Annotated in this window: 48 protein-coding genes (2 of these 48 running past the window's edge); 24 read left to right on the top strand and 24 right to left on the bottom strand. The window is 67.5% G+C overall.

Annotation, left to right across the window (positions count from 1 at the left end; genetic code table 11):
* The 5 genes from HAV18_RS04500 to gtdA form a co-directional block, all read right to left on the bottom strand.
* Positions 1-458 carry the 5' end (the start) of an aromatic acid/H+ symport family MFS transporter gene (locus tag HAV18_RS04500; protein WP_166953223.1) on the bottom strand. 904 nt of this gene lie to the left of the window's left edge, so only the first 458 of its 1,362 coding nucleotides appear in the window; its start codon is at positions 456-458; its stop codon lies beyond the left edge, outside the window.
* An 83-nt stretch (positions 459-541) separates the two neighbouring features.
* Positions 542-1,750 carry a 3-hydroxybenzoate 6-monooxygenase gene (locus HAV18_RS04505; protein WP_166953225.1) on the bottom strand — a complete coding sequence of 403 codons (1,209 nt, stop codon included), beginning with the start codon at positions 1,748-1,750 and terminating at the stop codon, positions 542-544.
* Between the two features lie 23 nt (positions 1,751-1,773).
* Positions 1,774-2,415: a maleylacetoacetate isomerase gene (maiA, locus tag HAV18_RS04510; protein WP_166953227.1), complete on the bottom strand. Its 642-nt coding sequence runs from the start codon at positions 2,413-2,415 to the stop codon at positions 1,774-1,776.
* 25 nt (positions 2,416-2,440) lie between these two features.
* Complete coding sequence (locus HAV18_RS04515; RefSeq protein WP_166953229.1) at positions 2,441-3,139, bottom strand: fumarylacetoacetate hydrolase family protein; 699 nt, start codon at positions 3,137-3,139, stop codon at positions 2,441-2,443.
* A 95-nt stretch (positions 3,140-3,234) separates the two neighbouring features.
* Positions 3,235-4,278: a gentisate 1,2-dioxygenase gene (gtdA, locus tag HAV18_RS04520; protein ID WP_166953231.1), complete on the bottom strand. Its 1,044-nt coding sequence runs from the start codon at positions 4,276-4,278 to the stop codon at positions 3,235-3,237.
* Positions 4,279-4,446: 168 nt separating this feature from the next.
* Here gtdA and HAV18_RS04525 point away from each other — a divergent pair, with 168 nt between their 5' ends.
* Positions 4,447-5,391, top strand: a complete 945-nt coding sequence (locus HAV18_RS04525) for a LysR family transcriptional regulator (protein ID WP_166953233.1) — start codon at positions 4,447-4,449, stop codon at positions 5,389-5,391.
* A gap of 251 nt (positions 5,392-5,642) precedes the next feature.
* Here the strand turns inward: HAV18_RS04525 and HAV18_RS04530 are convergent, their stop codons facing one another.
* From HAV18_RS04530 to HAV18_RS04545, 4 genes are read right to left on the bottom strand one after another with little or no spacing between them, the layout of a single operon-like run.
* Positions 5,643-6,911, bottom strand: a complete 1,269-nt coding sequence (locus HAV18_RS04530; RefSeq protein ID WP_166953235.1) for an FAD/NAD(P)-binding oxidoreductase — start codon at positions 6,909-6,911, stop codon at positions 5,643-5,645.
* Entirely contained in the window at positions 6,908-7,141 is a 234-nt protein-coding gene (locus tag HAV18_RS04535; protein WP_166953236.1) for a 2Fe-2S iron-sulfur cluster-binding protein, read from the bottom strand. Before HAV18_RS04535 ends, HAV18_RS04530 begins: the two co-directional genes overlap by 4 nt.
* On the bottom strand, positions 7,138-8,265 hold the full coding sequence (locus HAV18_RS04540) for an FAD-binding oxidoreductase (RefSeq protein WP_166953238.1): 1,128 nt from the start codon (positions 8,263-8,265) through the stop codon (positions 7,138-7,140). Before HAV18_RS04540 ends, HAV18_RS04535 begins: the two co-directional genes overlap by 4 nt.
* Positions 8,262-9,194 (bottom strand): 4-hydroxyproline epimerase, encoded by a 933-nt coding sequence (locus HAV18_RS04545; RefSeq protein WP_208101789.1) that lies wholly within the window; start codon positions 9,192-9,194, stop codon positions 8,262-8,264. The genes HAV18_RS04540 and HAV18_RS04545 overlap by 4 nt, the downstream gene beginning before the upstream one ends.
* Before the next feature lie 251 nt (positions 9,195-9,445).
* Here HAV18_RS04545 and HAV18_RS04550 point away from each other — a divergent pair, with 251 nt between their 5' ends.
* The 5 genes from HAV18_RS04550 to ilvD all read left to right on the top strand — a co-directional run bounded on the left by HAV18_RS04550 (position 9,446) and on the right by ilvD (position 17,064).
* Positions 9,446-10,366 carry a dihydrodipicolinate synthase family protein gene (locus HAV18_RS04550; RefSeq protein ID WP_011547925.1) on the top strand — a complete coding sequence of 307 codons (921 nt, stop codon included), beginning with the start codon at positions 9,446-9,448 and terminating at the stop codon, positions 10,364-10,366.
* Between the two features lie 234 nt (positions 10,367-10,600).
* Entirely contained in the window at positions 10,601-12,226 is a 1,626-nt protein-coding gene (locus HAV18_RS04555) for an APC family permease (RefSeq protein ID WP_166953241.1), read from the top strand.
* 76 nt (positions 12,227-12,302) lie between these two features.
* Positions 12,303-13,886, top strand: a complete 1,584-nt coding sequence (locus HAV18_RS04560) for an aldehyde dehydrogenase (NADP(+)) (protein WP_166953243.1) — start codon at positions 12,303-12,305, stop codon at positions 13,884-13,886.
* Between the two features lies 1 nt (position 13,887).
* A complete protein-coding gene (locus tag HAV18_RS04565) occupies positions 13,888-14,910 on the top strand; it encodes an Ldh family oxidoreductase (protein WP_166953245.1) in 1,023 nt (340 codons plus the stop codon).
* A gap of 294 nt (positions 14,911-15,204) precedes the next feature.
* Positions 15,205-17,064: a dihydroxy-acid dehydratase gene (gene ilvD / locus HAV18_RS04570; RefSeq protein WP_166953247.1), complete on the top strand. Its 1,860-nt coding sequence runs from the start codon at positions 15,205-15,207 to the stop codon at positions 17,062-17,064.
* A 142-nt stretch (positions 17,065-17,206) separates the two neighbouring features.
* Here the strand turns inward: ilvD and HAV18_RS04575 are convergent, their stop codons facing one another.
* The gene (locus tag HAV18_RS04575) at positions 17,207-18,016 is read right to left on the bottom strand and encodes an SH3 domain-containing protein (RefSeq protein ID WP_166953249.1); all 810 of its coding nucleotides are present in this window, start codon (positions 18,014-18,016) and stop codon (positions 17,207-17,209) included.
* 33 nt (positions 18,017-18,049) lie between these two features.
* On the bottom strand, positions 18,050-18,493 hold the full coding sequence (locus HAV18_RS04580) for a hypothetical protein (RefSeq protein ID WP_166953251.1): 444 nt from the start codon (positions 18,491-18,493) through the stop codon (positions 18,050-18,052).
* Positions 18,494-18,791: 298 nt separating this feature from the next.
* On the opposite strand from HAV18_RS04580, the gene HAV18_RS04585 reads away from it, so the two are divergent.
* On the top strand, positions 18,792-20,327 hold the full coding sequence (locus HAV18_RS04585; protein ID WP_166953253.1) for a sigma-70 family RNA polymerase sigma factor: 1,536 nt from the start codon (positions 18,792-18,794) through the stop codon (positions 20,325-20,327).
* A 181-nt stretch (positions 20,328-20,508) separates the two neighbouring features.
* Positions 20,509-21,390, top strand: a complete 882-nt coding sequence (locus HAV18_RS04590) for a helix-hairpin-helix domain-containing protein (protein WP_166953255.1) — start codon at positions 20,509-20,511, stop codon at positions 21,388-21,390.
* A gap of 1 nt (position 21,391) precedes the next feature.
* Here HAV18_RS04590 and HAV18_RS04595 read toward each other — a convergent pair whose 3' ends face one another.
* Positions 21,392-22,192 (bottom strand): hypothetical protein, encoded by an 801-nt coding sequence (locus HAV18_RS04595; protein ID WP_166953257.1) that lies wholly within the window; start codon positions 22,190-22,192, stop codon positions 21,392-21,394.
* Between the two features lie 92 nt (positions 22,193-22,284).
* Positions 22,285-22,710: a helix-turn-helix domain-containing protein gene (locus tag HAV18_RS04600; protein WP_166953259.1), complete on the bottom strand. Its 426-nt coding sequence runs from the start codon at positions 22,708-22,710 to the stop codon at positions 22,285-22,287.
* 137 nt (positions 22,711-22,847) lie between these two features.
* Between HAV18_RS04600 and HAV18_RS04605 the strand changes: the two genes are divergently transcribed.
* Positions 22,848-23,345, top strand: coding sequence for a DUF2938 domain-containing protein (locus HAV18_RS04605; RefSeq protein ID WP_166953260.1), 498 nt, complete (start codon positions 22,848-22,850; stop codon positions 23,343-23,345).
* Positions 23,346-23,605: 260 nt separating this feature from the next.
* Here the strand turns inward: HAV18_RS04605 and HAV18_RS04610 are convergent, their stop codons facing one another.
* Positions 23,606-24,046, bottom strand: a complete 441-nt coding sequence (locus HAV18_RS04610) for a MarR family winged helix-turn-helix transcriptional regulator (RefSeq protein WP_069259684.1) — start codon at positions 24,044-24,046, stop codon at positions 23,606-23,608.
* A gap of 135 nt (positions 24,047-24,181) precedes the next feature.
* Here HAV18_RS04610 and HAV18_RS04615 point away from each other — a divergent pair, with 135 nt between their 5' ends.
* A complete protein-coding gene (locus tag HAV18_RS04615; protein WP_166953262.1) occupies positions 24,182-25,711 on the top strand; it encodes a DHA2 family efflux MFS transporter permease subunit in 1,530 nt (509 codons plus the stop codon).
* Positions 25,712-25,748: 37 nt separating this feature from the next.
* On the opposite strand, the gene HAV18_RS04620 is transcribed toward HAV18_RS04615, so the two are convergent.
* Complete coding sequence (locus HAV18_RS04620; protein WP_089432532.1) at positions 25,749-27,263, bottom strand: acetyl-CoA hydrolase/transferase family protein; 1,515 nt, start codon at positions 27,261-27,263, stop codon at positions 25,749-25,751.
* Positions 27,264-27,916: 653 nt separating this feature from the next.
* Between HAV18_RS04620 and HAV18_RS04625 the strand changes: the two genes are divergently transcribed.
* Genes HAV18_RS04625 through HAV18_RS04655 form a run of 7 tightly spaced genes read left to right on the top strand, consistent with a single transcriptional unit; the run spans position 27,917 to position 35,128 of the window.
* The gene (locus HAV18_RS04625; protein ID WP_166953264.1) at positions 27,917-28,597 is read left to right on the top strand and encodes a CDP-alcohol phosphatidyltransferase family protein; all 681 of its coding nucleotides are present in this window, start codon (positions 27,917-27,919) and stop codon (positions 28,595-28,597) included.
* Positions 28,594-29,403, top strand: coding sequence for a 2OG-Fe(II) oxygenase (locus HAV18_RS04630; RefSeq protein WP_166953265.1), 810 nt, complete (start codon positions 28,594-28,596; stop codon positions 29,401-29,403). The genes HAV18_RS04625 and HAV18_RS04630 overlap by 4 nt, the downstream gene beginning before the upstream one ends.
* Complete coding sequence (locus HAV18_RS04635) at positions 29,400-30,401, top strand: HpnL family protein (RefSeq protein WP_166953267.1); 1,002 nt, start codon at positions 29,400-29,402, stop codon at positions 30,399-30,401. The genes HAV18_RS04630 and HAV18_RS04635 overlap by 4 nt, the downstream gene beginning before the upstream one ends.
* A 35-nt stretch (positions 30,402-30,436) precedes the next feature.
* A complete protein-coding gene (locus HAV18_RS04640; RefSeq protein ID WP_166953268.1) occupies positions 30,437-31,204 on the top strand; it encodes an NTP transferase domain-containing protein in 768 nt (255 codons plus the stop codon).
* Positions 31,201-32,886, top strand: a complete 1,686-nt coding sequence (aepX, locus tag HAV18_RS04645) for a phosphoenolpyruvate mutase (protein ID WP_166953270.1) — start codon at positions 31,201-31,203, stop codon at positions 32,884-32,886. The genes HAV18_RS04640 and aepX overlap by 4 nt, the downstream gene beginning before the upstream one ends.
* A complete protein-coding gene (aepY, locus tag HAV18_RS04650) occupies positions 32,883-34,064 on the top strand; it encodes a phosphonopyruvate decarboxylase (RefSeq protein ID WP_166953271.1) in 1,182 nt (393 codons plus the stop codon). The genes aepX and aepY overlap by 4 nt, the downstream gene beginning before the upstream one ends.
* Complete coding sequence (locus HAV18_RS04655) at positions 34,064-35,128, top strand: 2-aminoethylphosphonate aminotransferase (RefSeq protein WP_166953272.1); 1,065 nt, start codon at positions 34,064-34,066, stop codon at positions 35,126-35,128. The genes aepY and HAV18_RS04655 overlap by 1 nt, the downstream gene beginning before the upstream one ends.
* A gap of 191 nt (positions 35,129-35,319) precedes the next feature.
* Here the strand turns inward: HAV18_RS04655 and HAV18_RS04660 are convergent, their stop codons facing one another.
* Complete coding sequence (locus tag HAV18_RS04660; protein WP_166953274.1) at positions 35,320-36,138, bottom strand: alpha/beta fold hydrolase; 819 nt, start codon at positions 36,136-36,138, stop codon at positions 35,320-35,322.
* A gap of 484 nt (positions 36,139-36,622) precedes the next feature.
* Between HAV18_RS04660 and HAV18_RS04665 the strand changes: the two genes are divergently transcribed.
* A complete protein-coding gene (locus HAV18_RS04665; RefSeq protein ID WP_166953275.1) occupies positions 36,623-37,363 on the top strand; it encodes a hypothetical protein in 741 nt (246 codons plus the stop codon).
* 153 nt (positions 37,364-37,516) lie between these two features.
* Positions 37,517-38,335, top strand: coding sequence for a multidrug ABC transporter ATPase (locus HAV18_RS04670; RefSeq protein ID WP_166953277.1), 819 nt, complete (start codon positions 37,517-37,519; stop codon positions 38,333-38,335).
* A 36-nt stretch (positions 38,336-38,371) separates the two neighbouring features.
* Here the strand turns inward: HAV18_RS04670 and HAV18_RS04675 are convergent, their stop codons facing one another.
* Complete coding sequence (locus HAV18_RS04675) at positions 38,372-39,523, bottom strand: acyltransferase (RefSeq protein ID WP_166953278.1); 1,152 nt, start codon at positions 39,521-39,523, stop codon at positions 38,372-38,374.
* A gap of 324 nt (positions 39,524-39,847) precedes the next feature.
* Here HAV18_RS04675 and pip point away from each other — a divergent pair, with 324 nt between their 5' ends.
* Positions 39,848-40,780 (top strand): prolyl aminopeptidase, encoded by a 933-nt coding sequence (pip, locus tag HAV18_RS04680; RefSeq protein ID WP_166953280.1) that lies wholly within the window; start codon positions 39,848-39,850, stop codon positions 40,778-40,780.
* Between the two features lie 75 nt (positions 40,781-40,855).
* Here the strand turns inward: pip and HAV18_RS04685 are convergent, their stop codons facing one another.
* The 7 genes from HAV18_RS04685 to HAV18_RS04715 form a co-directional block, all read right to left on the bottom strand.
* On the bottom strand, positions 40,856-41,128 hold the full coding sequence (locus HAV18_RS04685; protein WP_166953281.1) for a hypothetical protein: 273 nt from the start codon (positions 41,126-41,128) through the stop codon (positions 40,856-40,858).
* 172 nt (positions 41,129-41,300) lie between these two features.
* The gene (locus HAV18_RS04690) at positions 41,301-42,365 is read right to left on the bottom strand and encodes a transglutaminase family protein (RefSeq protein ID WP_166953282.1); all 1,065 of its coding nucleotides are present in this window, start codon (positions 42,363-42,365) and stop codon (positions 41,301-41,303) included.
* Positions 42,359-44,965, bottom strand: coding sequence for a circularly permuted type 2 ATP-grasp protein (locus tag HAV18_RS04695; protein WP_166954137.1), 2,607 nt, complete (start codon positions 44,963-44,965; stop codon positions 42,359-42,361). The genes HAV18_RS04690 and HAV18_RS04695 overlap by 7 nt, the downstream gene beginning before the upstream one ends.
* A gap of 214 nt (positions 44,966-45,179) precedes the next feature.
* Positions 45,180-48,611 (bottom strand): DUF2126 domain-containing protein, encoded by a 3,432-nt coding sequence (locus HAV18_RS04700; protein ID WP_166953283.1) that lies wholly within the window; start codon positions 48,609-48,611, stop codon positions 45,180-45,182.
* A 96-nt stretch (positions 48,612-48,707) separates the two neighbouring features.
* Entirely contained in the window at positions 48,708-49,685 is a 978-nt protein-coding gene (locus tag HAV18_RS04705; RefSeq protein ID WP_166953284.1) for a transglutaminase family protein, read from the bottom strand.
* An 8-nt stretch (positions 49,686-49,693) separates the two neighbouring features.
* A complete protein-coding gene (locus HAV18_RS04710) occupies positions 49,694-50,635 on the bottom strand; it encodes an alpha-E domain-containing protein (RefSeq protein ID WP_166953285.1) in 942 nt (313 codons plus the stop codon).
* 64 nt (positions 50,636-50,699) lie between these two features.
* Complete coding sequence (locus HAV18_RS04715) at positions 50,700-52,115, bottom strand: circularly permuted type 2 ATP-grasp protein (RefSeq protein ID WP_166953286.1); 1,416 nt, start codon at positions 52,113-52,115, stop codon at positions 50,700-50,702.
* 587 nt (positions 52,116-52,702) lie between these two features.
* On the opposite strand from HAV18_RS04715, the gene HAV18_RS04720 reads away from it, so the two are divergent.
* From HAV18_RS04720 to pgaA, 4 genes are all read left to right on the top strand, one after another.
* Entirely contained in the window at positions 52,703-53,701 is a 999-nt protein-coding gene (locus tag HAV18_RS04720) for a LysR substrate-binding domain-containing protein (RefSeq protein ID WP_166953287.1), read from the top strand.
* Between the two features lie 715 nt (positions 53,702-54,416).
* On the top strand, positions 54,417-54,827 hold the full coding sequence (locus tag HAV18_RS04725) for a hypothetical protein (protein WP_166953288.1): 411 nt from the start codon (positions 54,417-54,419) through the stop codon (positions 54,825-54,827).
* A gap of 78 nt (positions 54,828-54,905) precedes the next feature.
* Complete coding sequence (locus HAV18_RS04730) at positions 54,906-55,703, top strand: hypothetical protein (RefSeq protein WP_166953289.1); 798 nt, start codon at positions 54,906-54,908, stop codon at positions 55,701-55,703.
* Positions 55,704-55,808: 105 nt separating this feature from the next.
* A protein-coding gene (gene pgaA, locus HAV18_RS04735; protein ID WP_166953290.1) for a poly-beta-1,6 N-acetyl-D-glucosamine export porin PgaA crosses the window boundary here: on the top strand, positions 55,809-57,671 show its 5' portion. The gene runs 510 nt beyond the window's last position; 1,863 of the gene's 2,373 nt are visible here — the first part of the coding sequence; its start codon is at positions 55,809-55,811; its stop codon lies off the right edge, out of view.

Below are 57,671 nucleotides of genomic sequence, written 5' to 3' on the forward strand. Positions count from 1 at the left end.
ATCGTCGTCACCAGCAGCGAACGGCGTCGTGCCGGGCAGTATTCGGAGGTCAGCGTGATCGCATTGGGCATCGCGCCGCCGAGCCCGAGCCCGGTCACGAAGCGCCACGCGATCAGCTCGGTCAGGCCGCCCGCACTCGCCGACGCGGCGCTCGCGATGCCGAAGCACGCCACGCACGCGAGCAGCAGGCGCTTGCGGCCGAACCGGTCGCCGAATGGCCCGAACACGAGCGCGCCGGCCATCAGCCCCCCGAGCCCCGCGCCGAACACCGGTGCAAGCTGCGCGGGCGACAGGCCCCATTCCACGCGGATGACGGGGGCGATGAAACCGATCGATGCGGTATCGAAACCGTCGATCGCGACGATCAGGAAGCACAGGACGACGATCGCGGCCTGAAACGGCGCAACGCGATGCCGGTCGATCCATTCGCTGACGTCGATGGACAGCGTATCGGCCATGATGGTGTCTCCTCCAGGAAGGCGGTCGCGCGTCGTACGTCGTTGAAAAATGCGCGCCGCCGGATTCGGGCTGAACGGATGCGTTATGCGACCGTCTTCAGGCAATCCTCTGCGCGCCAGCCGTGCAGCCAGTCGAGCGCGTCGTAGAACTGCGCCTGCGTGCGGCCGACCCAGAGCCCGTTGCGCACCAGCCGCTCGACGCCCTTCGCGTGATAGATCCGCCCCATCTCGCGCGCCGAATACAGCACGCGCGCGGTGCGCGGAATCCGCGCGCGTTCGTACAGTGCGAACGCCGCCTCGAAATCGCCGTCGGCCTGCGCGACGGCCGCGCCGAGCGTCACCGCGTCCTCGAGCGCCTGGCACGCGCCCTGCGCAATGTATTGCGTCATCGGATGCGCGGCGTCGCCGAGCACCGTCGCACGGCCCGCGCTCCAGCGTTCGACCGGGTCGCGGTCAGCGGTGGCCCAGCGCTTCCACGACGTCGGCCGGTCGAGCATCTGCTTCGGCAGCGGATGAATGCCGTCGAAGTACGACAGCACTTCTTCCTTGCTCCCCTCGCGCACGCCCCAAGTTTCCTGCTCGCGGCTGTGGAACGTGACGACGAGGTTGTACTGCCGCCCGCCGCGCAGCGGATAGTGGACGAGATGGCAATGCGGGCCGGCCCACACGACCGGCGCATTGATCTGCAGATCCTTCGGCATGTTGTCGACGTCGACCACCGCGCGATACACGACGTGGCCCGTCACGCGATGCACATCGCCGATCAGCGCATGACGGATCGCCGATTTCACGCCGTCACAGCCGATCACTGCATCGGCGCGATAACGTTCGCCGTGCTGGTCGGTCACGGTCACGCCGTTGCCGTCCTGCTCGAACCCGCACACCTGCGTGCTCGTCCGGAACTCGATCAAAGGATGATCCTTGACCGCCTCGTAGATCGACAGGTGAATGTCCGCTCGATGAATCACCGCATACGGATTGCCGAAGCGCTCGCGGTACGCGGCGCCCGTATCGATGCGCGCAACCTCGCGCGCATCGACCGCATCCATCAGCTGCAGCCAGTCGGTGAACACGGCCCGGCTGCGCGCGGCCTCGCCGACACCCAGCGCATCGAGCGCATTGAACGCGTTCGCCGCGAGCTGGATTCCCGCGCCGATCTCGCCGATCTGCTCGGCCTGTTCGAGCAGCTTCACGCGAATGCCCTGGCGCGCGAGCGCGAGCGCCGTCGCGAGGCCGCCGATGCCGCCGCCGATCACCAGCACGCGCCGGCCGTTGTCTTGTGTCTCGTCCATGTCTGTCTCCTGCTTCTTTCTTGTTACTCGACGTAATCCGGTTGCCGCTGCGGCTGCGCCGCGTCGAACGCCGGCTCATGCCGCGCGTGTTCATACACCGCGAGGCTGCGTGGATAGGCGCTCAGGTCGCAGTCCATCCGCAACGCGTTCGCGACCTGCGGCACGAGACACACGTCGGCCAGTGTCGGCGTGTCGCCGAAGCACCACGGGCCCTCGCCCGAGCGCGCGAGCAGCCGCTCGACGCCGGCCATCCCTTCCGCGATCCAGTGCCGGTACCACGCGGTCTTCTGTTGTGGCGTGACCTTCAGCTCGCTGTCGAGATAGCGCAGCACGCGCAGGTTGTTGACCGGATGGATGTCGCAGGCGATCAGCGCCGCGAGTTCCAGCACGTGCGCACGACGGCGCAGTTCGAGCGGAATCAGTCGCGGCGTCGGCTGGATCTGGTCGAGGTAATCGAGGATCGCGAGCGACTGGCCGAGACGGAAATCGCCGTCGACCAGCGCCGGCACCGCCGCGGACGGGTTCACGTTCGCGACGTAGGCCGCGTCGCGATGCTCGCCGGTGCGGATGTTCACCGGCAGCGTGTCATACGGCATCCCTTTCAGCGCGAGCGCGATGCGCACCCGGTAGGACGTCGAACTGTTGAAGAAGCTATGCAGTTGCACGATGTCGCCTTTCGAGGAAGATGCGTCAGACCACGCGCACGGCCAGTTCGCCGAGCCGTTCGACGCCGACCTTCATCACGTCGCCAGCGACCACCGCGCCGACACCTTCCGGCGTGCCCGTGAAGATCACGTCACCCGGTTCAAGGCGGAAGAACTTCGACAGGTCGGCCACCGTTTCCGCGACCGACCAGATCAGGTGCGACACGTCGCTCTTCTGCTTCGTCGCGCCGTTGACGGTCAGCCACAGGCCGCCCTGCTCGAAATGACCGACATCGCCTGCCGGATGCACGGGCCCGATCGGCGCCGAGCGGTCGAACGCCTTGCCGATCTCCCACGGCCGGCCCATTTCGCGCATCTTCATCTGCAAGTCGCGGCGCGTCATGTCGAGGCCGACCGCATAGCCCCACACGTGTTCGAGCGCGCGCTCGAGCGGAATGTCCGAACCGCCCTTGCCGATCACCGCGACGAGTTCGGCTTCGTAGTGATAGTTCTGCGTCTGCGACGGATACGCGAGATCGAGCGTTTCGCCGTACGCGACCGGCACGATCGAATCGGCCGGCTTGCAGAAGAAGAACGGCGGCTCGCGATCGGGATCGAAGCCCATTTCGCGCGCATGCGCCGCGTAGTTGCGGCCGACGCAATAGACGCGGCGCACCGCGAATCGGGCGTCGCTGCCGGCGACGGGGAGCGCCACGGGCGCTTCGGGCGGGAAAACGAAAGTCATGAACAGCTCCAGCGTAGACATGAACAAAGGGACGCGCGCCGCGCGGCGGCGCACGAGAAATGGATCGACAAAGCGAGGCGAAAAACCGGCCGGTGTCAGTCGCGCGCTTCGCGCAGCAGGTTCAGCGCGGACAGCACGGGCCGGTCGGAATAGCTGAACAGCACGCTGTCGGACGACGCCGACAGCCGCACCGGCGCCCACGACGGCACGACGAAGATGTCGTGCGGCTCGAATTCGAATGCGTTGCCGCCGATGTGCGCGGTGCCGCTGCCCTCGACGACGCAGTAGATCGTCGCGTCGGTGCTGCGGTACGTGCGGCCGTCGAAACCGGCCGGCAGGAACTGCATGAAGGTGGCAATCGTCGGCATCGGCCAACCACCCGTCGCGGGGTTCACGTAGCGCAGCTTCACGCCGTCCCACGCATCGAGCTCGCCGTTCCGGTACAGCACGTCGAGCGCCTCGCGGGTGCGTGCATACGGATAGCTGAACACCGGCGACGTCGGATCGCTCGCGCGATGCCGCACCGGCACCATGTTGTGACCGAAGCGCGCGAGGCTGTCGCCTTCCGGGCGATTCACGGGCTGCACGGCTTCCGGGTAGTTCTCCGCGAAGCCCGCGTCGAGGTTCGCGACGAGCGGAATGTCGAGCCCGTCGAGCCACACGACCGGCTCGCCGCCCTCGTCCACCGACGGATTGCCGTGGTCGTGCCACGCCCACGACGGCGTGATGATGAAGTCGCCCGGATGCATCGTCGTGCGCTCGCCGTTCACGGCCGTCCACGCGCCGCACCCTTCGACGATGAAGCGCAGCGCCGACTGCGTATGCCGGTGGCTCGGCGCGATCTCGCCCGGCAGGATCAGCTGCAGCCCCGCGTACAGGCTCGGCGTCATGCTCGACTTGCCGGGCAGCCCGGGATTCTCCAGCACCAGCACACGGCGCACGGCCTCTTCCGCGCTGATCACGCTGCCGGCCTGCATCACGAGGTCGCGCACCTGCGCGTACTTCCAGATCGCGGCCTGCGCGGCCGGCTGCGGGGATTTCGGCACGAGGTTGTGCAGCGATTCCCACAGCGGCGCCAGGCGTTGCTCGGCGATCCGTGCGTAGTAGGCGGCGCGCGACGCGTCCGGGTGGGTCGTCATGATGTCTCCTTGGCGTCGGCCGATCGGCGTCGGCGCTGTATCTGTCGGGTCGGGGACCATGTTGCAGTCCGTTAGTCGATTTATATTCGACCCAGACATACCCGGTAAAATGGTCAAATCATCTGATCCATATTATTTTGTATATACCTTCTCGCGACGAGGCATGCGATGGACTGGACCCACCGGCTGCGGCTGCGGCATCTGCAGGTACTGTTGAGCCTGGCCGGCACCGGCAACCTGAGCCAGTCGGCGGTGGCGCTCGCGACCACGCAGCCCGCGCTGTCGAAATGGCTGAAGGAACTGGAGGAGGATGTCGGGCTGCCGCTGTTCGAGCGCCATGCACGCGGCCTGCGGCCGACAACCTACGGCGAAGCGCTGATCGAGCATGCGCGCCGCGTCGAGGCGCAGCTCGACGTCGCGCGCGACGACATGGCCGCGCTGCGGGAAGGCGGCAGCGGCCTCGTGACGATCGGCACGTCAGGCGTCGCGGCGGCCGACACGGTGCCGCTCGCGGTGTCGCAGTTGCTGAAACGGATGCCGCGCGCGCAGGTGCGGCTCACCGAAAGCACGATGAACCAGCTGATGCCGCAGCTCGCACGCAGCGAACTGGACATCGTCGTGGGCCGCTCGGGGTCGACATCGGTCGATCCGTTGCTGCATGCCGAAGCACTGTATGTCGATCCGGTCGTGTTCGTCGCGCGGCCCGGCCACGCGCTCGCCGGTGCGGCGTCGGTCGGCTGGGACGACGTGCTCGCCTATTCGTGGATCGTATGGCCGTCAGGCACGCCCGTGCACAACGCGCTGGAGGCCGCGCTGACGGCCGCCGGCCGCGTGCGGCCGCCCCACTGTGTCGAATCGAATTCGTCGATCCTCAACCTCACTCTGCTGAACAACACCGACCTGCTCGGCGTTGCATCGCATCGCGCTGCCCAGCGCTTCGCGCAATTGAACGCGATCCGGATCCTGCCGATGCAGCTCGAAGGCCAGGGTGCGGTGTCGATGTACTGGCACCCCGACAGCGCGAATCGCGCGGCGGTCGCCGCGACGATCGAGTGCCTGCGCGCGTGCGCGGCACCGCAGGTCGGCGGATGGGAGAAGGTGAAGGCGGAATGAATCGCGCGGCCCGGTGTCAACCGGGCCGCGTTGCTGCGTTGCTGCGTTGCTGCGTTGCTGCGTTGCTGCGTTGCTGCGTTGCTGCGTTGCTGCGTTGTCGCGTTGTCGCGTTGTCGCGTTGTCGCGTTGTCGCGTTGTCGCGTTGTCGCGTTGTCGCGTTGTCGCGTTGTCGCGTTGTCGCGTTGTCGCGTTGTCGCGTTGTCGCGTTGTCGCGAGGCCGTGTTATCGAGTTACCGCGACGCCGCAATGCCTCACGCGCCGTCGCAGGACGCCGTGCCGTCCAGCATCAGCGTGCCGACCCGCGCGGGCACGAGCGGCGTGCGCGGTACAGGCGGTGTCCAGCCGAACAATGCCTGCGCAGCCGCACCGCACACGCGGCCCTGGCACGCGCCCATCCCGCAACGTGACTGCAGTTTCGCGGCCGTCCAGCCCGGCGCTTGCGCGACCGCATCGAAACGCACGTCTTCGCAGCGGCACAGCAGCGTATCGGGCCGCGCAAGCCGGCGGATCGGCTCGCGGATCGCAAACCGTTCGCGCACGGCGTCCGCGAACGCCTGCCAGCGTGCACGCTGCGCGATGAGCGCAGCCAGCGGCGCCGTCTGCCCGGTCGCCGCATATCCGGCGATTTCGCCTTCGACCATCGCCAGTTCGCTGCCGCCGACACCCGTGCACTCTCCCGCCGCAAACACCCCGTCACGGCTCGTACGCTGGTGCGCATCGACCGCTACCGCGCCGTTGTCGATCCGGCAGCCGAGATGGCTCGGCAGCACCGTATTCGGCACGAGGCCGAAACCGCAGGCGAGCCGGTCGCAGTCGATGTCGAACTCGCGACCGCCGTGCCGGATCCGCACGCGTTCGAGTCGCTTGTCGCCGAATGCCTCGACGACATGCGCATCAGGCCGGTAAGCGGCCGTGACGAGCTTCGCGGCCTGCGCGAGCTTCGACGGCCAGCGCCACAATCCCGCGCCGAAACCGGCCACGTCGCCCCATGCGGCCTGTTCGAGCACGTGCGACACGCGCGCGCCGGCTTGACGGGCCGTCGCCGCGCTGGCCAGCAGCAGCGGCCCGCTGCCCGCGATCACCGTGCGCTGCCCGCGCACGTCGAGGCCGTACTTGATCAGCGCCTGCAAGCCGCCCGCGCCGGTGACGCCCGGCAGCGTCCAGCCCGGGAATGGCAGCAGCAGTTCACGTGCACCGCAGCAGAGAATCAGCGTGCGGTAGTCGAGCAGCAGCCCGCGCTCGTCGTCTTCGAGCAGCAGCGTGCCCGGCTGAGTTTCGGCGACGATGCGCGTCGCCGCGAGATGCGTGACGTTCGGCTTCCGCAATACGGCGAGCCGCTCGGCGGCGGCCGGCGCGGGCGTGGCCGTTGCGCCTTGACGCCAGATCTGCCCGCCTGCACGCGGGTTGTCGTCGACGATCGCGACCGTCGCGCCGCCTTTCGCGGCTGCCCGCGCGGCCGACAGCCCGGCCGGGCCCGCGCCGACAATCGCGACATCAACGCTCAGTCGTTCCTGTTTCATCGCGTACGCTCCACCTGCATCCCTTCGCGACACAGCGTCTGGCAAGCCAGCCGGCGCCGCCCGTCGATCGTCATCCGGCACTCCTGACAGACGCCCATTCCGCAAAACGGCGCGCGTGCCGCGCCCGTGCACGACACGCGCGTCGTGTCGTCGCCGCTCGCCGCAACGGCGGCCGCGACGGTCACGCCGTCGGCCACCGTCAGCGCACGGCCGTCCAGATGAATGATCATGTCAGCGCTCCGGCTACATGGGACGCGGTCAGGAAGCGTCCCGGCAAATACGGTTCGATATCGATGGGCGGCCGTTCGCCGGCCATCAGCGCGGCGACGAGCCGCGCGCTGCCCGGCGCGGTCGTCACGCCGAGCCCTTCATGCCCGACCGCGAGCCACACGCCCGGCCGCGCCGGATGCTCGCCGAGCAGCGGCAGCCCGTCGGGGCTCGCGGAACGGAACCCCGTCCACGCGCGAATGCCGTTCAGGTCGGCCAGGTCCGGCAGATAGCCCACCGCGCGGCGCAGCATGCGCGCCAGCACGGGCGGCTCGACTTGCGCATCCTCGGTGTCGAACTGGCGCGACGAACCGATCAGCAACTGGCCGGTCGGCCGCGGCTGCACGTTGAACGCGACCGACGTGCCGTCGCTCGCATGCGCGCTCGCCGCATAGCCCAGCTCGACGAGCTGGTGCGACACCTGGCCCGGATAGCGGTCGGTAATCAGCAGATGGCCCTTTTTCGGGCGCAGCGGCAGTTCGGGCAGCAGCGTGCGCGCGGCAACGCCGTTCGCGACGACCACCCGCTCCGCGCGCAGCGTGTCGCCGCTCGCGAGCTTCACGCTCGGGCCATCGACCGCGACGGCCCGGTCGCGCCGCAACGTGATGCGCGGCGCGCGCTGCAGCAGCCAGTTCGCGGTGACGGGCGCATAAAGGATCGCATCGCCCGGAATCTTCAGCGCGCCGCCAAGGCCCGCACGCAACATCGGCTCCAGTTGCGCGAGCGTCGCCGCGTCGATCAGTTCGCCCGCCACGCCGTGCGCGGCGAGCGCCGCCTGCTTCGCGCGCGCGAGATCCATCTCGTGCGCATCCGCTGCGAGCCACAGCGTGCCGCAGTTGCGGTACGCGCAGCCTTCGGGCATCTCGCCGCTCAACGCGCGCCACAGTTCGATCGAGTAATGGCTGAGCGCGAGTTCGGCCGCATTGTCGTCCATCGCGACGAGGTGCCCCATGCCCGCGCCGGTGGCACCGCCGCTCGCGTCGTCGACGACGAGCACGCGCAGCCCGCGCTGCGCGAGTTCGTGCGCGCACGCCGCGCCGACGATGCCGGCGCCGATCACGACGACATCCGTCTTCGCGTCGCTCACGGCGCGATACCCCAGCCGAACGGATCGTCTTCCTCGATCAGCAACGTCGCTTCCGCGCTCAGGTGCGCACTGCCGCGGATCGTCGGCACGATCCCGTCGGCGGCTTCCTCGTAGCTCGCATGGAACACGCTGCCGATCACGCTCGCCTGCCGCCACACGGCGCCCGGCGCGAGCTTGCCGTCGGCCGCGAGGCACGCGAGCTTCGCGCTCGTGCCGGTGCCGCACGGCGAACGGTCGTACGCGAGGCCCGGGCACAGCACGAAGCTGCGGCTGTCGTGTTCGGCATCGTCGGCGAACAGCTCGATATGGTCGATCTCGCCGCCGTTCGCGCCGGTGATGCCCGCGCGTTCAAGCCCTTCGCGCACGGCCGACGCATACGCGGTGAGCGCCGCGACGTTGTCGCCGGCGACGCGCTGCCCGTGGTCGCTGATCAGGAAGAACCAGTTGCCGCCCCACGCGATGTCGCCCTTCACGTGGCCGTAACCCGGCACGTCGAGCGCGACGCCCTTCGCATGGCGATACGCGGGCACGTTGCGCACGCTGACCGACAGGTCGTCGTGCAGCGTCGCCTCGACGGTGCCGACGGGCGTTTCGATCCGGTGCACGCCGGGTGCGATGCGACCCATGTGATGCAGCGTGCGCACGACGCCGATCGTGCCGTGCCCGCACATCCCGAGATAGCCGCTATTGTTGAAGAAGATCACGCCGGCCGCCGCGTCGGGCGAAACGGGTTCGCAGAGCAGCGCGCCGACCAGCACGTCGCTGCCACGCGGCTCGAGGATGCACGCGGTGCGGTAACGGTCGTGCTCGCGAGCGAGCACGTCACGGCGCTCGGCCATCGTGCCGTTGCCGAGCGACGGAAATCCGGACACGACGAGCCGAGTGGGTTCGCCGCCCGTGTGCGAATCGATGATCTGGATGCGCTTCATCATGAGCCGTCCGAAGTGGGGAAAGGAGCATAGCTTCCTCCGTCGCGCGTCCGTCCGCTTGTGGCTTTTCGATGAGGACGACGACGAAATCGGCATAGTGCGACGCGCCCGTCACGCCCCTGCCGGCCGCTGTGCCGATTTCGTCATTTTGCTCCGCGATACGACTCAAGCGTGATGGGCATTTGCGCGGCGATACTGGTTGCCACACCGACACACCTGTCGGCCGACCGATACGAACGTAGGAGATTTCAGTGAGCCGCAAAGCCATTCAATGGACCGGGGTTTTCCCGGCCGTCAGCACCCAGTTCAAGCCGGACTTTTCCCTCGACATCGACGCCACGCACCGCGTGGTGAAGAACCTGGTGAACGACGGCGTGTCGGGCCTCGTGGTCTGCGGCACGGTCGGCGAAAACACGTCGCTGTCGACGAGCGAGAAGCTCCAGGTGATCGAGGCTGCACGCGACGCAGCCGGCGGCAAGATTCCGGTGATCGCAGGCATCGCCGAATTCACGACCGAATTCGCGCGCAACACGGTGCGTGAAGCGCAGCGCGTCGGCGTCGACGGCGTGATGGTCATGCCCGCGCTCGTGTACTCGGCGAAGCCGCATGAAACCGCCGCGCACTTCCGCGCGGTCGCGACGAGCACCGACCTGCCGGTGATGGTCTACAACAACCCGCCGATCTACAAGAACGACGTGACGCCCGACGTGCTGATCGCGCTGCAGGATTGCGAGAACATCGTCTGCTTCAAGGATTCGTCGGGCGATACGCGCCGCTTCATCGACCTGCGCAACGCGGTCGGCGATCGCTTCGTGCTGTTCGCGGGCCTCGACGACGTCGTGGTCGAGAGCATCGCGGTCGGCGCCGAAGGCTGGGTGTCGGGCATGTCGAACGCGTTCCCGAAGGAAGGCGAGACGCTGTTCCGCCTCGCGAAGCAAAAGCGTTTCGACGAAGCGCTTGCGCTGTATCGCTGGTTCATGCCGCTGCTGCACCTCGACGCACGCCCCGATCTCGTGCAGTGCATCAAGCTGTGCGAAGAGCTGGTCGGCCGCGGCAGCGCGATCACGCGCCCGCCGCGCCTCGCGCTGCAGGGCGACACGCTCGCGGAAGTGAAGGCCATCGTCGCGAAGGCGCTCGAAACGCGCCCGGCGCTGCCCGACGTCGGTCTCTGATCGACTCCCCGTGCGGCAGTGCGCAGGCTTGTCGCCTGCGCGCCGCCGCCCCCGGTTCGGCATTGGCCTGCGGGCCCGTTCGCACCGGCGCCCGCCCGTGCCGCGCGTGAACGCCCCGCCGCCCGCCCCGGTCGTTCGAACCGGGCGACGCCGGCCGGCAGGCCTGCGCCGCTGCTCCGTCGGAGCGCGGCGCACTTCAAGCCTGTGCCGATATTCCCCCCAGGAGACAAGCCCATGCCAGGCCAAGGCAACGCACACCCGTCTGTCCCGCTTTCCCGTTCCGCGCACCCCGACGCGGGTCACGGCAAGTTCAAGAAGCAGCTGTCGCTGACCGATCTCACGTTCATCGGTCTCGGCGCCATTTTCGGTTCGGGGTGGCTGTTCGCCGCGAGTCACGTATCGACGATCGCGGGCCCGGCCGGCATCTTCTCGTGGCTGCTCGGCGGTTTCGCGGTGCTGCTGCTCGGCATCGTCTACTGCGAACTCGGCGCCGCGCTGCCGCGTGCCGGTGGCGTCGTGCGCTACCCGGTGTTCTCGCACGGCCCGCTGCTCGGCTACCTGATGGGCTTCATCACGCTGATCGCCTTTTCGAGCCTGATCGCGATCGAAGTCGTCGCCGCGCGCCAGTATGCGGCCGCGTGGTTTCCGGGCCTGACAGTCGCTGGATCGAGCGACCCGACGACGCTCGGCTGGCTCGTGCAGGCCGCGCTGCTCTGCTTCTTCTTTTACCTGAACTATTCGAGCGTGAAGACGTTCGCGAAAGCGAACAACATCATCAGCATCTTCAAGTTCATCGTGCCGCTCGCGGTGATCGGCGTGCTGTTCACGTTCTTCAAGCCCGCGAACCTGACCGTGCACGGCTTCGCGCCGTTCGGCATGCCGGGCATCGAGATGGCCGTGTCCGCGGGCGGCATCATCTTCGCGTATCTCGGGCTCACGCCGATCGTGTCGGTCGCGAGCGAGGTGCGCAATCCGCAGCGCACGATCCCGATCGCGCTGATCCTGTCGATCCTGCTGTCGACGCTGATCTACGTGCTGCTGCAGCTCGCGTTCATCGGCAGCATCCCGACCGCGATGCTCGCCGGCGGCTGGCACGACGTCAGCAAGGCGTTCTCGCTGCCGTACCGCGACATCGCGCTGGCGCTCGGCGTCGGCTGGCTCGCGGTGATGGTCGTCGCCGACGCGATGATCTCGCCGAGCGGCTGCGGCAACATCTACATGAACGCGACGCCCCGCGTCGTCTACGGCTGGGCGAAGACGGGCACCTTCTTCAAGGTGTTCACGCGCGTCGACGAAGCGTCGGGCATCCCGCGTGCGGGCCTGTGGCTCACGTTCGGCCTCGCGATCTTCTGGACACTGCCGTTCCCGTCGTGGGAAGCGCTGATCAACATCGTGTCGGCCGCGCTGGTGCTGAGCTATGCGGTCGCACCGGTGTCGGTCGCCGCACTGCGCCGCACCGCGCCCGACCTCCCACGGCCGTTCCGCGCGGTGGCGTTCGGCATCACCGGCCCCGCGTCGTTCGTGATCGCCGCGCTGATCGTCTACTGGTCGGGCTGGAGCACCGTGTCCTGGCTGCTCGGCCTGCAGATCGTGATGTTCGTCATCTATCTCGCGTGCCGCCGCTGGGTGCCGACCGCACACCTGAGCCTCGCCGAACAGGTGCGCTCGTCCGCGTGGCTGATCGCGTTCTATGCGGCGATGATCGTGCTGTCGTATCTCGGCGGCTTCGGCGGCACGGGCCGGCTCGCGCATCCGTACGACACGGTCGTCGTCGCGGCCGTCGCGCTCGTCATCTACTACTGGGGCGCCAACACCGGCGTGCGCTCCGACAAGCTGCAGCTCGACGACGACGAGGACTGACGCGCCCGTTCCCTTTCTCACCATCATTCCGGCCGGGCACCCCACGCCCGGCCCCTGCTTTTTTCCGAGGAAAACCATGCAACTCACAGGTCAGCTCCTGATCGGCCAGTCCGCCGTCACCGGACAGAACGGCACCCTTCACGCGATCGCCGCCGCGACCGGCGAACGGCTCGAACCCGCCTTCGGCGGCGCGAGCCTGCACGACCTGGAGACGGCCTGCGAGCTCGCCGACGACGCGTTCGACATCTATCGCGAAACGTCGCTCGAAGCCCGCGCCGCGTTTCTCGACGCGATCGGCCGCCACATCATGGCGCTCGGCGACGACCTGATCGAACGCTGTGTCATCGAAACGGGCCTGCCGCGCGCGCGCATCGAAGGCGAGCGCGGCCGCACGGTCGGCCAGCTCGCGCTGTTCGCGTCGCTCGTGCGCGACGGCGGCTTTCTCGACGCGCGGATCGACCCGGCGCGCCCCGAGCGCAAGCCGCTGCCGCGCGTCGACCTGCGCCTGCGCAACGTCGCGATCGGGCCCGTCGCCGTATTCGGCGCGTCGAATTTCCCGCTCGCGTTCTCGGTCGCCGGCGGCGACACGGCGTCGGCGCTCGCGGCCGGCTGCCCGGTGATCGTCAAGGCGCATTCCGCGCACCCGGGCACGTCGGAGCTCGTCGGCCGCGCGATCCAGCAGGCCGCGCGTGAATGCGGGATGCCGGCCGGCGTGTTCTCGCTGCTGTTCGACGCATCGCGCGAGGTCGGCCAGAAGCTCGTCGCCGATCCGCGCATCAAGGCCGTCGGTTTCACCGGCTCGCGTCGCGGCGGCGTCGCGCTGATGCATATCGCGGCCGCGCGCCCCGAGCCGATTCCCGTCTATGCGGAAATGAGCTCGATCAACCCTGTGCTGCTGTTTCCCGCCGCACTCGACGCGCGCCACGCTGCGATCGCGCCGCAGTTCGTCGCATCGCTCACGCTCGGCGCTGGCCAGTTCTGCACGAATCCGGGCCTCGTGCTCGCGGTCGACGGGCCCGCGCTGCGCGCGTTCGAAGAAACGGCCGCCGCTGCGGTGCGTGCAGCGCCCGCGCAAACGATGCTGACGCCGCACATCCACGCCAGCTACGAACAAGGCGTCGCGGCGCTTCGTGCGCACACTGCCGTCGAACTGCTCGCGCAAGGTGCGGAAGGCGACCGGCTGCAGGCCCGCGCCGCCCTGCTGGCAACCTCGGCCGATGCGTTCGTCGCGCATCCCGAGCTGCGCGACGAAGTCTTCGGCCCCGCTTCGCTGATCGTGCGATGCCCGGACGCGGACACGCTGCATCGCGTGCTGAAGTCGCTCGAAGGCCAGCTGACGATCGCCGCGCATCTCGCCGACGGCGACGCCGCACTGTTCGCCGCGCTGCGCCCGACGCTCGAGCGCAAGGCCGGCCGCATTCTCGTCAACGGCTTCGGCACGGGCGTCGAGGTCGGTCATGCGATGGTGCACGGCGGCCCGTTCCCCGCCACGTCCGACACGCGCACGACGTCCGTCGGCGCGCGTGCGATCGAGCGTTTCCTGCGCCCCGTGTCGTATCAGGACGTGCCCGACGCGCTGCTGCCGGAATCAATCCGCAACGGCAATCCGCTGAACGTGCCGCAACGCATCGACGGCGTGCCGGCTCCGCGGGAGGCATGACATGACCGCATCCACCGACGAAATCGTCCTGTCGCTCGATGAGGTCCATGCGCTCGCGCTGCGCGTGCTGACGCACAACGGCATGTCCGACGCCCATGCCCGGGCTATCGCCAACGTGATCACGCAGGGCCAGCGCGACGAATGCCATTCGCATGGTGTGTACCGGCTGCTCGTCTGCGTGCGTTCGCTGAAGAAGGGCAAGGTCGATCCGCAGGCCGTGCCGACGCTGCGCCGGCTGTCGTCGTCGATCGTCGCGGTCGACGCGCATCGCGGCTTCTCGCTGCTGAGCTTCGAAACGGGCCTGCCCGTGCTCGTCGAGATGGCAAGGCAGCACGGGATCGCCGCCATGACGATCAACCATTGCTACCACTTCTCCGCGCTGTGGCCGGAAGTCGAAGCGATCGCAGCCGAGGGGCTGGTCGGCATCGCGATGAATCCGAGCCATAGCTGGGTCGCGCCGGAAGGCGGCAAGGAGCCCGTGTTCGGCACGAACCCGATCGCGTTCGCGTGGCCGCGCCCGGGCGGCGTACCGTTCGTGTTCGATTTCGCGACGAGCGCGATCGCGCGCGGCGACATCGAGCTGCATGCGAAACAAGGCAAGGCGATCCCTCCGGAATGGGCGATCGACGCCGAAGGCCGGCCGACCACCGATCCGAAGGCCGCGCTGCAGGGCGCGATGCGCACGTTCGGCGGCCACAAGGGCTCGGCGCTCGCGGCGATGGTCGAATTGCTCGGCGGCGCGCTGATCGGCGACATGACGAGCCGCGAGTCGATGGAGTTCGACGAGGGCGTCGGCGCGACGCCGTGCCATGGCGAACTCGTGATCGCCTTCGACCCGAAGGTGTTCCTCGGCGACGCTCTCGACACGGGGCTCGCGCGCGGCGAGCGGATGTTCGAATCGATCGTCGCGCAGGGTGCGCGGCTGCCGTCGCAACGGCGCTTCGACGCTCGCGCGCGCAGCATCGCGAACGGCGTGCGGATTCCGAAGGCGCTGTACGACGAGATCCTGACGCTGCTCGACTGATCGCCGACGCGCGGCGCCGGATCGCGCGTTCATCGCCGACCGATGCGACCGATGCGCGACCCGGTCGCCTGCGCGGCCGGTCGCGCGGGCGTCCCGCAGCCGTCCGCGCATGCCGCGCCGGGCACGCCGCCGGCGCCGGTTGCGCACCCCGCGGGCGCCACGCCCGCGGCGGCTGTGGGATAATCGCCCGGTTTGCCCAGGGCGCAGCTCAAGAGGTTGTTCGCACGGGCGCGAGAGAGGCCTTTATTCCCCGTGCCTCCACCCTTTTCCCGCGATATTTCTTCAGCAACGACAATGCCCACTTACCGTTCCAAAACCTCCACCGCTGGCCGCAACATGGCAGGTGCGCGCTCGCTCTGGCGCGCCACCGGCATGAAAGACGACGATTTCTCGAAGCCGATCATCGCGGTCGTCAACTCGTTCACCCAGTTCGTGCCCGGGCACGTGCACCTGAAGGATCTCGGCCAGCTCGTCGCACGGGAGATCGAGGCTGCCGGCGGCGTCGCGAAGGAATTCAACACGATCGCGGTCGACGACGGCATCGCGATGGGCCACGACGGCATGCTGTATTCGCTGCCGAGCCGCGACATCATCGCCGACTCGGTCGAATACATGGTGAACGCGCACTGCGCGGACGCGATGGTCTGCATCTCGAACTGCGACAAGATCACGCCGGGGATGCTGATGGCCGCGATGCGCCTCAACATCCCGGTGATCTTCGTGTCGGGCGGCCCGATGGAAGCCGGCAAGACGCGCCTCGCGAACCCGGTCACCAAGGCCATCGAAGTGAAGAAGCTCGACCTCGTCGACGCGATGGTGATCGCGGTCGACCCGTCGTATTCCGACGCCGAAGTCGCCGAAGTCGAACGCTCGGCCTGCCCGACCTGCGGCTCGTGCTCGGGCATGTTCACCGCAAACTCGATGAACTGCCTGACCGAAGCACTCGGCCTGTCGCTGCCCGGCAACGGCACGGTGGTGGCCACGCACGCCGATCGCGAGCAACTGTTCAAGCGCGCCGGCCGTCGCATCGTCGAACTCACCCGCCAGCACTACGAGCAGGACGACGAACGCGTGCTGCCGCGCTCGGTCGGCTTCAAGGCATTCGAGAACGCCATGACGCTCGACATCGCGATGGGCGGCTCGACCAACACGATCCTGCACCTGCTGGCGATCGCACAGGAAGCCGGCATCGACTTCACGATGAAGGACATCGACCGCCTGTCGCGCGTCGTGCCGCAGCTGTGCAAGGTCGCGCCAAACACGAACAAGTACCACATCGAGGACGTGCACCGCGCAGGCGGCATCATGGCGATCCTCGGCGAGCTCGACCGCGCCGGCAAGCTGCACACCGACGTGCCGACCGTGCACACGCCGACGCTGAAGGACGCCCTCGACCAGTGGGACATCGTCCGCACTCAGGACGATGCGGTCCGCACGTTCTACATGGCCGGCCCGGCCGGCATCCCGACGCAGGTCGCGTTCAGCCAGAACACGCGCTGGCCGAGCCTCGACCTCGATCGCGCCGAAGGCTGCATCCGCTCGTATGAGCACGCGTTCTCGAAGGAAGGCGGCCTCGCCGTGCTGACGGGCAACATCGCGCTCGACGGCTGCGTGGTGAAGACGGCCGGCGTCGACGAGAGCATCCTCGTGTTCGAAGGCTCGGCGCACGTGACCGAATCGCAGGATGAAGCGGTCGAAAACATCCTGAACGACAAGGTCAAAGCCGGCGACGTGGTGATCGTGCGCTACGAGGGCCCGAAGGGCGGCCCCGGCATGCAGGAAATGCTCTACCCGACCAGCTACATCAAGTCGAAGGGGCTCGGCAAGGCATGCGCGCTGCTGACGGATGGCCGCTTCTCGGGCGGCACGTCGGGCCTGTCGATCGGCCACTGCTCGCCGGAAGCGGCCGCGGGCGGCGCGATCGGCCTCGTGCGCGACGGCGACAAGATCCGCATCGACATCCCGAACCGCACGATCGACGTGCTGGTGTCCGACGAAGAGCTGGCGCGCCGCCGCGAAGAGCAGAACGCGAAGGGCTGGAAGCCGGCGCAGCCGCGTCCGCGCAAGGTGTCCGCGGCGCTGAAGGCCTATGCGAAGCTGGTCATGTCCGCCGACAAGGGTGCCGTGCGCGACCTGTCGCTGCTCGACGACTGACACGGGTAGCACGACCGGCTGCCTGCAACGCACAGCCGGTCAGGCTGCGGGCAGGACAACCGCCCGCGTGCCCACTACGGAAGCCGCTCTCCGGAGCGGCTTTTTTTCGTCCGCGCCCGGGGAATCCACGGCGCCGGCGACATCAGTGACGGAAATCTTCGGGGCCACCGCCTCCGCCGCCTCCACCACCGTGGTTACCGCCACCGTTTCCACCACCTTGCGGCCGCGCATAACCGCCGCCGCCCCCGCCTCCCTGGCGCACCGGCGGCGGCATCGGACGCGCCTCGCCACCCGGCGCGGGCGGCGGGCGCAACACGGCCGGTGGCGGGCCGGCCGGACGCGCGTTGCCCGCCCCGCCCGGCATCGGTGAAGGCGCCGGCGCAGCCGGCGGCGGCGTGCGGATCGCGCCGTTCCAGCCGCCGCGCGCAGCCGACGGCCGCGCGTCATGCACGGGCGGCGGACCGCCCGGTGCGACCTGCATCTCCCCGCCCGGTTGCGGGCGTCCGCGTCCCGGCGGCATGCCTCCGGGGCCGAGCCGCGGCTCCGAACGATGCCCCCAGCGATCGCGATCGTGATACCACGGCCGGTTGCGATAGTAGCGATCCCAGTACGCGGCGATCGCGAATCCGGTGATCGGCACGCCGATGATCGCGCCATAGTCGTACAGCGGCACGTAGCTGCCCTGGTACGGATACTCGAGCAACTGCGCATCGATCCAGCCGCGCACGCCCGGCAGCGCAACGTCGCACCACGAGTAGTCGCTCAGGCAGCCGAAGACGTCCAGCGCCGTGTCGGGCGGAATCTGCGCAACCACCGGATAGTCGGGTGCCGGCCCGGCATACAGCTCGGCCGGCGAGTTCGTGTAGGCGCTGCTCTGCGCATCGGCGACGCCCGGCGCGGCCGCAAGGCCGAGCAGGACGACGCACAAACTTCGGACAATCGTGTTCCTCATGATGCTCTCCCGCACGGTGCCGCCGCGCGCCGGTCAATGCCGATGCCCGCCCCGGCCGCCACCACCCCAGTGGCCGCCGCCCCACGGACGATGCCAATACCCGCCGCGTCCGCGCCAGTAGCCGCCGCCCCAGCCGCCCCAGAAGCCGACCGAGATCGCAGGCGCCCCCCAGCCGTACCAGCCCGGGTAATACGCGGGGGCATAGTACGGATACGGATAGGGATACGGCGGCGGATAGGCCGGCGCGACGTAGACGGGAGCCGGGTCGGCCGCGGCCGGCGCGGCCGCCGCCGGACCCTGGCTCGGTGCAGCGGTGCCCGGTGTAGCCGGCGTGACGGGTATCTCGCGCTGCGTCAGCGTGGCCGGCGCGGGCGCATAGTACGGAGCATAGCCATACGGACTCGTGTAATAACAGCCGCCGAGGGTCAGCGTGATCAATGCGAACGCCGCACACCTCGCGGCAGGAATCGGGGTCATTTCTTGCTCCGGCAGAATCTGCGCCGCGCCGCCAGACGCGCGCCTGACTCTAGCTTACGTCCCCTGCAGATTTCCGCTCGGTATGATCGGTTACTTTTTGTTTCCTGCGCCGGACGGGCGCGCAGGCACGCCGCGTGCTGGCATGTCTGCCGCGCTCGCGTTGAAGTTCGCGCAAATGCCCTCAACTTGAACGATGTCAGGCTGGCCGGCGCGGACGGGGGTTCGCGAGCAACCGGCGGCCCGAAACCAGCGGACTTCGGCCCGCCCCGACAGGAACGCGGCTCACGCCGCCATCGACATGACTACGCCACGCCCCACTCCTCGGGCGGACACGCCGCTCGATCCGATCATCCAGTTGCTGGCGCTCGCCGGCGAACAGGGTTATCTGACCCACGCCGACCTCGTCGACGCGCTGCCGCCCGAAAGCGACAGCCCCGACGCGCTCGACGTCGTGCGCGCCGCGCTCGCCGACATCGGCATCGCCGTGCTCGACGAGCCGGCCGCGCCAGCGCCGTTCGCCGGTTCGGCGCATGTCGACGTCGATCGCGATGCGCTCGACGAAGGCCGCGCGATGCTCGGCGACCTCGCACGCGGCACGAGCGCGTCGACCGACCCGCTCGCGCTCTACATGCGGCGCATGCAGGCAGTGCCGCTGCTCACGCGCGAAGGCGAAATCGTGCTGGCGCGCGAACTCGAGACGGGCCGCCACCAGATCCTGCACGCGCTCGCCGGCTATCCGGCTGCGGTCGACGCACTGCTTGCGCGCCACCGCGCGACGGCGACGAGCGCTGCCGCCGGGTCGTCCGATGGCGACGCCCCCGATACGCCCGCGCCTGCCAGCTACGACGCGCTGCAGGCGGCCGCCGCGGCCTTGCGCGGTGCGTTGCACGGGCATGGCTTCCGTTCGGCCGAATACCGGGACGCGCGCAACCGCGTGGCCGCGCTGCTCGGCTCGATCGCGTGGGTCGCGGCGGCCGTCGACGACGCGAGCCGCGTCGTGGGCACGCTCGCGTCTGCGCCGCATGGCGCCGCGGCGGGCGAAGCCGCCTGCTTCGACACGGTCGCGCGACGTGCCCTCGCGGCAGCGCTCGCCGACGGCCAGCAGAAAGTGCGCGACGCCACGCGCGCGATGCTCGAAGCGAACCTGCGGCTGGTGCTGTCGATCGCGCGGAAGTACATGAACCGCGGCGTCGACCTGCCCGATCTCGTGCAGGACGGCAGCCTCGGCCTGATGCGCGCGATCGAGAAATTCGAATACCGGCGCGGCTTCAAGTTCTCGACCTATGCAACCTGGTGGATCCGCCAGGCGATCGCGCGCGCGGTCGCGGATCGCGCTCGCACGATCCGCGTACCCGTGCACGTGGGCGACCAGTACCAGCGTGTGCAGCGGCATGCGCTGCGTTTTCGTCAGCGCACGGGCCGCCGGGCGACGCCGGCCGAACTCGCGGCCGAAACCGGCCTCGACGAGGACAAGGTACGGGCGATGCTGGCGCTGCCTGCCGAGCCCGTGTCGCTCGACACGCCGCTGCCCGACGCGGACACCGGCCTCGTGGAACTGATCGAGGATCAGGTATCGGCCAGCCCGTTCGAGCAACTGGCCGACACGCGCATGCGCGAGTGCGTGAGGTCGCTGCTCCGGTCGGTCACACCGGCTGAAGCCGACGTACTGCGTCGGCGGTTCGGCCTCGGCGGCGCCGAGCCCGATACCTACGACGCGATTGCGCAGGACGCGGGCATGTCGCGCGAACGCGTGCGGCAGATCGAGAAACGGGCGCTCGCCGCGTTGCGCACGGCCGCCGAGGCCGAGAACGCGCAGTCGTTTCTCGACGCGTGACCGCATCACGGGACGCACGGTCGTGCCGCCTGCCGGCACGACCGTGCACTTCCCACCTGTGCTACGTTTGCTATTGACGTGCGTCAAGTTTTCTTCATCGCGTGTCGCGACAATGATGAAAAGCCGACCGGCGCATCGTTCGCCGTGTCCATTCCGTTTGTGCTTCCCCGGGTCCCTTGCCATGCAGACGACCGCCGGCCAAACGTACGAGGAAAACCGGCATATCGCGGCCTGCCTGCGCGAGGCGGCGCAACGGCTGGCTGACCAGGGCGCGAATCCGTACCGGGTCGCCGCGTACCGCGCGTCGGCCGAGACCGTCGATGCGCTCGACCTCGACATCCGCGCGCTGTTCGAGTCCGGCGGCATCGATGCGCTCGGTACGTTGCCCGAAATCGGCGCGGGCGTCGCCCAGGCCATTGCCGAGCTGCTGGTGACGGGGCGCTGGCGCCAGCTCGACCGGCTGTGCGGCGACGCCGAACGCACCTCCGCGTTCGAAGCGGTGCCGGGCATCGGCCACGCACTCGCGTTGCGCATTCACGACCTGCTTCACATCGATACGCTCGAAGAACTCGAACGCGCGGCCCGCAACGGCCAGCTCGAAACGATCTCGGGCGTCGGCCCGCGGCGCGCGGCCGGCATCCGCACCGCGCTCGACGACGTGCTGAGCCGCCGTCGGCGCTGGCAGGGCCACGTACAGAACGTCGGCCCCGGCACGGAGCCGCCGGTCGAACTGCTCCTCTACATCGACCGCCTGTACCGCAACAAGGCCGCCGCCGGCGTGTTGCCGACGCTCGCGCACCGGCGCCTGAACGTGGACGGTTACGTGCCGTCGCCCGTGATGCACATGACGAAGGGCGGCTGGCATTTCACGGCGCTGTGCCTGCTTGCCGCAATGCGCACGCCGGAGGCCTCCCGCCCGACCGACTGGGTTTCGCTCTATTTCTACGACGCGCTGCAGTGCGAGCACCAGCGCACCGTCTTCACCGAAACGGTCGGCTCGCTCGTCGGCAAACGCATCGTGCGCGGGCGCGAGCAGGAATGTCGCGTGTACTACGCGGGGTGAGTCAGTCGTCGCCGATTTCGTCGACGTCGAACGCGACGTCGAGCACCGACGCGATCTCGCGACATGCATGGGTGAGCGAGCGGGAACGGTGGGCGGCACGGCTCACCCCGAGATCGAACCCGGTCGAATACGCGTTGTAATCGGTCCTGCGCTGCCGGTTCAGCACGTCGAACCAGAACGTCACCATATAGTCGCCATTCCAGCGAACCGGCATCACGTGCGTGAATCGCAGTCTCGTGATTGCGTCGTGGCGAAACCGGAAGCTGTCGTCGCCGACGCGGAACCCCGCCCACGCACCGTCGTTCGACACGAATACGGTCAGCGTTTCGTCCAGCGGCGCGGCCGACTGGCCATCTGCCGAAGCGAGGTCGGCCGTCGACACCATTGCCGCGCCCGAACCGTCGCGCCCCGCCTCGACATCCACGTACGCTTCGATCGTCCGCTTCGCCTTGTCGTAGAAACGGCGCGTGACGTCGGGCCGCGCGGCGTCGGCAATCAGAACCAGTTGCTTGAATCGGGCATGCTCGCCGTATCGAAGCGGCACTTCAGGCGGGTCGTCGGGCTCGTCAACCGGTTCGTCCTCCAGACTATCGGCCGGCGCGGTCGCCTCGGGCTGCCCATCGGCCCCACGCCGCCGTTTCACCAAGGCGGCCCCCCACGTCAGCAGCACGGTCTGCGTCGCCAGCACGGCGGCCATCGTCGCGCACCCGGCGAGAAACCCGTAATGCGGCCCGACCTTCGATGCCGCATACGCGGCCGGAAGCACATAAAGCACCAGCAATGGCGCAAGCAATATCGACACGCATCAACCCCGTTGTTCCGGTTTTCGTTTTCGACTTCCAGCCGGGCCCGGCGGCGCCACCCCGCCGCACGCGCATCGCGCGGTATCACGGTCTACGCACCGCCAGCCTTCGTGCGACGCGCCGAATGACGATGCGCGACGATGCGCAGCAGCTTCTGGAACGACGGACATTCGAGATGGCTTGGCGCCGGACACACGGCCGCGTGCCGCAGCATATCGCGCACGGCGCCGAGACGGCGAATCGTGCGGTCGAGTTCGTCGGCCTTGCCGTCGAGCTTCGCGCGATCGATCGCGGGCAGGCCGTCCGCTCCCACCATCGCCAGAATGTCGTCGAGCGAGAATCCGGCCTCGCGTCCGAGCGCGATCAACGTCAGACGTTCCAGCACCGACTCGTCGTATTGCCGCCGCAGCCCCTGCCGGCCGATCGGAGCGATCAGCCCCTTTTCTTCGTAGTAGCGCAACGTCGACGCCGGCAATCCCGAGCGCCGCGCCACGTCCGCAATGTCCAGACGGCTCATGCTTGACCTCAAGTGAACTTGAGGTTGCAAGATAGTTGCTCTACTTCACGAACGCAAGCCCGAAACGCCATGAAACCGCTGAAACCAACCGATATTCCGCCGCACCGCGCAGCAGCCTTCCGCTTCGGAGGTGTGCGATGAATACGTCAGCTATCGTGCTCGACGTGCTGCTGATCGGCACGGGTGCCACGTTCCTGCTGGATCTGTGGACGCTGTTCCGGCGGCGTGCGTTCGGCACGCCGTCGCTCGACTACGCACTGGTCGGCCGTTGGGTCGGCCACATGATGCGCGGCCGCTTCCGGCATGCGTCGATCGTCACCGCGCCGCCCGTCCCGGGCGAGCGCATACTCGGCTGGATCGCGCACTACGCGATCGGCATTATGTTCGCGACGCTACCCGTCGCGATCGCGGGAGCGGAATGGATCGACGCGCCGACCCTGCTCCCCGCGCTCGTCGCCGGCCTTGCCAGCGTGGTCGCGCCGTTCTTCGTGATGCAGCCCGCGTTCGGCTTCGGCATCGCGGCGTCGCGCACGCCGCATCCGGGTGTCGCGCGTCGGCGCAGCCTCATCACGCATCTGTCGTACGGTGTGGGGCTCTATCTGGCGGCGTTCACGCTCGCGGCGCTGGCCCGTTGAGCACACGGACTCGCCAACACCGCGGTAACAGGTAGCGCCGGCTCAGCCGGCCGACGTCGACGCCCGCACAAGCGCTTCGTCGAGCGTGACAGGCGCATTGTCCTGCGCGAGGCGAGCGAAGGCCGCGCGGGGCATCCGCACCGGCGCAACAGAGATGAAGATTCCCATGCCAGCGTGCGGGCCGACGCGGCGTGTGCTGCCACCCGGCGCTCCCGTTGCTGCCAAACCGTTCATCCGGCCTGCCCGGATGGCGCCGCGCCTCACTCTCCGCCGCAGTCGATCAGGTTGTGGCGCATGCGCCCGAGCAGCCGCACCAGCGTATCGCGCTCGTCGGGCGTGAAGCCGCGCAGACCGTCGTCAGCGACGGTGTCACCCACTTCGAGCATCTGCGGAAAGATCTCGCGCGACTTGTCGGTCAGCCGGATCACGAACGCGCGGCGATCGTCGTCGTTCGCAATGCGTTCGATCCAGCCATAGCTTTCCATCCGGTCGAGCAACCGAGTGAGCGAGATCGGCGTGATCTCGAGCCATTCGGCGAGCCGCGCCTGATTCATCTCGCCCTTCCATGTCAGGTACGCGAGCACGCGGCTTTGCGCGCGCGTCAGCCCGATGCGCTTCGCGCGCCGGTCGAACAGGCGCCCGTTCAGGCGGGCCACGTCTGCAATCAGGTAGCCGATCCGGTTCTCGTAGGTCTTGTCCATGCGGGGATTATAGGGTCAAGCCGGCAACCACCCATGGCTCGCGGCACGGCGATAAGCGGATCTATAATAAGCGTGCTTATCATTCCAGCGATACCGGATCGCCGCCCACGGCGACCACCCCACGGAGACACCCGCTTGAACCCCGCCGCCGACGCCCCCGCCTCGCCCGCCCTGAACCGGCCGATGCTGACCCTGTCGATCATGCTCGCCACGCTGATCCAGACCCTCGACAGCACGATCGCGAACGTCGCGCTGCCGCACATGCAGGGCACGCTGTCCGCGTCGCAGGACGAGATCACGTGGGTGCTGACCTCCTATATCGTCGCGGCGGCAATCGCGACACCGCTCACCGGCTGGCTGTCCGACCGGCTAAGCGTGAAGCGGCTGCTGATCGTGTCGATCGCGGGCTTCACGGTCGCGTCCGCGCTATGCGGGCTGTCCGAGACACTCGTGCAGATCGTCGGCGCGCGCCTGCTGCAGGGCGTGTTCGGCGCCGCGCTGGTGCCGCTGTCGCAGTCGATCCTGCTCGACATCAACCCGCGCGAGAAACAGGGCCAGGCGATGGCGATCTGGGGGATGGGCGTGATGGTCGGCCCGATCCTCGGCCCGACGCTCGGCGGCTGGCTCACCGACAGCTACAACTGGCGCTGGGTGTTCTTCATCAACGTGCCGATCGGCGCATTCGCACTCGCCGGCGTGATGACCTTCCTGCCCGCGCGCGCGCCGCGCCCGCACGTGAAATTCGACGCGTTCGGCTTCGCGACGCTGGCGCTCGCGATCGGCGCGTTCCAGGCGATGCTCGACCGCGGCGAACAGCTCGACTGGTTCGGCTCGTACGAGATCCGCATCGAGGCGATCGTCGCGGCGCTCAGCTTCGCGTTCTTCCTCGTGCATACCGCGACCGTCGGCAAGGCGTCGTTCTTCAAGTCGGAACTGCTGCGCGACCCGAACTTCGCGACGGGCACGTTGTTCATCTTCGTGGTCGGCGCGGTGCTGTACGCGACGCGCGCGCTGCTGCCGCCGATGCTGCAGAACCTGATGGGCTACCCGGTCGCGACAACGGGCCTCGTCACCGCACCAAGCGGCGCCGGCACGATGATCGCGATGCTGTTCGTCGGAAGGCTGCTGAAATACGTGGATGCGCGGATGCTGCTGCTCGCGGGGCTGTCGATTTCCGCGCTCGCGCTGTGGCAGATGATGCAGTACACGGTCGTGCTGTCCGAAGCGGACATCGTATGGCCGGGCGTGGTACAGGGCTTCGGGCTGGGGCTCGTGTTCGTGCCGTTGAGCGCGCTGTCGTTCTCGACGCTGCAGCCCGAACTGCGCGCGGACGGCACGGCCACCTACAGCCTGATGCGCAACATCGGCAGCAGTATCGGCATCTCGATCGTGCAGACGCTGATGACGCGCAACACGCAGGTGTCGCACGCCGATCTCGCCGCGCAGATCACGCCGTTCAACCCGGCCGTGCAGGCGATGTCCGGCAGCCATCTCGACATCGCGCTGCTCGACCGCACGATCAACCAGCAGGCATCGATGATCGCGTACCTGAACGACTTCAAGCTGATGTTCGTCGCGACGCTGCTGATGATTCCGCTGTTGCTGCTGATCCGCCCGCCGCGGAAAACGGCGAGCGTGGAGATCGCGCACGCGGCGATGGATTGACGATGCGACGGGCGCGCGCCCGTCGCAGGCCGAAACGTCAGGCCTTCATCGTCCCCGTGCGCACGTAGCGCTCGTGCCACGACAGTGCCTCGGCGAGCAAGTGCGGCGTGTGCTTGCCGAAGCTTTCGCGCGACGCCCGCTCGAAGTAGTCCTCGAGCATCGGCCGGTAGTCGGGATGCGCGCAGGTCGCGATGACCTTGCGTGCACGCTGCTTCGGCGACAGGCCGCGCAGGTCGGCCAGCCCCTGCTCGGTGACGACCACCGCGACGTCGTGCTCGGTGTGATCGACGTGGCTCGCCATCGGCACGATCCGCGAAATCGCGCCGCCCTTCGCGGTACTCGCCGACATGAAGCACGACAGGTAGCCGTTGCGCGCGAAATCGCCCGAGCCGCCGATGCCGTTCTGGATCTTCGTGCCCATCACGTGCGTCGAGTTCACGTTGCCGTAGATGTCGGCCTCGATCATCCCGTTCATCGCGATGCAGCCGAGGCGGCGCACGAGTTCCGGATGGTTGCTGATCTCCTGCGGGCGCAGCACGATCTTCTCGCGGAAAGTCGCGATCTCGTCGGCGAAGCGCTGCACGGCGGCCGGGCTCAGCGACAGCGCGGTGGCCGACGCGAAGCTCAACGTGCCGTCCTGGAGCAGGTCGAGCATGCCGTCCTGGATCACTTCGGTGTAAGCGGTCAGGTTCGAGAAGCCGGCCGAGCTGAGTTCCGCGAGCACCGCGTTCGTGATGTTGCCGACGCCCGACTGCAGCGGCAGCAGGTTTTCCGGCAGGCGGCCGCGCTTCACTTCATGGCGCAGGAAGTCGATCAGCTGCAGCGCGATCTGTTTCGATGTCGCGTCCGGCGCGGAGAATGCATTGCTGCGATCCGGTGCGTCGGTCTCGACGATCGCGACGATCTTGTCGGCCGGGCAGCGCAGGTACGGCTCGCCGATCCGGTCGTCGCTCTTCGTCAGCGGAATCGGCTTGCGGTGCGGCGGCAGCGCGGTGCCGTAATAGACGTCGTGCATCCCGTCGAGGCCGAGCGGCTGGCGCGAGTTGACCTCGAGGATCACGTGCTTCGCGCGTTCGAGCCACGTCTTGTTGTTGCCGATCGATGCGGACGGAATCAGCAACCCGTCCTCGCGGATGCCCGCGACTTCGACGATCGCGACATCGAGATCGCCGTACAGCCCGAACCATGCGTACTGCGCGACGTGGCTCAGGTGGACGTCCTGGTAGTCGACTTCGCCGCCGTTGATCTTGTCGCGCAACGTCGGGTCGGACTGGTACGGAAGGCGCATCGAGATGCCGTTGGTGCGGGCGAGCGCGCCGTCGAGTTCCGGCGCGGTAGACGCCCCCGTCAGCACGTTGATCCGGAAGTCCTCGCCGCGCGTATGCGCCGCGTCGATGTGGGCGGCAAGCGCGGCCGGCACGGCCTTCGGATAGCCCGACCCCGTGAAGCCGCTCATGGCGACGGTCATGCCGGGACGGATCAGCGCGGCGGCTTCGTCGGCGGTGCGGACGAGCGAACGCAGGGCGGGAGCGAGGATGCGTGATGAAGACATGGCTGGTTTCTGACGCTTTGGTCTGTCGTTGACGTCGCTGGGGGTGTCTCCTGAGCGACATGAAGCCCTTGGGGCCGCGAGGGGCGGCCGGCACCACAGGCACGGTCGGAGTATCTCAGAGGCGATCGCCGCGAAATGTCCGCTGTATGAAAAAGATCCTTGCCGGATTTGCCGGGTATCGAACGGCCGTTCTGTGACAGGCACGCCGTTCGAATCGGATGCACACGAAAGGGGCGCGAAAGCATCGAACAGAAAGACCGGTCGACGATCACCAACCTGAGCGCATCAATCGCCGAATTTCCATTGCGATTTATCGCCTGTCGATCGGCAATGATCGATACCCGTCCGGCGCGGCCAATTGTCACCCGATGCGGCTTGCCGCGGCCTGACGCACGTCAAGCTCGCACGCGCCGCGCGACGCGCGCCGGGAAGCGCGAAAAGTACCGCCGCACCGGCCTGTGAGGCCCGTCCGTCCTTGACAGCCGCGCGACGCGAACCACACTGGAATACGGATCCCGCAGCCCCGTTCGGCCGCCCTGTCGCGCACGCGCTTTTCGGTCGGCCGATCGCTGCAAGACGCGGTAACACTCCCTCATGTCAGGACATTGATCGAATAAAAAGCAACAAATTACAATTCCGTATATATTTCGCCGATGGACCAAAGAAAAACCGCCACACGCGCCGAACCGCCCCTGCCACGCACCTGGGATGCGCGGCTCGCGCGCTCGCTTGTCCGACCGCTCGTCGACACGCCCGTCACCCCGAATCACCTCACCACCGTTCGTCTTCTGATCGGCCTCGCCGGCGCCTGGTGCCTCGCGCACGGCGGCTTCGGTTGGAGCAATGCAGGCGCGTTCCTGATCGTGCTGTCGAACTTCGTCGACCACACCGACGGCGAGCTCGCACGCATCAGCGGGAAATCCAGCAAGATCGGTCATTTTTACGACCTCGCGGCGGACGCGCTCGTCACGGTCGCGCTGTTCGTCAGCATGGGCCTCGGCATCGTCGCCCAGGGCGGCCAGATGGCCGCGTCGCCGGTGCTGCTCGGCGCGGTGGCCGGCGCCGCCGTCGCGCTGATCTTCTTCCTGCGCATGCGGATCGAATCGATCGCCGGCAAGGCCGGCACCAAGCAGGCGTTCGCCGGTGGCTTCGAAACCGAAGACGTGCTCTATCTGCTGCCGCTCGTGACGCTCGTCGACGGCGTCGAGCCGTTCCTGCTCGCGGCGTCGATCGGCGCCCCGCTGTTCGCCGCATGGGTCGTGATCGACTGGTGGCGCATCGTCCGGCGCGGCAACGTCCGCCAGAATTCAACTGAAATCCAGGCTTCCAAATGACTCCTAGCACGCGCGACGACTCCGTGCTGAGCCCGGCACGCCCCGCGCCTGCGCGCGCGGCCGCAGCCGATCCCGATCGCACCGTGGCCGACTGCGTCGGCCCGCTCGACCTCGACCGCCTGCGCGGCGACTACACGCGCCAGGGCTCGTTCCTGTACCTCGACGCCTTCCTGCCGGCCGACGCGCACGCGAAGCTCGCGGCGGCGGCCCGCGCGATGCAGGCCGGCCTGAACCGCAATTACCTGCCCGGCCACAAGCAGGGCGGCAGCGTGAGCCGCCATACGATCGACGAGCAGGCGCCGTACATCGCCGAACTGTATCGTTCGAAGGCGCTGATCAGCTTCCTCGAGAAGGTCACGGGCGACAAGCTGATGCTGTCGCCGGACGACGATCCGCACGCGTATGCACTGTATTACTACACGAAGCCCGGCGACCACATCGGCTGGCACTACGACACGTCGTACTACGACGGCCGCCGCTACACGCTGCTGATCGGCGTGATCGACGAATCGTCGTGCCGGCTCGACTACGAGCTGCACACGCGCAATCCGGACGTGGCCGATGAACCGGGCTCCGTGCAGATCGCCGACGGCGGCATCGTGCTGTTCGACGGCGACAAGCTGCGCCACCGCATCACGCCGCTGGGCCAGAACGAGATGCGTGTGTCGCTCACCTTCGAATACGTGACGAACCCCGGCATGCGTCCGTGGAAGCGCTTCGTCTCGAACATGAAGGACGCGATCGCGTATTTCGGTTTCCGCCAGGTGTTCAAGCAACTGGCGACGCGACGCACGACCGGGTCATGACACGCGCCGGCCTGATCCTGCTGTCCCTCGGGACCGCACTCTTCGTTGCACTCCTTGCATGGCAGGGCGTCGGCGCGGTCGCGTCCACGTTCCTCGCGGCCGGCTGGGGGCTCGCGCTCGTCGCGGCGTTCCACGTCGTGCCGCTCGTCATCGACGCGATCGCGATCTCCGTGATGTTCCGCCGCGGCCAGCCGGGCGCCGAGCTCGGCAATGCGCTGCGCGCGCGCTGGGTCGGCGAATCGGTGAACAGCCTGCTGCCCGCCGGGCAGATCGGCGGCCCAGTGCTGATGGTGCGCCACCTCGCGCAGCGCGGCACGCGGATGGCCGACGCGGCGGCGGCCGTCACCGTCAGCACGACGATGCAGGCGCTCGCGCAAATGGCGTTCGCGCTGATCGGCATCGCCGCGTTCAGCCTGTATGCCACGCACGAGTCGGTCGCGCACCTGCGCACGCCCGCGCTGATCGCCACCGGCGTGCTCGGCGCGCTTGCTTTGCTGTTCTATGCCGCGCAGCGGCGCGGGCTGTTCGGCCGCGGCCTGCGCCTCGCGTCGAAGCTGCTCGGCCCGCGCGACTGGTCGTCGCTGGCGACCCGCGCCGACGCAATCGACGACGCGGTCGGCGCGCTGTACCGCGATCGTGCGAAGGTCGCGAAGACGTTCGCACTGAGTCTCGTCGGCTGGATCGTCGGCACCGCGGAAGTGTGGCTCGCGCTGCACTTCCTCGGGCATCCGGTGAGCTGGCTCGACGCGCTGCTGCTCGAGAGCGTCGGCCAGGCCATTCGTGGCGCGGCCTTCGCGATCCCGGGCTCGCTCGGCGCGCAGGAAGGCGGCTACCTGCTGCTCGCGCCGCTGGTCGGACTGCCGCCCGACGCGGCGCTCGCGCTGTCGCTCGCGAAGCGCGCGCGCGAACTCGCGCTCGGCCTGCCCGGCCTGCTCTATCTGCATTTCAGTGAAAGAAACTGGCAGCGGCGCCGTGCGCCGCAGCCGCTCGCCGACTGATCGTTCAGATCGCCGGCTTTTTGGTTGGAGAACCCATGCGAGCCATCATTCTTGCGGCAGGCCTCGGCTTGCGCCTGCAACAACCGCCCGAAGCGCAGTTCCCGAAGTGCCTGCTGCGCTTCGACGACGTTTCGCTGCTCGAGCGCCATCTGCGCGTACTCGACGCCGCGGGCGTCGACGAGATCGTGCTCGGGCTCGGCTTTCAGCACGAGAAGGTCGAGCAGGAACTGAAGCGCCTCGGCCGCCGGGCCGAGATCGTGATCAACGACCGCTACGACCTCGGCAGCGTGCTGACCGTGCATACCGTCGCCGATGCGATGACGCGCGGCGGCGACGTGCTGCTGATGGACGCGGACGTGCTGTACGACGAGAACATCCTGCACGCGCTGGTGGCCGATTCCGACAAGACGGTCGACCGCCTGCTGATCGACCGCGACTTCGAGGCCGGCGACGAGCCCGTCAAGCTGTGCCTGAAGAACGGCGTGCCGGTCGAACTGCGCAAGCAGCTCGCGGTCGACCTCGAATACGACACGATCGGCGAATCGGTCGGCTTCTTCCGCTTCACCGAAGGCACCGCGCGCCGCCTCGCGACGATCGTCGCGGGCTATGTCGACAGCGGCCGCGCGAACATGCCGCACGAGGAAGCCGTGCGTGACCTGCTGCTCGAAGGCGGTCATTCGTTCGACGTCGCCGACGTTACCGGCTCGCCGTGGATCGAGATCGACTTCCCGAACGACGTCGCTCGCGCCACGCAAGAAATCCTCCCCCTGATTCAACGCACCACCGCAGGAGCCGCACGATGAACGCACGCGAACCCAACTTCACCGAATCGCGCAGCGCACGCCTGCGCCGCATGCTCGTCAGCAGCGACCTCGAATTCCTGATGGAAGCGCACAACGGCCTGTCCGCACGGATCGTCCGCGAAGCCGGCTTCAAGGGCATCTGGGCATCGGGCCTCGCGATCTCCGCGCAGTTCGGCGTGCGCGACAACAACGAAGCGAGCTGGACCCAGGTCGTCGACGTGCTCGAATTCATGGCCGACGCGAGCGACCTGCCGATCCTGCTCGACGGCGACACCGGCTACGGCAACTTCAACAACGTGCGCCGCCTCGTGAAGAAGCTCGAACAGCGCGGCATCGCCGGCGTCTGTATCGAGGACAAGCAGTTTCCGAAGACCAACAGCTTCATCGGCGGCGAGCGCCAGCCGCTCGCGGAAATCGACGAGTTCTGCGGCAAGATCAAGGCCGGCAAGGATTCGCAGACCGATCCCGACTTCTCGATCGTCGCGCGTGTCGAAGCGCTGATCGCGGGCTGGGGGATGGACGAGGCACTGCGTCGCGCGAACGCGTACGCGGAAGCCGGCGCCGACGCGATCCTGATCCACAGCAAGCTGTCGCGCCCGGACGAGATCCTGCAGTTCGCGCGCGAATGGAGCGGCAAGGCGCCGCTCGTGATCGTGCCGACCAAGTACTACAGCACGCCGACCGACGTGTTCCGCCAGGCCGGCATCAGCACCGTGATCTGGGCGAATCACCTGATCCGCGCGTCGGCATCCGCGATGCAGGCGACCGCGCGCGAGATCCACGAGAGCGAAACGCTGATCAACGTCGAGGACCGCGTGGCATCGGTCAACGAGATCTTCCGCCTGCAGGACGCCGACGAGTACTCGGCCGCCGAGCGTATCTACCTGTCGTCGTCGTCGCGCGCGTCGAACGCCGCGATCGTGCTCGCCGCGAGCCGCGGCAAGGGCCTCGAAGCCGTGACCGAAGACAAGCCGAAGGTCATGCTGCCGGTCGCCGGCAAGCCGCTGCTGCGCTGGCTCGTCGACGGCTTCAAGACGCACGGCGTGAACGACATCACCGTGGTTGGCGGCTATCGCGCCGACGCGATCGACACGTCGGGCATCAAGCTCGTCGTCAACGAACGCCATGCGCAGACGGGCGAACTCGCGTCGCTCGCATGTGCGGCCGAACGCCTGACCGGCGACACCGTGATCTCGTACGGCGACCTGCTGTTCCGCAGCTACATCGTGCGCGACCTCGCGGAGAGCGAGGCCGAGTTCAGCGTGGTGGTCGATTCATCGCTCACCGAAACCAACCAAAGCGTGCGCGATTTCGCGCTGTGCTCGGCGGCGGACGATCGCGGCCTGTTCGGCCAGAAGACCTACCTGCAACGCGTATCGAGCGACGTCGCCGCCGGCACGCCGCACGGCCGCTGGATCGGCCTGCTGAACGTGCGCGGCGCCGGTGTCGACCGCCTGAAGGCGATGCTCGCGACGCTGCAGGCGCGCGACGATTTCGACACGCTCGACATCCCGTCGCTGCTCAACGAACTGATCGCCGCCGGCGAGAAGATCGAGGTGCAGTACGTGCACGGCCACTGGCGCGGTGTGAACGATCTCGAAGACTTCCGCCGCGCTGGCGACTTCGCGCACGGCCAGACGCCGCTGTCCGAACCGGGCACCGGCAACGGGGGCGCGCAATGATCGAAGCGGCCCAGTTCGTCGAGGCCGCGCGCGAGCGCGGTTTCGACTGGTACGCAGGCGTGCCCTGCTCGTACCTGACGCCGTTCATCAACTACGTGCTGCAGGACCCGACGCTGAATTACGTGTCGGCCGCGAACGAAGGCGACGCGGTCGCGTTGATCGCGGGCGCGACGCTCGGCGGCAAGCGCGGCATCGCGATGATGCAGAACTCGGGGCTCGGCAACGCGGTGAGCCCGCTCACGTCGCTGACGTGGACGTTCCGCCTGCCGCAGCTGCTGATCGTCACGTGGCGCGGCCAGCCGGGCGTATCCGACGAGCCGCAGCACGCGCTGATGGGCCCGATCACGCCCGCGATGCTCGACACGATGGAGATCCCGTGGGAGACGTTCCCGACCGACCCCGAACAGGTCGGCCCGGCACTCGACCGCGCGATCGCGCACATGGACGCGACGGGCCGCCCGTACGCGCTCGTGATGCAGAAAGGCAGCGTCGCACCGTATGAGCTGAAGGCAAACCCGGCGGCCACGCCGCGCGCGCATGTCGCTGCGCAATCGTCGTCGCGTGCCGCGTCGGCCGAAGCCTGGCCGACCCGCCAGGACGCGCTGCAGCGCGTCATCGCGCACACGCCGGTCGATTCGACCGTCGTGCTTGCATCGACCGGTTTCTGCGGCCGCGAACTCTACGCGATCGACGATCGCCCGAACCAGCTGTACATGGTCGGCTCGATGGGCTGCGTGACGCCGCTCGCGCTCGGCCTCGCGCTCGCGCGGCCCGACCTGAAGGTCGTTGCGGTCGACGGCGACGGCGCCGCGCTGATGCGCATGGGCGCGTTCGCGACGCTCGGCACCTACGGCCCGGCCAACCTCACGCACGTGCTGCTCGACAACGGCGCGCACGAATCGACGGGCGGCCAGGCAACGGTGTCGCAGCACGTGTCGTTCGCCGGTGTCGCGGCTGCGTGCGGCTACGCGTCGGCGGCCGAAGGCGACACGCTCGACGTGCTCGATACGGCGCTGGCCGGGTCGCACGACGGTGCGCAGTTCGTGCGCCTGGCGATCCGCACCGGCGTACCCGACGGCCTGCCCCGCCCGACCGTCACGCCGGTCGAGGTCAAGACCCGTCTGATGCGGCACATCGGCGCCGCTCAGACCGAAGCCCACGTTGAAGGAGCCCATTGATGCTGCTGCTGAACCCCGGCCCGGTCACGCTCACCGAACGCGTGCGCCGCAGCCTGCTGCAACCTGACCTGTGCCATCGCGAAAGCGAATTCTTCGATCTGCAGGATGAGGCACGTGCGCGTCTCGTCGCCGCGTACGAGCTCGATCCGGCTGAGTGGACGGCCGTGCTGATGACGGGCTCGGGTACGGCTGCTGTCGAAAGCATGATCGCGGCACTCGTGCCGCAGGACGGCAAGCTGCTGGTGATCGAGAACGGCGTGTACGGCGAGCGGATCACGCAGATCGCAACGCAGTACGGGATCGCGCATGACGTGCTCAAGCATGAGTGGATGCAGGCGCCCGATCTCGCGCAGATCGGCGCACGGCTTGATGCGGGTGGGTACTCGCATGTCGCCGTGATTCATCATGAGACGACGACGGGTCGGCTGAACGATCTCGGTGCGATTGCCGAGGTGTGCCGTTCGCGCGGCGTGAAAATGCTGGTCGATGGCGTCAGCAGCTTCGGCGCGGAAGCGATCGACTTCGCCGGCGGCGACATCGACGCGGTTGCCGCGACCGCGAACAAGTGCCTGCACGGCGTGCCGGGAGCAGCGTTCGTGATCGTGCGCCGCAGTGCGCTCGCGAAGGCTGCGAGCCGTACCTACTACCTCGATCTCGGTCGTCTTGCGAAGCTGCAGGATCAGCGGAATACGCCGTTCACGCCTTCCGTGCATGCGTATTACGCGCTCGTCGAGGCGCTGCGCGAGTTTGATGAGGCAGGTGGATGGCGTGCGCGTCATGCGCATTACAAGGCGCTCGCCGATCAGGCGCAAGCCGGGCTCGCGGCGCGCGGGATGCCGCTGGTACTGCCGGAAGGTGAATCGTCGGTCGTGCTGCGGGCGTATCGGTTGCCGCAGGGTGTGACGTACGAGACGCTGCATGACGGGTTGAAAGCGCGTGGCTTCGTGATCTATGCGGGGCAAGGCGGGCTGTCGAAGGAACTGTTCCGGATTTCGACGATGGGCGCGATTCAAGCCGCTGATGTCGATCGGTTGCTGGAGGGGTTTACGGCGTTGACGCGGTAAGCGTTGCTCGTACCTTCGTCTATGAAAGGCCCTTCTCGCAAGGGCCTTTTTTTATTCCTTGCGGATTTCTTGGAAACGCTGGGCGAGGTGTCGGCATTCGGTCGTACGGGGACACTCGATGACACCGTACGGATCGTCGACAATCACTTCATGCGCCACAGGAAAATCCTCGTTAGCGCTTCGCCTCCCCGCTATTGCAGAGCTTTACCTTGATTGATGAAACCCGCGATCACGCTCGTAAGCTCCTGTGGCCGTTCGAGGGACGGCAAATGTGCGGTACCTGATATCTGGTGGAACGTTCCGCGGGATACGTTAGACGCAACGTAACGACTTCGCTCCTGAATTCCGGGAAGGTCGAGGTCCCCACACATCACCAGCGTCGGTACTAATAGTTCGCCCAACCGTCCGTAAGCGGCCGGTGCATCAGTGTTCGTGCCCGTCGGCGGCAAACCGAGAGCGGCAACGTTCATCTCGTCAAACAGTTTGCGAGCTTCACCCGTCACACGCCCCTCAGGTTGAAACGGACCGTCAAGCCAGAGCGTCGCTCGAATGGCGACGGCCTCTTCAATATCTTTCCTCGCTTCTGCCGCCGCCAAACGGGTGACCAAATCTTCAACCCGCGCTGCATGAGTCATTTTGGGCGCACCTGTCACACTCGGCGCGACAAGAACGAGACCGCGAACATGCGACGGATACCGAAGAGCGGCGTCGAGGGCTATGCCTCCACCTTGAGAGCAGGCAACGAGTATTGCAGGAGACCCACCTGCCACCGATTGGAGAACAGCGATCAAATCTTCAACGGCAGAGTGGTCCTCTGCCTCGGCAACTGTTTCGCCAAATCCGCGTCGATCATAGGCGATAGCTTGGTTGCCAGCGCCAATTTCGCGAATCTGCTGGCTCCACATCCGGCGGTCCGCGACCCGCGCGTGCAAAAATACAATCGGTTCTCCGCTTCCGAAGACTTCCGTTGCCAGCTTGGCACGACCTGAAGCGACTAGAAGGCTTTTCATCGTGAACCACCGCATGTTTGAGAATGTGCATGGTACACGCTGCGCTGACTTGGAGTCTTCGCCGCTGAATGGTCGCTTTACGAGAAACCGGGTGACTGAAAAAGATCGGAGATCGCCACTCGCATACGTCGGCCGCAGGTCGACCACGGCCGACCGCGTCGGGCGGCAGTCGGCCAGAAGCGGAAGTCCGTGAGCGGCTGCTATACGGCGCCCCGGCTCGGGCTGATCGGCAGAGCTCGGTGACTAGGTCGTCCCGGGAAATTCTGCCGTTGCGCCAGGTTCCGCTGGCTGGCGAGTGGCCTCCGATGGACGCCGCTTTCCACATAAATTTAATGGCCGCCAATTCCGGCATGCTGGAGAATTAATGCTTACAGGACAAGGCTTGAGCATCAATGGACCAGGCCTGGTTAAACAGCAGTCGCCAGCGCCAAGCGGCACCGCCTGCTGGATAAACCAATAGTTAGCCATCACAGGGAGAGTCTTCGTGACAACCGCGAAAAGCAAATTCGAAGTCGCCAGCCAGACCTATGCAAAGGCAGCAAAAAAACTGGAGCACCAGTTGCCCGATCCGCAAATTCAAACGGAGGAAGAATCTGAACAACTGATTGGGTTGGGCGTGGCCATCGATTGGACTCGCAGGGCGAGCCATTTGCATCCATTGAACTACGCGAGCAAGTTCCTCAACAAATCAGCAAGGTCCCCCGGCGTGACTGAAATGGTGAGATTCAACCTGGCTTGGTCCGGGATGAACGCACTGTTCTCAAGACCGTCCATACTCGATCTGTTTGGCGGAACAACGGCAAAGAGCGAACTTCAACGCTTCCGTTTCATCTTTGGCAAAGCCGGCCTCAACGCTGCCACCGTAGCCGCTCATGAATCCACGTTGCAGCAGCTTCTTGCGATCCATATCAACACGAGAGTTCCCGGCGTTCCGGCCGGGCAGACAGTCACAACTCTGCACTCGCTCTTCTATAAGTACACGCCAGCCGACGTCCAGAACATGGCCACGGGGAAAGTAATTCGTAATGCATTGACCTCGGGGAACTTTGCAGCTCTTGACCTCCCCCTACTGATCTATGCCATGCGAAATTGGAGTGTCCACGGTGGAATCATTGGGAGCAGCTTCCGCAGTGACACCCGCTTCGACATGTACATCGGAACCGTCCAGATGGCGCTTGCTGACGTACATGAGACCTTGGCAAAGACACTCCTCACCATCGTGTAGGTAATGGCGAACCAGCAGTTGCAGTCGACGCCTAACGGCACGACTGAACGCGATCGTTGAATGTCCGGTTTGCGGCGGCTCAGTCGGGTCGGCTGTACTTCCGCTTTGGGTCGGTAAGCGACATCCCCTGCATCAATGAAGAACCTTTTGACTATGAGAATCCTTCGTTTCGCCTCGCTGCTGGCGCTCGTCGCCGCCCCCGCCGTTCAGGCTGCCGACAACCAGCCTTGCGGCGACGATGTCGTGACTGCCGTCGCCCGCTGGGCTGGCATCGCGAGCGCCCGTATCGCCACACGTGACGCGGACCGGCTAGTCGTCGCGGCGGCATGCAAGGTCATGCCGAATGCGCCCGAAACGACGATCGCGGCCGTTGCATTCGACTCGCTTCCCAAAAGCAAGAACCCGGACGAAAGCAACAAGCTGCAGGTCGTCGCGCTCGTTGAAGGCGGCAAGGTCGTGGCGGCCGAAAAATCGGTGATCCAGGAAGATGCGGCGATACAGATCGGCGAGAACAGCTATCGCATCGATACGGCACCGTACCGGCTGTCGCCCGATGTGCGGGCGTTCGGCGTCGTGTTCAGCAGCACCGCGCACGGACCGAGCTGCCCGGATGCCTACATGGAGAACGAACTGACCCTGTGGATTCGCGAAGGCGCTCGCATCCGCCCCGTGTTTGGCACCAATCTCAATGGCTGGGTCGCCACCACCGGTACCGCGTGCGGCCCCGATACCAGCGACCTGCGCAGCGAGTCCGCCCGCATGACGATTGCGGTCGAGAAGACGTCGCACAACGGCTTTGCGGACCTGTCGATTACGGCACACGTGATGAACGCGGAAAGCAACGACGATAAACAACCGGACGCGGGAAAACGCACCGTGCGCACGGTCGTCAAATACGACGGCAAATCATACGGGAGCGATATGTACCGGGACTTCTGGTATTCGCCTGCCTCGAAGAAGCGATTCAAATGACGGTAAGCGGGGCCGCAGTAACACCGCCCCACCCGCCTACTCCACCACCTTCGCCCCGATCGCCTCGCCCGACGCCGGCATCCGCAGCGCGTCGTCACGTGCACGTCGCGCCTCGCGTGCCGAATACCGGTCCTTCAGCCGCAGGAACGGCTTCTCGACGAGAAAGTAGCTAGCCGTCGCGGCCAACAGCGCCCACACGATCCCGAGCGGAAACGCATGAGGCACCTGTAGATCCGGATTCGCGAACGGCTGCTGCCACAGATAAAGACTGAACGAAATCGTGCCGATGAACACGACAGGCTGCGCGCGCAACCAACGCGCACACCAGAATTCGCTGCGGAAATTCAACACGACGATCACGATCGCGATCAGCGCGGCTTCGAGCGTCACACCGTACGTCGCATTCCAGAAGCCACCGAGCCGGTGTTCGGCGAGCGGGCCGCCGATCAGCACGACGACGATGATCGCCGTCACGATACGCGCCTCGCCTCTCCACGAGCCGATCCACGCTTCGAGCCGTTCGCGGTTGAGCGACGCATAACAGCCGATCAGGATCGGATCGACGCCCGTGTGAAGCATCATCCCGAGTTGCCCGCGCAGCGCCGGCGCCACGAAATACGTGACGGCGCGCACCAGCGGCACGATCAGGATCAACGCGGCCAGCCAGCGCGTGCCGGCACGCCGTATGCCGAACACGAACAGCAGCGGCCAGAACCAGTAGAACTGTTCCTCGAGCGCGAGCGACCAGAAATGGCCGAGATACCACGCACCGTCCGGATGCAACGTGTTGTCGCCGGTCAGCCCGAACCACGCCGAATAATTCCACAGGTGCAGCGCCGCATACAGCCACTGCCGGCGGTCGACGTCGAACCAGCCGGCGAAGGCCACGATCGCGACCGCCGCAAGATAGACGTAGCAGGCCGGCCAGATCCGCAGCGCGCGACGCACGTAGAACGACGTCAGCGCGATGCCGCCCGTGCGCGCGAACTCGGCGCACAACACGTTGGTGATCAGGAAGCCGCTGAGGACGAAGAAGATCAGCACGCCGAGCCGGCCGTCGGCGATCAACCGCAACGGCGCGTACCAGCCCGTGTAGCCGCCGGGCAGCACGTGTTCGGCGTGTCCGACCACAACCATCGCGACCGCGACGGCGCGCAACCCGGTCAACTGCGTGACGCGATGGTTCATCGGCTGGTTTCCGTTGGCACGGTGGATGGGCAGCAAGCCGGCGCCCCCGCTTGGGCACGCCGATATGCCGCCGGGATTTTGTATGAAAAATATCGGAATGAAATTGCTTCAAAAATCCCGGCGCGAACACCGACGACGGCGCGCACCGTAGCGAGCCGACATCCGCAGCGGCGAATGGGCATAATGACAAGCCTTGTCCGGCGGCGGCCGGCCGATGCCTACGCAACGAGTTTTTGCGGCGCCGCAATATCCGTCGTACCGTGCCCCGCCCGCACACCGGCCCGCTCGTCCGCCTCCTGTCGACCCTCACCCGGAGCCTGCCTCGTGTACCCACCGATCGAACCCTACGCCCACGGCCATCTCGACACCGGCGACGGCCACCACATCTACTGGGAGCGCTGCGGCAACCCGGCCGGCAAGCCCGCCGTGTTCCTGCACGGCGGCCCCGGCGCCGGCTGCAGCCCCGACCATCGCCGCCTGTTCGATCCGGAGCGTTACGACATCCTGCTGTTCGACCAGCGCGGCTGCGGGCGCTCGACGCCGCATGCGAGCCTCGAGAACAACACGACGTGGCATCTGGTCGCCGACATCGAGCGCCTGCGCGAGATGGTCGGCGCGGAAAAGTGGCTCGTGTTTGGCGGCTCGTGGGGCAGCGCGCTGTCGATCGCGTATGCGGAAACGCACCCCGAGCGCGTGAGCGCGCTGGTCGTGCGCGGCATCTTCACGATGCGTCGCGCGGAATTGCTGTGGTACTACCAGGAAGGCGCGTCGTGGCTGTTCCCCGACCTGTGGGAGGCGTTCGTTGCACCGATTCCGGAAGCCGAGCGCGGCGACCTGATGGCCGCCTACCATCGCCGGCTGACCGGCAATGACGAAGCCGCGAAGCTCGAAGCCGCGCGCGCGTGGAGCATCTGGGAAGGCCGCACGATCACGCTGCTGCCCGACCCCGCACTCGCCGCGCACTTCGCTGACGGCCACTACGCACTTGCGTTCGCGCGGATCGAGAATCACTACTTCGTGAACGAGGGTTTCGTCGAGGAAGGCCAGTTGCTGCGCGACGCGCATCGCCTCGCCGGCATCCCGGGCGTGATCGTGCAAGGCCGCTATGACGTCGCGACGCCCGCACGCACCGCATGGGACTTGTCGAAGGCCTGGCCGGATGCGACCTTCGAGATCGTGCCCGGCGCCGGGCATGCATACAACGAGCCGGGGATCCTGGAGGCGCTGGTCGCGGCCACGGACCGGTTCGCCGAGTAATCGACACAACGCGATGCGATGCGGCGCGTGCGGCCATGCCTGCCGGCACACGCTGCGCCGCGCCGCATCGCGCGATCAAAGCGCGGCTTCGACGATCGTCCTGCCGCTGATCGCCCGCTCGACGAGTTGCTCGTCGCCAACCTTGCGGATCGCGTCGTCGAGCAGCCCTTCCGGCGCTCCGGTCGCCACCTTCAGCAAGCCCGACAGGCCGCGCGCGTCGAGCACCACCAGCGTCTCCATCGAATCCGCACGGCTCACGAGCACGCGGCGCCACGCCGGCCCCGCGCCGAAGCTCGCGCAGAGCGCAATCGTCTCGCTGCCGAGCGTGTAGTCGAAGTTCTTGATCATGATCCGCCGCCGTTGCAAGGGAATGGCGATGCGCGACGGTGCGGCGCCGTGACGTCGGCGCACCCGCGCGTGCCGCCGGTTCCCCGGATCGCGCCCGATCCGTTCGCCGGCATGGCCATGCTAGGCGTGGAGTATTAACGAAGACTTAAACGGCGATGCGCGCGGGCATGCGTCACGGCGCGTCGAGCGGCTCCACCGTCACGCCGACCTTCAGCTCCTGGTCCGCACCGCCGCCGCGGATCACCCCGCGCAGCGGCGTTACGTCCGCGTAGTCACGGCCGATCGACAGCATCACGTAGTCGTCGCCCGGCGCGCGATCGTTGGTCGGATCGAGCTGCAGCCAGCCGTTGTCCTCGGGCCATGCCGGGTCGTACACCTCGACCCAGGCATGCGACGCGTCGGCGCCGATCAGCCGCGGCTGCCCCGGCGGCGGCTGCGTGAGCAGGTAGCCGCTCACGTAACGCGCGGCCAGCCCGAGCGAGCGCAGCGCGCCGATCATCACGTGCGCGAAATCCTGGCACACGCCCTTGCGCAAGCGCAGCGCATCAAGCGCCGACGTCGTGATGTCGGTGCTGTTCGGCGTATACGCAAAATCGGCATGCACACGCCGCATCAGGTCCCAGGCAGCCTGCACGAGCGGCCGTTGCGGTGTGAAGCTCGCGGCCGCATACACGGCGAGTTCGGGATCGCACGCGACATGCGGCGACGTGAACACGAATTCGCTCGCCGCGTCGTAAGGCTGCCCTGCGCGAAACCGCAAGCGGTCGCGCACGGCTTCCCACGCAGTCGCCTGTTTCGCGTCGGGATTCGCGATGGCGGGCGGCGGCTCGCCGCGCGCACCGCGCGACCACACGGGCGGCGTCACGCGTACCGTGCTGCGGCTGCGCACGAGCAGCGCGTCGTGCGGCTGGTTCAACGCAAACGATGCACGCACATTGCCGAATGCATCGATCTCGGTACCGACCGATTCCGGTGAGGGATCGATGTCGAGCGCGAACGACAGCACTTGCTGGCGCGGCGTAGCGAGCGGTTGCAGGCGTGCCTGGTGCTGCGCCGATTCGACGCGCGCCGCGTAACGGTATTCGGTGTCGTGCGTGACGCGCAGCAACCGGCCCGGCGCAACGCCGGCCGGCGCGGCCGACGTCGATGCCGGTACCCGTGCCGATGCCGGTGCCGGTACTTTCCGCGCATCGCCGGAACCCGATGGCACTTTCGCCACGCCTTTCGTCGTCACCATAACGTCCTGCCTGCCTCGCGCACGTGGCTGAAATAGCGCTCGCCGATCCGGTTCGACAGTTCCCAGACCGCCTTCACCGTCGTGTCGAGCGCATCGAGGAGCTTGTCGTGGCGGCCACCGTCGGCGGTTTCGCACAGCTCGTGCAGCGACCACGCGGGGACGTCGGGAATCGTCTCGGCCAGTTCGGACAGCGCATAACCTTCGCTGCGCTCGACCTTCGTGAGCCGGCCGCGCAGCGCCTGCACGACCCAGCCGAGCGAACGCGGATTGTCGGTATCGAGCACGACGAGCGACAGCAGCGGCGCGACATCGAAGCCGCGCTGGAAACGCGAACGGAACGTGATCGTGCTGTCGAACAGTTCCAGCACGAGTTCAAAGCCGTCCTGCCGGTGTACGGCGCCTTCGTCGAACGCGCACTTCAGCACGCTGCACAGGAAGTCCAGCCGGTCGATCTGCCGGCCGATCGACAGCAGCCGCCAGCCGTCGTCGCGCGTCATGTTGTCGGTCTGCGCGCCCGTGATCGCGCCGAGCAGCAGGCCGAGACGCTCCAGCAACTGCAGCGCCTCGTTGCCGATCTGTTCCTCGGCTTCCGGAAGGCCGGCGCTGTCCGCGAACAGTTGCGTTGCGTCGTCGATCAGCCGCCACTGATCGCTCGACAGCCGTTCGCGGATCGCGGCAGCCGCGCCACGCATCCCGAACAGGCACGACGCAATGCCCGACGTGCGATCCGCACCGCGCGTCAGCGACGTCGCGAGCGCATGCTGGAACGCGCGCGGCGCATCGACGGCGTTCGGCGTATCGGCCTCGATCAGGCCCGTGTCGCGGCACAGCGTGTCGAGCAGCTCCAGATGCGCGGGGCTGTCGACGTCGTCCTCGCCGCGCAGCCGTTCGAGCGCCGCGCGCGCGAGCCGCATCAGGTTGGTCGCGCGCTCGGTGTAACGGCCGAGCCAGAACAGGTTCTCGGCAGCACGGCTCGCGATCGCGCGCGGCCGCTCGACGAGGTCGTCGGGGCCGAGATGCGTCTGCAGCAGCGTCGTCGAATCGACGATGCCTTCGGTCATCACCCACGTATCGACGGTGCTGCCGCCGCGCGGCATCGGCGCGTTGAACAGCGTGTCGCGCGTGCCGACCCGTGACAGGCCACCCGGCAGGAGCCGCCAGCGCTGCGCACCGTCGGCGAGCGCGAAGACGCGCAGCAGCACCGGCTTCGGCACGATACGCGCGCCGCCGTTGCCGTCGGGCGCGTCGGGGCGCGGCCAGGTCGGCGCCTGCGACAGCGGCAGGTCGGCCTGCACCGTGTAGTGCTCGGGTCGCGCGAGAATCCGCGCGCGCCACTCGGCCAGCTGCGCCTGCGTGAGCCGCGCGCCGATCACCGGCTCGAACGGGCCGCCGGCCTGCACGTCGGGTGGATAGGACGCCTTGACGATGCCGCGCGCGAGCTGCGGCAACGCGTCGTCGCACGCGGCCGCCTCGCCGCACCACCACGAATGCACGGCCGGCAGCGTCAGCGTTTCGCCGAGCAGCCCTTCCGCGAGACGCGGCATGAAGCCGAGCATCGCGGGCGATTCGAGGAAGCCCGAGCCCGGCGCGTTCGCGAGCAGCACGTTGCCCGCGCGCACGGCCTGCAGCAGGCCCGGCACGCCGAGCATCGAATCGGGCCGCAGTTCGAGCGGATCGAGCCACGCGTCGTCGACGCGCCGCAGGATGCCGTGCACTGGTTCGAGCCCGCCTAGCGTCTTCAGGAAGACGCGATTGTCGCGCGCGGTCAGGTCACCGCCTTCGACGAGCGTGAGGCCGAGGTAGCGCGCGAGATACGCATGCTCGAAATACGTCGCGCTGTGCGGCCCCGGCGTCAGCAGCACGATCCGCGAATTCTTGCGGGCCGGGCTGAGCGCCTGCATGCTCTGCAGCAGCGCGCGGTACGCGGACGCGAGCCGCTGCACGCGCAGCCCGCGAAACCCGCGCGGAAAGAGCCGCGACACGATCAGCCGGTTCTCGAGCAGGTAGCCGAGCCCGGCCGCGCCCTGCGTGTGCTGCGCGACGATCCGCCACTGCCCGTCCGGGCCGCGCGCGAGATCGAACGCGACGACGTGCAGCCAGGTATCGCCCGGCACGCGCGCGCCGCGCATCGCGCGCAGGTAGCCGGGGTGCCCGGTGACGAGCGCGGGCGGCAGCAGCCCGCGCTCGAGGATCGTCTGCGGCCCGTACAGGTCGGCCAGCGTCGCGTTAAGCAGCCGCACGCGCTGCAGCACGCCGCGCTCGATCGTGACCCAGTCCTCGGGCGTGACGATCAGCGGCAACAGGTCGAGCGACCACGGGCCGGCCGCGCCGGCGCCGGCGCGCTGCTCGTGCAACTGGTAGAACAGGCCGTTCTCGCGCATGCGCCGGTGCAGCGCGTCGGCGCGGCGATCGAGGTCGGCCACGCCGTCGCTGCCGATCGATGTGAAGAAACTGCGCCACGCGGGCGCGAGCGCAGGCGCGTTCAGGCCGGCCGCGCTGCCGCGCAGTTCGTCGTAGCGGCCGGCGGCCGCCGGCGCCGCGAGCGCGGCGGCCAGTTCCGCGGCATCCGGCTGCGCGCCGGTATCGAAAAGCGTGGGCATCGCGTCGGGGGCGGCGAGATGGTCGGTTTGAATGGGCGACACGGTATCGTTTCGTCTTCAGGGTGCGGCCGCGCACGCGCGCCGCCACACCGGCGGCGGGCCGCGGCGCGCAGCCGCAATCTGCCCGCATCCTAGCATTCCGGCGGGGCCGCCATCGACCCGTTCGCGAGAAGATCGCGCACCGCGCATCGTCGGCCGTCTCGTCATCGTCCGGTCACGGCCGCCGCAAGTCGAGCGTGAACGGGAATTCGCGGCTCGGCGCGGCAGCCGCGACATCCATCCGCCCCGGCGTATGCCCCATCTCGACGAAGCGTGCGAGCCGGCGGCTCTCGGCTTCGTAGGCATTGACCGGGAACGTCGCGTAGTTTCGGCCACCCGGATGCGTGACGTGATAGCGGCAGCCGCCGAGCGAGCGCTGCAGCCACGTATCGACGATGTCGAACGTGAGCGGCGCGTGCACGCCGATGGTCGGATGCAGCGCGGACGGCGGCGACCACGCCTTGTAGCGCACACCCGCGACGTACTCGCCGACGGTGCCGGTCGGCTGCAGCGGCAATGCGCGGCCGTTGACGGTCACGACGTGCCGGTTGTCGTTCAGCCCCGTCACGCGCACTTCGAGCCGTTCGACCGACGAATCGACGTAACGCACCGTGCCGCCGGGCGAGCCCTCCTCGCCCATCACGTGCCACGGTTCCAGCGCGCCGCGCAGCGACAGCTGCATGCCGTTCACGGCGATCTGGCCGAACAGCGGGAAGCGGAATTCGAAGTGCGGCGCGAACCACGCCGAGTCGAACGCGAAGCCGGCGTCGCGCAGTTCGGCCAGCACGTCGTCGAAATCCATCTGAAGAAACGCGGGAAGCATGAAGCGGTCGTGCAGCGCGGTGCCCCAGCGCGTGAGCGGCGTCGTGTACGGCGCGGCCCAGAAACGCGCAACCAGCGCGCGCAGCAGCAATTGCTGGACGATGCTCATCCGCGCATGCGGCGGCATCTCGAACGCGCGCAGTTCGAGCAGGCCGAGCCGGCCGGTCGACGAGTCGGGCGAATACAGCTTGTCGATACAGAATTCGCTGCGGTGCGTGTTGCCCGTCACGTCGATCAGCAGGTTGCGCAGCACGCGGTCGACGAGCCACGGCGGCATGTCCTGCCCGAACAGCAGCTTGTTGCGCTGGATCTCGACGAACGCGATGTCGAGCTCGTAGAGCTGGTCGTTGCGCGCCTCGTCGACGCGCGGCGCCTGGCTCGTCGGCCCGATGAACAGCCCGGAAAACAGGTAGGACAGCGACGGGTGGTTGTGCCAGTACGCGATCAGGCTCGCGAGCAGGTCCGGACGGCGCAGGAACGGGCTGTCGGCCGGCGTCGCGCCGCCGAGCACGAAGTGGTTGCCGCCGCCCGTGCCGACGTGACGGCCGTCGACCATGAACTTCTCGCTGCACATCCGCGATTGCCACGCGGCGTCGTACAGGAATTCGGTCTGATCGACGAGCTCGTCGAAGCTCCTCGCCGGATGGATGTTCACCTCGATCACGCCGGGATCGGGCGTCACCTGCAGCAGCTTCAGCCGCGCGTCGCGCGGCGGCGGATAACCTTCGAGCACGAGCGTCATGCCCAGCGCGTGCGCGGTCAGCTCGATCGCGCCGAGCAGCTCGAGATAATCCTCGAGTGCTGCAAGCGGCGGCATGAACAGGTACAGGATGCCGTTGCGCACTTCGACGCACAGCGCGGTGCGCGTGATCCACGCGGCCGATTCGAAGCGCTCGGGCGGGCGCTGCGGATCTTGCGCAGGCGACGCATGCCGCCCGCTCGCCGTGCCGTCGTTGCGCAACTGCATCACGGTCTGCGCGGCTGCTTCACGATGCACGCCGGACAAGTAGCGCGGCGCATCGGCCGGGCCCGCGTAGCGCGCGCGGATCGCGGCGGCTTCCGGCAGCGCGGCGCGCGGCGCGAACGGGTCGCGCTCGACGAGATACGGATGGTCGGCGCGGCTGGCCCACGGCAGCGAATCGAGCGGCAGCCGATAACCCATCGGCGAATCGCCGGGCACGAGGTACATCCGCTCGTCGCGGAAGAACCACGGGCCCGTCTGCCAGCGCGGCCCGTCGAGGCCCGGCCGATCGCGGCCCGGCTCGTCGTCCGTGCGCTTGACCGGCAACACGTAGCCGACCACGCTGTCGAGCTGCTGCTCGAAGATCTTGCGCAGCCGCGCGCGTTCGAGCTCGTCGTCGAGGCGCGAATCGAACGGATCGACGTTGACGGGCAGCCGGCGTTCGCGCCACAGGTAGTACCAGACGTCCTCATAGCCGGGCAGGATGAAGTCGCCGGTCAGGTTCAGCCGCGCGGCCAGCGCGTCGATGAAGCGCTTCGCGTCGTCGGTCGTATACGCGGACGGCTCGCGCTCGTCGGCGAACAGCGACGGATCGTGCCACACGGGCTGGCCGTCCGCGCGCCAGAAGATCGACAGCGCCCAGCGCGGCAGCTGCTCGCCCGGATACCACTTGCCCTGCCCGAAATGCAGGAAGCCGCCGTCGCCGTATTCGGCGCGCAGCCGCTGCACGAGTTCGGTCGCGTAGCCGCGCTTGGTCGGGCCGAGCGCGTCGGTGTTCCACTCGGCGCCGTCGCGATCGTCGATCGACACGAAGGTCGGCTCGCCGCCTTGCGTGAGCCGCACGTCGCCGGCCGCGAGTGCGCCGTCGACCTGCATGCCGAGCGCCAGCACGGCGTCCCATTGCGATTCCGTATACGGCTTCGTCACGCGCGGCGATTCGTACACGCGTGTCACGGCCATCTCGTGCTCGAACGACACCTCGCACTCGTCGATCAGCCCCTCGACCGGCGCGGCGCTCGTCGGCTGCGGCGTGCAGGCCAGCGGAATGTGGCCCTCGCCGGCGAGCAGGCCCGAAGTCGGATCGAAGCCGATCCAGCCGGCACCCGGCAGGTACACCTCGCACCACGCGTGCAGGTCGGTGAAGTCGACCGACGTGCCGCTCGGGCCGTCGAGCGACTTCACATCGGGCGTGAGCTGGATCAGGTAGCCCGACACGAAACGCGCGGCGATGCCGAGGTGGCGGCACAGCTGCACGAGCAGCCATGCGCTGTCGCGGCACGAGCCGGACGCCAGCTCGAGCGTCTGCTCGGGCGTCTGCACGCCCGGCTCCATCCGCACGAGGTAGCCGATATCGCGCTGCAATTGCTGGTTCAGCGCGACGAGGAAGTTCACGGTGCCGGCCGGCGTGAGGTCGACACCGTCGAGATACGTGCGGAACAGTTGCGACGCGCTCGTCTGCGGATCGCACGCGAGATACGGCGCGAGCTCGGTCTTCAGCGCGTCGTCATAGCTGAACGGGTATTGCTCCGCGCTCGCCTCCAGGAAGAAGTCGAACGGGTTGTACACCGACATCTCGGCAACGAGATCGATCGTGATCTCGAAGTGCTCGGTGCGCTCCGGAAACACGAGCCGCGCGAGATAGTTCGAATACGGGTCCTGCTGCCAGTTGATGAAGTGCTGCGCGGGCTCGACCGTCATCGAATACGCGAGGATCGGCGTCCGGCAGTGCGGCGCGGGCCGCAGCCGCACGACCTGCGGGCCGAGGTTGACGAGCTGGTCGTAGCGATAGCGGGTGGTGTGATGCAGCGCGACGTGGATGGACATGGGAGCTCGGTTCGGGTTGGGCCGGCCGCGCGCCGCGTCGCGCTGGATGCGACACGGCGGCCCGGCCTGGCGGATTCGGCGAAAGCGCGCGTCGGGTCAGACGAGCTCGGGCGTCTGCACGACGCTGATCTCGACGCCCACGGCCGTCGCGCCGAGCCCCGTCACCGGCTGCGCGTCGCGATAGTCGAGGCCGACCGCGATGCGCACGTAGCGCTCGTCCGGGCAGCGATTCATGAACGGATCGAACCCGACCCAGCCGAGCCCTTCGACATAAGCCTCGGCCCACGCATGGCCGGCCGGCTGCTGCATCAGCCCGGCTGCTTGCGGCTGCGCGCCGAGCGCCGGTTGCGGCAGCCCCTGCGACTGCGCGGCATGCGACGCGCCGAGCACCTGCTGCATGCCCTCGCCGCTCTGCAGCGCGAGCGCTTCCTCCTCTTCGACGTCGCCCACGCTCTGCTTCGCGTCGGCGATGCGCTGCATCGCGCTGTCGGCGAGCACGTAGCCCGAGATATAGCGCGCGGGGATCTTCAGCACGCGCGCGGCCGCGATGAACGCATGCGCATGGTCGCGGCTCGTGCCCTCGCCGCTTTGCAACGCGGTTTCCGCATCGACGGGCGCATCGGCGGCCAGGTTCGGCGCATACGCGATGCGGTCGTGCACTTCCGTCATCAGCCAGTGAAGCGCGTCGAGGCTGTGCGGCTCGATCGGCAGCGCTTCTGTCAGCGCTCGAATCGTGTCGCCCGCCTTCGTGAGCGCGGTCTCGCGCTCGAAGATCCACGGCGGCGCATAACCTTCAGGATTGCCGAGAATGCCCGCGCGGTCCTGCGTCTCGACGACGCCGGCCGCGACGACGACGATCTCGGCCTTCGCGCCGCGGTCGTGCCGCACGAGGTCGATCCGGTTGCCGAGCCCGTCGGCATAGGACAACGTCGGCTCGACGCCGTCGATCGTGACCTGCCACGCGCGCACCATCTGCCCGGGGCCCGACTGCGGACGCAGCCGCAGCCGTTGCAGTGCGTGAGTGGCTTGATCGTCGAACTGATAACGCGAGATGTGTCGGATGGCGAGTCGCATGGCAAGTCTCAGTCGAAGTTGTAGGCCTGGGCGATTTCGAGCCCGAGGCTGTTGTTGCGGCCGATGAAGTCGGTCAGGAACTCGTGCAGGCCGCTCTTGAAGATCCGCTCGACCGAGGTGTCGGACAGCATCTGCAGGATCTTCGCGGCCGTGTCGTGACACGGATGTGTCACGCCGTAATCCTTCGCGAGCAGGTTCAGGCTCGACACCACGCGCCCGTAGCAATAACGCAGCGAACGCGGCATGCGGCCGTTCAGGATCAGGTAGTCGGCGATGTTCATCGGCTTGTACTGCACGTCGTACACCCAGCGGTACGAACGGTGCGCGGCGACGCAGCGCAGGATCGTCTCCCACTGGTAGTTGTCGAGGATCGTGCCGACGTGCGACACCGACGGCAGCAGCAGGTGGTATTTCACATCGATGATCCGCGCGGTGTTGTCCGCGCGCTCGACGAACGCGCCGATCTGCGCGAAATCGAAGATCTCGTTGCGCAGCATCGTGCTGTAGAAGCTGCCGAGGATCAGCGCGGTTTCGCGCTTCACCTGGTCGAGCACGGCCGGCAGCTCGCTCTCCGGCACCGGCTGCGCAAGCGCGCGGCGCAGCGAAAGCCACGCGCCGTTCACGCTCTCCCACGCCTCGCGCGTGAGCGCCGTGCGCACCATCCGCGCGTTCGAGCGCGCGGCCTCGATGCACGCCAGCACGCTCGACGGGTTGTCGCGGTCGCGCAGCAGGTAGTCGGTCACGGTATCGGCCGCATACGCGTCGTATTTCTGCCGGTAGCCGTCGTCCGTGCCCGAGCTGACGAGCACCGACGACCATTCGGCCGGCGCGTCGGACGTGCGCGTGAGCGCCATCCGCAGCCCGGCATCGACGATGCGCGCGATGTTCTCCGCGCGCTCGATATAGCGGTACATCCAGTAGAGACCGCTTGCAGTACGTCCCAGAAGCATCTCGTGTCCACTCCGTCTTCGTTCGGTTGGCGCGCCGGTTGCGGCGCGCGCGGTCGCGTCCGGCTCAGTCGGCCAGCACCCAGGTGTCCTTGGTGCCGCCGCCCTGGCTCGAGTTGACGACGAGCGATCCCTCCTTCAGCGCGACGCGCGTGAGCCCGCCCGGCGTGATGCGGATCCGGTCCGACACCAGCACGAACGGCCGCAGGTCGACGTGGCGCGGCGCAAGGCCGGCTTCGGTCAGGATCGGCGTCGTGGACAGCGCGAGCGTCGGCTGCGCGATGTAGTTCGCGGGGCGCGCGCGCAGCTTCGCGGCAAACGCCTCGAGCTCGGCCTTCGACGCGCACGGCCCGACCAGCATCCCGTAGCCGCCCGAGCCGTGCACTTCCTTCACGACCAGTTCGTCGAGATGGTCGAGCACGTACTTCAGGCTGTCGGCCTCGCCGCAGCGCCAGGTCGGCACGTTCTCCAGCAGCGCCTTGCGGCCCGTGTAGAACTCGACGATCTCCGGCATGTACGAGTAGATCGCCTTGTCGTCGGCGATGCCCGTGCCGGGCGCGTTCGCGATCGTGATGTTGCCCGCGCGGTAGACGTCCATGATCCCCGCGACGCCGAGCACCGAATCGGGGCGGAACGTGAGCGGATCGAGGAACGCGTCGTCGACGCGGCGGTACAGCACGTCGATCGGCTGGAAGCCTTCGGTCGTGCGCATCGCGACACGGCCGTCGATCACCTGCAGGTCGCTGCCCTCGACGAGGTGCACGCCCATCTGGTCGGCGAGGAACGAATGTTCGTAGTACGCGGAATTGTGGATGCCGGGCGTGAGCACGGCGACGGTCGGGTTGTCGGCGTTGCCGCCCGGCGGGCACACGGCCGCGAGCGACTGGCGCAGCATCTGCGGATAGGTCTCGACCGGGCGCACCTTCACCTGCTGGAACAGCTCCGGGAAGAGCTGCATCATCGTCTCGCGGTTTTCCAGCATGTACGACACGCCGGACGGCGTGCGCGCGTTGTCCTCCAGCACGTAGAACTCGTTCTCGCCGGTGCGCACGATGTCGACGCCGATGATGTGCGTGTAAACGTTTCCGGGCGGCCGGAAGTCGATCATCTCCGGGATGAACGCCTCGTTGTGCGCGATCAGGTGCTTCGGCACGATGCCCGCGCGCACGATTTCCTGGCGATGGTAGATGTCGTCGAGAAAGGCGTTGAGCGCCATCACGCGCTGCTCGATGCCGAGCGAGAGCCGGCTCCATTCCGAACCCGAGATGATGCGCGGGACGATGTCGAACGGAATCAGCCGCTCGGCGGCCTCCGCGTCGCCGTAGACGGCGAACGTGATGCCCGTCTTGCGGAACACGCCTTCCGCGTCGTGGGCTTTCTGGGCGAGGCTCGCAGGATTCTGCGTGTCGAGCCATTGCTTCAGGCGCGCGTAAGGCGCCCTTACCATGTCGCCGGATTTCAGCATTTCATCGAATGGCTTCATCGATCTTTTCTCCATCGATCGTTTTCCCCGGCATTGCGCATGCCGGACCGGCGTAACGACTGCGTTGCAAGGAACGTGCCTTGTGTGCCCCCCATTTTTGCGCCGCGCCGGGCAAGCCCGCGCGGCAAGCCGCACCATCGCGGTGCAGCGCGCGACGCCATTCGCCCCATCGATGCGCCGAGATCGCGCACGGCCGATGTTGCGCCGCGTCTAACGAACATAGTTCTCCCGCGTGTCATGAATACGCAATCTGCACTGCACAAAAAAGCGGCCCGCCTGGAGCGCCGGACCACCGGAGCGGAAGAAGGAAAAGGCGGGCCGGCACGCGCACGGCGCAACCGGCCCTGGGGGAAGTACCGTCTGCGGCCGCGCCGGCAGTTCGACGCGATGAACTGACCGGTTAGCCGGGTCCGGCACCTCAAACCTATGCAGCCGTAATCCCGCCGACAACGCCCATGCATATTTCGACTGACACCCATCGAAAAAAAACATCGGGCCGACGCGCGCGAGGCGCGGTACGCTAGAACGTTCGTGCAGCGACGCGGCGCCGCCCTTCTGGCCCCCGACTATAAAAAGCGAAGATCGAAATGGAAGCAAAGTGGCTGGAAGATTTCCTGAGCCTTGCGGATACCAAGAGTTTTTCCCGGGCCGCACGTCACCGGCACCTCACGCAGTCGGCATTCAGCAGACGAATTGCCGCACTCGAAACCTGGATGGACGCGAAACTGGTCGACCGGAGCATCAACCCGATCACGCTGACGCCGGCCGGCCAGATGTTCCGCGGGCTCGCCGCGGATATCCTGCGCAGCATGTATGCGGCGCGCAATCTCGTGAACGGCTACGACCAGTTCGCGGCCAGCGATCAGGTCGTGCGCTTCGCGGTCGCCCATACGCTCGTGTTCACGCTGTTTCCCGAATGGCTCAAGCAGCTCAACGGCGAGGTCGGCCACGTGACCGCGCGCGTGAACGCGGTGAACGTGCCGGAAGGCGTGCAGCAGCTCGTCGAAGGTGAGTGCGACCTGCTGCTCGGCTATCACCATCCGCAGTTGCCGATCGTGCTCGACCCGAACCACTTCCCGTTCGTCAGCCTCGGCGTCGAACGGATCCTGCCCGTGTCGACGCCGGACGCGCGCGGCAAGCCCGTATTCCAGCTGCCGGGCACACCCGATGCCCCGCTGCCGCTGCTCGCGTATTCGTCGGGCGCGTTCCTCGGCAACATCGTCGAGATGCTGCTGCTGAATGCAACCGAGCCGTATGTGCTGCACCGGTGCTTCGAGACGCACATGTCCGAGGCATTGAAGGGCATGGTCGTGGCCGGGCACGGGATCGGCTGGCTGCCGGAAAGCTGCGTCGCGAAGGAACTCGCGGAAGGCACGCTCGTGTGCGCAGGCTCCGGCGACTGGATCACCGAGCTCGAGATCCGCCTGTACCGGTCGGCCCGCAAGCGCGGGCTCGCGGCCGAGCAACTGTGGACGTACATCATGAACCGGCCCCGCACAGCGGCCGACGGTGCCGTCGGCGCGGCCGAACCGGCGTCCGCGCCGGCGATATGCATCGCGCGGCGCAGCGCGGGCGGCAGCCGCTGATCGTCGCGTTCGCGTTCGCGTCGTGTCCGTCGACGACGCGAACGCGAGTAGGGTTTGCGGCAATCCGGTGCGCGCATGCATTCGCGTCGCTTCTCAGCGAACGCGACCCTCTCTCCGATAGCAAGCGGCGATCCCGCCGCAGCCTGAAAAATTACCGCGCCAAGCCCGTAATCGTTATCGGATGAAATCGCAAACGTTTGCATTCCGGGAATGATCTTTTTACACCCGGCACGGCGTGCCGGCATATTCCGTCCGACTATCAGGCCAGAAATACCCTGTTACAGAACAAATCAAAAGTTTCGATTTACCTGTAACGATCCAAAACAACAAAAACGTCGCACCCTCATTTCATATCGTTCGATCTGCATCCGCATCGACATCGATACGCCTCGAACACAGCCGCAAAAATTCCTTTTATCAGTCGTTATTTTTCGGCACGAATGTCGATACGTCCGACGTGATTCAATGCGTGCGGAATCATCGCTACCGAATAGCAATGTTCATATTCGGCAATATCGACTTTCTTCAGCGTTGAGCGCGTCATACGAATCCGTCGTTATCCTATTTAAATAGGATTTTTCACCGCCGTCCCATTCGGGCCACACGCGGTTGTTGGTTCAAAATCCATCGTGTATCAATAGCGTGTCGCAAAAAGAACGCTGGCAAATTTGACTCGGAATAAATGCTCGTCATTGATTCCGGACGGGAGGTTGCAATGTCTTCCTCGTTTCGACAGCATGCCCGCCCTTTCCTGAGCACCGTCCTCTCCGTGCTCTGCATGAACGCAATGGCCCAGACGCCCGCGTCGGGCCCGGGCGACGGACGCTACGTGATCTCGTATATCTGCGGCGACGCACGGATCGACGGTACGGCGCCGCTGCCCCCCGACGGCCGGCCGTACAACCTGGGCGTGTCGTTTGCTTCGGCCCGCACCGGGCAGCCGCTCGCGAATGTGCAGGTGCGCTTGCGGCGCCATGGCCGCGTGCTCGTCGAATTCAACGCGTCCGGGTCGCGCTGCCTGTTCAGCGTGCCCGACGCAAGTTACCGGGTCGAAGGGACGTACCAGGGGGCCACCCAGTTCGCGATCGTGGAGACGGGTGCACTCACCACGCAGCTGCGATGGTAAGTCCCGCCCGACCCCGCCCCGATCACGTCAATCACCGCAGCGCATCGAATCGAATCGAATCGAATCGAGGAGCATGGAATGACTCCTGCAGAACGACAGAACCGCTCGCCCGCCCCTCAGCCGAAACCCTCCTGGGGCCCGGGAAAGAATGCAGCGCTCAGCTTCGTCGCGTTTGCCACGATCTTCGGCGTCTTCGCGTATTCCGAGCGGGACACGACGGTCGGCCATGTGAGCGTGACGCACGACCTCTCCGGCGCGATCGGAACCGCGGTGGGGAAGTATCACAAGACGATCGCGACCATGGCCTCGCGCGCAGCCGGCTCGTCCGGAACATCCGTCGCGCCGGGGCCGACGTCGACACGCGCGCAGGCCGCCCCGCCCGCGCCGCCGCTGCAGGTGGCGTCGGCTTCGGCTGCACCCGAAGTATCCACCGTGCCGCCCGTCACGCTCGCGGTTGAACCGGAAGCCACGCCGCGGCCCGCCCGCCGCGCCATCGAGAAGCACCGGCGGTCGTCGCATGCGCCGCCCGTGACACTTGCGGCCAGCACGCATGCGGCAACGACGTACGGCCGCGCCGCCACGTGGCACGGTTCCATGCATCGCCCGCAGCATGCCGACACGCTGGCAGGCATGAGCAAGCGCCTGGACTTCGCGCCAAAGCCCCGGCCGTATGGCAGCGACACCGCGCGCATGCAGACGGCAAGCGTCACGCACGCGGAACTGGAAAGCGCGCGTGCGCTGGCGAAGGCGCGCTCGTGCGCAGTGATCGACGAATGGAACTGTGTGGAGCACAACGCGAGCCGGGCGCTCGCGATCGACCCGAACAACAGCGAATCGCGTGCCTTGCTCGGCCAGGCGATCCGCAACCGGCTGTGAGCCGGGGCCGCATCGCCGGGCACTCGCGGCCCGGCCACGCGGCGCGCGACGACGTGCGTCGCCGTGCCCGCAACCGATGTGATCGTTTCGAAAGGAGGACACCTCGTGGCCAACAATCATCAACAACCCTGCACGACCGTCGCTCCGTCCAACCGGCGGATCCTCCTGCATGCGCCACTGGTCCTGCTGCTCGTCGCGTCCGGCCCCTGCTTCTCCGCCGAAGGCGAGACTGACTCGGGCCGCATCGGCGAAATCGCCGGATCCACCGGCACACCGGATCCGAAGCCGCCCGACGTGTCGGCGCAGGGTACGCTCGTGCCGGGTACGCTCGTGCCGGGTGCGCGCGCGCCGGATGCGCACCCGCCGAATGCGCAAACGCTGATCGCGCAGGCGTCGAGTGCGCAGATGCCCGACTCGCAAACGCCCGCTGCTCCGCCGCCTGGCCCGCAAACACCTGGGGCAGCAACATCGACCCCGTCGACACCGGGCATGCCGCTCCCGAATGCGCAGGCACCCGGCGCCCAGCCGCCAGCCGCCCAGGTACCCGAAGCGGAAGCGCCGAACGCGCAGATGCCCGACCTCCGTACCGCCGATCCGGCCACGGTCCGCAATGACGTGTTCGGTCTCGCATCGAGCGGGGGCGCGATCAAGGCGCTGGAAGAAGCGAAAGCGCGCCCCGACGTCTTTTCCGCGGTCGATCTCGCGCGGCTCGAGGAACTGTCGATTCGCCAGCAGGTGCGCGGCGGACGCGACAAGTCGCGCGCGATGACGAGCGCCGACCGCTTCGACGGGATCGACAGCGCGCTCGCCGCCGCGAACGACCTCGACAAGCGGATGCCGCCCACGCCCGAGTATTCGCCGGTCCGGACGGCGCTCGCCGGCGACCGGACGATTGCACTGGCAGCACGCGGCGAGATGAAGCAGGCTGTCGCGACGTTCGAGACGATTCCGCCCGACGCGGAGATCTCGATCGACGCACTGGCGGCCGTCGGCGACGCGTACCTGTATCTGAGCGAGCCGGGCAAGGCCAACGCGGTGTACCAGCGCGCGCTGAAGCAGGCGAGCGCGCCGCAGACCGACGTCGCGACGCGCGGCTTCCAGTACGGCGCACGCACACGGCCGATCGAATTGCGCGAGGGGCTGTTCTGGTCATACGTCGACCAGGGGCGCGCGGCCGATGCGAGCCAGGTGCTCGAGGACATCGGCAAATCGCTGCCGCCGGCAAAGGACGTGCGCGCGTGGGGGCCGGAAAACGACGACTACCTGCGCTACTACCGGCTGCGCGCGCAATACCTGATCTACACGGGCCGGGTCGACGAAGGGATCGCCGCACTGGAAAAGCTCGAGAAGGAAGTGCCGTTCAACGCGGAAGTCCGCGCCGCGCATGCCGAGGCCGTATCGGGCCAGTCGCACCCGCGCCAGGCTATCGCGATGTATCGCGCCTCGCTGACCGATCACCCGGACAGCGTCGATATGCTCGCGGGGCTCGGCCGCGCAGCGCTGACGGCCGACGACTACGCGACCGCGAAGAACGTCGACCAGACCGTCGACAACACGTTCCCCGACAGCGGCGCCGTGCGCGCGTTCAAGCGCGACTATGACGCATACCGCAGCCCCGTGTTCACGACCGACCTGAGCTACGAGCACGGCAACAGCGCACTGGCCGACAACAGTTTTACATCGGACAGCTATGTGTATTCGCAACCGTTCGGCGACAACTGGCGTGTGTTTTCCCACACGTTCTTCGGCTATGCGCAAACCGACAGCGGCAACATCAGCCGAACGCGCACGGGCATCGGCGGCGACTACCGGCACGGGCCGCTGACGGTCCAGGGCGAGGTGACGCGCTCGCTCGGCACCGACGGGCGCACCGGCGGCCGCGGCTCCGTCACGTACAACCTCAACGACTACTGGACGGTGTCCGGCGCACTCGACTCCAACGACAACACGTTGCCGTGGAAGGCTTAT

It is taken from the genome of Burkholderia sp. D-99 (assembly GCF_011605345.1).
Classification (GTDB): Bacteria; Pseudomonadota; Gammaproteobacteria; order Burkholderiales; family Burkholderiaceae; genus Burkholderia.

Coding starts and splice junctions, on each gene's coding strand:
- HAV18_RS04505 (WP_166953225.1), bottom strand. CDS start 1,750: ATGGACGAGACACAAGACAACGGCCGGCGCGTGCTGGTGATCGGCGGC.
- HAV18_RS04515 (WP_166953229.1), bottom strand. CDS start 3,139: ATGACTTTCGTTTTCCCGCCCGAAGCGCCCGTGGCGCTCCCCGTCGCC.
- gtdA (WP_166953231.1), bottom strand. CDS start 4,278: ATGACGACCCACCCGGACGCGTCGCGCGCCGCCTACTACGCACGGATC.
- HAV18_RS04525 (WP_166953233.1), top strand. CDS start 4,447: ATGGACTGGACCCACCGGCTGCGGCTGCGGCATCTGCAGGTACTGTTG.
- HAV18_RS04530 (WP_166953235.1), bottom strand. CDS start 6,911: ATGAAACAGGAACGACTGAGCGTTGATGTCGCGATTGTCGGCGCGGGC.
- HAV18_RS04535 (WP_166953236.1), bottom strand. CDS start 7,141: ATGATCATTCATCTGGACGGCCGTGCGCTGACGGTGGCCGACGGCGTG.
- HAV18_RS04545 (WP_208101789.1), bottom strand. CDS start 9,194: ATGAAGCGCATCCAGATCATCGATTCGCACACGGGCGGCGAACCCACT.
- HAV18_RS04555 (WP_166953241.1), top strand. CDS start 10,601: ATGCCAGGCCAAGGCAACGCACACCCGTCTGTCCCGCTTTCCCGTTCC.
- HAV18_RS04560 (WP_166953243.1), top strand. CDS start 12,303: ATGCAACTCACAGGTCAGCTCCTGATCGGCCAGTCCGCCGTCACCGGA.
- HAV18_RS04565 (WP_166953245.1), top strand. CDS start 13,888: ATGACCGCATCCACCGACGAAATCGTCCTGTCGCTCGATGAGGTCCAT.
- ilvD (WP_166953247.1), top strand. CDS start 15,205: ATGCCCACTTACCGTTCCAAAACCTCCACCGCTGGCCGCAACATGGCA.
- HAV18_RS04575 (WP_166953249.1), bottom strand. CDS start 18,016: ATGAGGAACACGATTGTCCGAAGTTTGTGCGTCGTCCTGCTCGGCCTT.
- HAV18_RS04580 (WP_166953251.1), bottom strand. CDS start 18,493: ATGACCCCGATTCCTGCCGCGAGGTGTGCGGCGTTCGCATTGATCACG.
- HAV18_RS04585 (WP_166953253.1), top strand. CDS start 18,792: ATGACTACGCCACGCCCCACTCCTCGGGCGGACACGCCGCTCGATCCG.
- HAV18_RS04590 (WP_166953255.1), top strand. CDS start 20,509: ATGCAGACGACCGCCGGCCAAACGTACGAGGAAAACCGGCATATCGCG.
- HAV18_RS04600 (WP_166953259.1), bottom strand. CDS start 22,710: ATGAGCCGTCTGGACATTGCGGACGTGGCGCGGCGCTCGGGATTGCCG.
- HAV18_RS04605 (WP_166953260.1), top strand. CDS start 22,848: ATGAATACGTCAGCTATCGTGCTCGACGTGCTGCTGATCGGCACGGGT.
- HAV18_RS04610 (WP_069259684.1), bottom strand. CDS start 24,046: ATGGACAAGACCTACGAGAACCGGATCGGCTACCTGATTGCAGACGTG.
- HAV18_RS04620 (WP_089432532.1), bottom strand. CDS start 27,263: ATGTCTTCATCACGCATCCTCGCTCCCGCCCTGCGTTCGCTCGTCCGC.
- HAV18_RS04625 (WP_166953264.1), top strand. CDS start 27,917: ATGGACCAAAGAAAAACCGCCACACGCGCCGAACCGCCCCTGCCACGC.
- HAV18_RS04630 (WP_166953265.1), top strand. CDS start 28,594: ATGACTCCTAGCACGCGCGACGACTCCGTGCTGAGCCCGGCACGCCCC.
- HAV18_RS04635 (WP_166953267.1), top strand. CDS start 29,400: ATGACACGCGCCGGCCTGATCCTGCTGTCCCTCGGGACCGCACTCTTC.
- HAV18_RS04640 (WP_166953268.1), top strand. CDS start 30,437: ATGCGAGCCATCATTCTTGCGGCAGGCCTCGGCTTGCGCCTGCAACAA.
- aepX (WP_166953270.1), top strand. CDS start 31,201: ATGAACGCACGCGAACCCAACTTCACCGAATCGCGCAGCGCACGCCTG.
- aepY (WP_166953271.1), top strand. CDS start 32,883: ATGATCGAAGCGGCCCAGTTCGTCGAGGCCGCGCGCGAGCGCGGTTTC.
- HAV18_RS04655 (WP_166953272.1), top strand. CDS start 34,064: ATGCTGCTGCTGAACCCCGGCCCGGTCACGCTCACCGAACGCGTGCGC.
- HAV18_RS04660 (WP_166953274.1), bottom strand. CDS start 36,138: ATGAAAAGCCTTCTAGTCGCTTCAGGTCGTGCCAAGCTGGCAACGGAA.
- HAV18_RS04670 (WP_166953277.1), top strand. CDS start 37,517: ATGAGAATCCTTCGTTTCGCCTCGCTGCTGGCGCTCGTCGCCGCCCCC.
- HAV18_RS04675 (WP_166953278.1), bottom strand. CDS start 39,523: ATGAACCATCGCGTCACGCAGTTGACCGGGTTGCGCGCCGTCGCGGTC.
- HAV18_RS04685 (WP_166953281.1), bottom strand. CDS start 41,128: ATGATCAAGAACTTCGACTACACGCTCGGCAGCGAGACGATTGCGCTC.
- HAV18_RS04690 (WP_166953282.1), bottom strand. CDS start 42,365: ATGGTGACGACGAAAGGCGTGGCGAAAGTGCCATCGGGTTCCGGCGAT.
- HAV18_RS04695 (WP_166954137.1), bottom strand. CDS start 44,965: ATGCCCACGCTTTTCGATACCGGCGCGCAGCCGGATGCCGCGGAACTG.
- HAV18_RS04700 (WP_166953283.1), bottom strand. CDS start 48,611: ATGTCCATCCACGTCGCGCTGCATCACACCACCCGCTATCGCTACGAC.
- HAV18_RS04705 (WP_166953284.1), bottom strand. CDS start 49,685: ATGCGACTCGCCATCCGACACATCTCGCGTTATCAGTTCGACGATCAA.
- HAV18_RS04710 (WP_166953285.1), bottom strand. CDS start 50,635: ATGCTTCTGGGACGTACTGCAAGCGGTCTCTACTGGATGTACCGCTAT.
- HAV18_RS04715 (WP_166953286.1), bottom strand. CDS start 52,115: ATGAAGCCATTCGATGAAATGCTGAAATCCGGCGACATGGTAAGGGCG.
- HAV18_RS04720 (WP_166953287.1), top strand. CDS start 52,703: ATGGAAGCAAAGTGGCTGGAAGATTTCCTGAGCCTTGCGGATACCAAG.
- HAV18_RS04725 (WP_166953288.1), top strand. CDS start 54,417: ATGTCTTCCTCGTTTCGACAGCATGCCCGCCCTTTCCTGAGCACCGTC.
- HAV18_RS04730 (WP_166953289.1), top strand. CDS start 54,906: ATGACTCCTGCAGAACGACAGAACCGCTCGCCCGCCCCTCAGCCGAAA.